A 57,193-nucleotide genomic window follows, 5' to 3' on the forward strand; every position below is an offset into this window, starting at 1 on the left:
CGGGGGAAGCGGCGTTCATGCGTTCAAGGGTGCCACTTCCGGACTGCGCGCCTCCGGCCGGTCCGGGGCCGGCCCGGCGGGTGCCGACCGTTCCGGAACGCCGGGACGTGGCGGCACGGGAGGGCGGGGACCGCGAAGTGTCAGGCCCTGGGTCCCGCCGGCGGTGCCAGGCCCAGGCGGCGGTCCTTGAGGGCCGGGAACTGGTCGCGGGTCGCGGCGGGCTTCTTCGGGTCGAGGTCGGTCGTGAGGACCTCCTCCCCGCCGCCCGCCTCGGCGAGGACCTCGCCCCAGGGGTCGACGACGATGCTGTGGCCCGCCTGCTCCACGCCCGCGTGGGTACCGGCGGTGCCGCAGGCGAGGACGTACGCCTGGTTCTCGACCGCCCGCGCCCGCGCCAGGAGGGTCCAGTGGGCACGGCGCCGCTCCGGCCAGCCGGCGGGGACGACGAGGACGTCGGCGCCGGCGTCGACCAGACCGCGGAACAGCTCCGGGAAGCGCAGGTCGTAGCAGGTGCCGAGGCCGAGGGTGGTCTCGGGGAGCCGTACCGTCACCAGGTCCTCGCCCGCGGCCATCATCACGGCCTCGCCCTTGTCGAAGCCGAAGCGGTGGATCTTCCGGTAGACGCCCACGAGGCGGCCCTCGGGTGAGAGGACGAGCGAGGTGTTGAAGAGGCGCCCGTCGGGGGCCCGTTCGACGACGGACCCGGCGTGCAGCCACACGCCCGCGTCGGCGGCCGCCTTCGCCATGACCTGGCGCGTGGGGCCGTCCAGAGTCTCGGCCTCCGCCTCGAACGCCTCGTACGCGAAGGCTCCGACGGGCCAGAGCTCGGGGAGGACGACGAGGTCGGATCCACGCTGCTCCCGGACCAGTTCGGCCGCTCGGCTGCGGCGGGAATCCACCGATTCGTCCCGGTCTACTGCGATCTGGATGAGTGAGGCGCGCACACTACCACCGTCCTGGCATTCGAGCCGTCAACACGGGCCTACGATCGTCACACGAAAGCACTGCCGGGGTGCCCAAGGGCAGCGTACTGTTCTCTCCCGGGGGTCACCCCCAGGACCCCCGGCAGCCGCCTGCACCCAGCCCGCGCACGACCGCCGAGGGGTTCCGTGACCGTCCATCCCAGTCTCCAGACCTACGCCGATGCCTGGGCCCACTCCGTCGAAGCCATATCCGAGCTGGTGCACCCGCTCGCCGAGGGCGAGTGGAACCGCGCGACGCCGTGCCCCGGCTGGTCGGTACGCGACATCGTGTCGCATGTGATCGGCATGGAGTGCGAGATGCTCGGCGATCCCCGGCCGATCCACACGCTGCCGCGCGATCTCTACCATGTGCGCAGCGAGTTCGCCCGCTACATGGAGATGCAGGTCGATGTGCGCCGCCACCACACGGCGCCGGAGATGACCGCGGAGCTCGAGTACACGATCATCCGGCGGAACCGGCAGCTGCGGAACGAGAACCGTGCGCCCGACACGATGGTGCGTGCCCCGCTGGGCGCGGAGCAGACGCTGGAACTGGCCTACCGCATGCGGGCGTTCGACATCTGGGTGCACGAACAGGACCTGCGCGCCGCGCTGAACAGGCCGGGCAACCTCGACTCCCCCGGCGCGCACGTCGCCCGTGACAACTTCCTCGCGGTGCTGCCGAGGGTCGTCGCCAAGGACGCCGGCGCCCCGCCGCACACGGCGGTGGTCTTCGACGTGCACGGTCCGGTGGAGTTCCTGCGGACGGTGCGGGTCGGCGCGGACGGACGCGGCACGATCGACGGCGCGCCCTCGCTGGGCCCGGCCGCGACGCTGGCGCTGGACTGGGAGACGTACGTCCGGCTGGCGGCCGGCCGGGTCAGGCCCGCGGCCGTCGCCGACCGGATCAAGATCGACGGGGACGCCGACCTCGCGGGGGCGATCCTGGACTCGTTCGCGGTGACGCCGTAGCGGGTGGCGTTCCCGGGCCGCCGTCGTCGGTGCCTCGCGCCGCGCAGGGGCGCCGTGGACGGCGTGCCGCGTACGTCCCGGCGCGCGCCGTGCGCCTCACACCGGGACGTGCACCGCCTCGACCCGGCTCGACACCAGCCGCTCCCGCTCCCGTCGCACCGTGCGCGCCCGCAGCCTCAGGATCTGCGCGACGCCCAGCGCCTCCAGGACGAAGACGGACGAGAACGCGATCCGGTAGTCGCCGCCGGTCGCGTCCAGCAGTACGCCCACTGCCAGCAGCGTGGTCATGGAGGCCACGAAGCCGCCCATGTTGACGATGCCGGACGCCGTCCCCTGGCGCTCCGGCGGGTTGGCGGGCCTGGCGAAGTCGAAGCCGATCATCGACGCGGGTCCGCATGCGCCGAGGACCGCGCACAGGGTGATGAGCAGCCACATCGGTGCCGGGCCCGGGTGGGCGAGGACGGCGGCCCACACCGTGGCGGTCGTCCCTACCGTGCCGACGGCGAGGGGCGACCGCGCGGCGTTGTGCCGGGCGATGATCTGGCCGTAGACCAGTCCCACCACCATGTTGGAGACCACCACGAGGGTGAGCAGCCCGCCCGCGGTCTCCCTGGGGAGCCGCTGGGCCTCGACGAGGAACGGCAGCCCCCACAGCAGCAGGAACACCATGGCGGGGAACTGGGTGGTGAAGTGCACCCACAACCCCAGACGGGTGCCGGGCTCGCGCCAGGAGAGGACGATCTGCCGGCGGACGAAGGCCGCCCCGGCGTGCTCGGCGGGCGGCGGCTCCCAGCCCTCGGGATGGTCCTTGAGGAAGAGGACGAGCAGGACGAGGACGACCGCTCCGGCCGCCGCGCTGCCCGCGAACGTCGCGGTCCAGCCGAGGCCGTCCAGCATCCGGGAGACGACGATCGTGGAGACCAGGTTGCCCGCCATCCCGAACAGCGCCGCCACCTGGGCGACGAACGGTCCCCGGCGGGCGGGGAACCAGCGGGAGCCGAGCCGCAGCACGCTGATGAAGGTCATCGCGTCGCCGCAGCCCAGGAGGGCGCGTGCGCCGAGGGCTGTGCCGTAGGAGGGGGAGAGGGCGAAGCCGAGCTGCCCCGCGGTGAAGAGGACGACGCCGATGGTCAGGACACGCTTGGTGCCGAGCCGGTCGACCATGAGGCCGACGGGTATCTGCATGCCCGCGTAGACGAGCAGTTGCAGTATGGAGAAGGTCGACAGCGCGGACGCGTTGACGTCGAAGCGGTCGGCGGCGTCGAGTCCGGCGACGCCCAGCGACGTACGGAAGATGACGGCGACGAAGTAGACGGAGACACCGATGCCCCAGACGAGGGCGGCCCGGCGTCCGCCGGGGGGATCACCGGGCAGTGCGGCGGACTCCCGGCTCATCGCTCCTCACCCCGGACCAGCACCTTGACCCACCCCAGATGCTGGTGCACGCAGGCCGCGGCCCTCTCGGTGTCGCCGGCCCTGATGGCGTCCAGCACCTCGGCGTGCTCGGCGATGTTCTTGGCGATGCGGTCGGGGTGCGAGTGCATGACGGCGACCCCCATCCGCAGCTGGCGGTCGCGCAGCTGGTCGTAGAGGCGGGAGAGGATCTCGTTTCCGGCGTGCCGGACGATCTCCGCGTGGAAGCAGCGGTCGGTGACGGCGACCTCGGCGAGATCTCCGGACTCGGCGCGCCGCTTCTGCTCCTCGAGCAGTTCCTCCAGGCGCTCGATCAGCCGGGGCGGGGCGGGCACGGCCCGGCGAACGGCGAACTCCTCGACCAGCAACCGGGTTTCGACGACATCGGCGATTTCCTGTGCGGAGACGGCGAGGACGAGCGCGCCCTTCTTCGGGTAGAGCTTGAGGAGCCCTTCCATCTCCAGTTTGAGGAGCGCCTCGCGGACGGGGGTGCGGGACACCCCGACGGCCTCGGCGAGTTCGCCCTCGGTGAGGAGGGTGCCGCCCTCGTAGCGGCGGTCGAGGACGGCCTGCTTGATGTGGGCGTAGACGCGGTCGGCGGCAGGGGGCTGTCTCACGGGGGCGGCGGGCATGCGCACAGCATAGATACAACAGGGGTGCATCAGCAGTGGGTGTCCACCATTCAGGACGGCGCGGCGGTTGGGACCGGGCGCGGCGGCGGGCGCGCCCACCGGCGCGGGCGAGGAGCCGGGGAAGCCCGGCCGAGATGTGCGCCACAGCCGTGCATCCATTCACGCCCGTCACGGGTCTTGTATCGGGATCGTTCTCTCTCCGGATCCCCAATTGACTGAGAAAGCCAGGCTTTCGACGCATACGCGACTATCGGAGCGTTTCCTTTGAAAACCAGCCACAAGGGCCTGCGCCGCGCCGCCACCGTCGCTCTCACGGGTGGTCTGCTGCTGACGGCCTCGCCCCTGGCCGCCCCCGCGCAGGCGGCCACGCCGATCCCGTCCATCACCGCCAAGGGCGGCTTCCTCCTGAACCAGGCGGACGGCAAGGCCGTCTACGGCAAGGCCAACAACACGCGCCGCCAGATGGCGAGCACGACGAAGCTGGTGACGGCCATAACGGTCCTCACCATCCCGGGCGTCGACCTGAACAAGAAGGTCACGGTCAAGGCGGAGTACCGCAACTACGTCACCCGCGAGGGCGCCAGCACGGCGGACCTGCGCACCGGCGACAAGCTGACCGTCCGCCAGCTGCTGTCCGGGCTGATGCTGCCGTCCGGCTGCGACGCCGCGTACGCCCTGGCCGACACGTACGGCACGGGTACGACGACCTCGGCCAGGACGAAGTCCTTCATCGGCAAGATGAACGCGAAGGCCAAGCAGCTGGGCCTGGTCAACACCAAGTTCGACTCGTTCGACGGCATCTCCACGACCGGGAACAACTACACGACCCCGTCGGACCTGGCGAAGCTGGCCCGTCACGCGATGAGCAGCTCCGTCTTCCGCGACGTCGTCAAACCCACGTCGTACAAGGCCCCGGCCACCACCAGCACCGGCGGCACCCGCACCTACACCTGGTACAACACCAACAAGCTGCTGGGCTCCTACAACGGCGCCATCGGTGTGAAGACCGGTACGGGCACGGCGGCGGGCCCCTGCCTCGTCTTCGCCGCGACCCGCAACGGCAAGACCTACACCGGTGTCGTCCTGGCGTCGTCCACGGGCGACAACCGCTTCAAGGACGCGGCGAAGCTGCTCGACTTCGGCTTCGCCTCCACCAGCGCCCGCTCGATGGAGCTGCGTTCGCTCCCGGCCGGCGCCCAGCGCGACTGATCGACGCGCTCACCGATTGACGGGAAGGTCCCGGGACGCGGCGGCGTCCCGGGACCTTCTTCGTGCGGTGTCGCATGGTGTACCGGCCGGTCAGGCCCAGGTGATGAGCCTCTTCGGCTGCTCCAGCACGGCCGCGACGTCCGCCAGCACCTTGGAGCCCAGTTCACCGTCGACCAGCCGGTGATCGAAGGAGAGCGCCAGCGTCGTGACCTGGCGGGGCTTGACCTTGCCCTTGTGGACCCACGGCTGGAGCCTGATCGCGCCGACCGCGAGGATCGCCGACTCACCGGGGTTGAGGATCGGTGTGCCGGTGTCGACCCCGAAGACGCCCACGTTGGTGATCGTCACCGTGCCGCCCTGCATGGCGGCCGGAGTCGTCTTGCCCTCACGGGCCGTGGACACCAACTCCCCGAGGGCCCCGGCGAGCTGCGGCAGGGTCTTGTCGTGCGCGTCCTTGATGTTCGGCACGATCAGTCCGCGCGGGGTGGCCGCGGCGATACCCAGGTTGACGTAGTGCTTGAGCACGATCTCCTGGTTCGCCTCGTCCCAGGCGGCGTTGACCTCCGGGTTGCGCTTGATCGCGACCAGCAGGGCCCTGGCGATGAGCAGCAGCGGGTTCACCCGCAGCCCGGCCATGTCCTTGTCGGACTTCAGCTCCTCGACCAGCTTCATCGTGCGGGTGACGTCGACCGTGATGAACTCGGTGACGTGCGGCGCGGTGAAGGCGGAGCCGACCATCGCCGACGCGGTGGCCTTCCGGACGCCCTTGATCGGGATCCGGGTCTCGCGGGCGCCTGCCACCGCCGCCCCCGCGGGCGCCGCCACGGTCTCCGCGGCCACGGGCTCGGGCGCCGCGACGGGCGCGGGGGCCTCGGCCGGGGCCACGGCCGCGCGGACGTCGTCGCGAGTGATGATCCCGTCGGGACCGCTGGGCACGACCGTGGCGAGGTCCACCCCGAGGTCCTTGGCGAGCTTGCGCACCGGAGGCTTGGCCAGCGGGCGCGGTGCGGCGGGCGCCGCGGACCCGTGACCGTTCAGCTCTGCCTGCACGGCCGCCTTCGCCTCGGACTGCGCGGCCGGCTGGGCCTGCCCGGGAACCGAAGTGCCCTTGCGCGGACGGCGCTTGGTGGAGGACTCGGCCACGCCGTAGCCGACCAGCACGGGCTGGCGGCCGGCGGGCTTGTCCTCGGCCGGGGCCTCCGGCTCGGCGGCCGCGACCGCGGGCTCGGTGGCCGCGGGCGGCGGCTCCTCGACCGGGCCGGAGCCCGGCGCCACGTCCACGGTGATGATCGCGGTGCCCACGTCCACGGTGGTGCCCTCGTCGAAGCGGAGCTCGTGCACCACTCCGTCGTACGGGATGGGCAGTTCCACCGCGGCCTTGGCGGTCTCGACCTCGCACACGACCTGGCCGTCGGTGACGGTGTCGCCCGGCTGGACGTACCACTTGAGGATCTCGGCCTCGGTGAGCCCCTCGCCCACGTCGGGCATCTTGAACTCGCGGAAGCGGGCGGAAGCGTCAGTCATCGTCGTCACGACCCTCTCCTCAGTACGCCAGCGAGCGGTCGACGGCGTCGAGCACCCGGTCCAGTCCCGGAAGGTACTCCTCCTCCAGCCGGGCCGGCGGGTAGGGGGCGTGGAATCCGCCGACCCGCAGGACCGGCGCCTCCAGGTGGTAGAAGCACCGCTCCGTGATGCGGGCGGCGATCTCCGCGCCCGAGCCGTAGAACACCGGGGCCTCGTGGACGACGACCAGCCGGCCCGTCCTCTCCACCGACCGCTGCACGGCGTCGAAGTCGATCGGGGACATCGAGCGCAGGTCCAGGACCTCGACCGACTTGCCCTCCTCCTCGGCTGCCGCGGCGGCCTCCAGGCAGACCTTCACCATCGGGCCGTAGGCGGCGAGGGTGATGTCCGTGCCGGCGCGGGCGACGCGGGCGGCGTGCAGCGGGTCCGGGATGGACTCGGTGTCGACCTCGCCCTTGTCCCAGTAGCGCCGCTTGGGCTCGAAGAAGATCACCGGGTCGTCGCTCTGGATGGCCTGCTGGAGCATCCAGTAGCCGTCGGCCGCGTTCGAGGGCGAGACGACCTTGAGACCGGCCACGTGCGCGAACAGCGCCTCGGGCGACTCGGAGTGGTGCTCGACCGCGCCGATGCCGCCGCCGTAGGGGATGCGGACGACGACCGGCAGCTTGACCTTGCCGAGCGCGCGGGCGTGCATCTTCGCGAGCTGCGTGACGATCTGGTCGTACGCGGGGAAGACGAAACCGTCGAACTGGATCTCGACGACGGGACGGTAGCCGCGCAGGGCGAGACCGATCGCGGTGCCGACGATGCCGGACTCGGCGAGCGGGGTGTCGATGACCCGCTCCTCGCCGAAGTCCTTCTGGAGCCCGTCGGTGATGCGGAAGACTCCGCCGAGCTTGCCGACGTCCTCGCCCATGACGAGGACCTTGGGGTCGGTGTCGAGGGCCTTGCGCAGCGACTCGTTGAGCGCCTTGGCGAGCGACATCTTCTCTACGGCCATGGTTACTTGACCTCCTGCGACGCGTCGGCGAACGACGCCTGGTACGCGGCGAACTGCGCGCGCTCCTCGTCGACGAGGGCGTGCCCGTCGGCGTAGACGTGGTCGAACATCGCCATGTCGTCAGGGTCGGGCATGGCGCGCACCGCCTCGCGGACGCGCTTGGCGAGCGCGTCGCTCTCGGCGTCGAGCTCGGTGAAGAACGCCTCGTCGGCGTGGCCCTGCGCGGCCAGGTACTTCCGGAGCCGCAGGATCGGGTCCTTGGCCTCCCAGGCCACCCGCTCGTCGTCGTGGCGGTAGCGGGTGGGGTCGTCGGACGTGGTGTGGGCGCCCATGCGGTACGTGAACGCCTCGACCAGCGTCGGGCCCTCGCCCCGGCGGGCACGCTCCAGCGCGGACCGGGTCACGGCGAGGCACGCGAGCACGTCGTTGCCGTCGACGCGGACACCGGGGAAGCCGTAACCCTGGGCGCGCTGGTAGAGCGGCACCCGGGTCTGGCGCTCCGTGGGCTCGGAGATCGCCCACTGGTTGTTCTGGCAGAAGAACACGACCGGGGCGTTGTAGACCGCGGAGAAGGTGAACGACTCCGCCACGTCGCCCTGGCTGGAGGCGCCGTCCCCGAAGTACGCGATCACCGCGGAGTCGGCGCCGTCCTTCGCGACCCCCATCGCGTAGCCGGTGGCGTGCAGCGTCTGCGAGCCGATGACGATGGTGTACAGGTGGAAGTTGTTGCTGTTCGGGTCCCAGCCGCCGTGGTTCACACCGCGGAACATCCCGAGCAGGTTCGTCGGGTCGACCCCGCGGCACCAGGCGACGCCGTGCTCGCGGTAGGTCGGGAAGACGTAGTCGTCGTCGCGCAGGGCGCGGCCGGAGCCGATCTGGGCGGCCTCCTGGCCGAGCAGCGAGGCCCAGAGGCCCAGCTCGCCCTGGCGCTGCAGCGCCGTGGCCTCGGCGTCGAAACGTCGGGTGAGGACCATGTCCCGGTAGAGCCCGCGGAGCTCCTCGGGGCCGAGATCGGCGACATGGTGGTCGTAGTCCGGGTGCTCGACCCGCTCACCCTCGGGCGTCAGCAGCTGTACGAGCTGGGGCTCGGAACCCGTTGGCTTCTTCGCGGCGCTGACGCGCTTACTGCTGCGGCGCGGTTTGCGCGCGGCAGTGTTCTCCACGGTCACGTGCGTGCTCCTCCGTCTGTCCGGCTCCCGGGGTCCGCCGGGGTCCAGTGCGGCTCGCCTGTTTCCCTACGGTGCACGGGGTGGGTGCGGCTCGGCCGGGAACAGGCGTGACAGGTGCCCCGGCGAGCGCCTGCCAAAGGCACGTTACCCAGTGGGGCGCATTCCTGCGAAACCCCATTTGACCTGCGATTTTGCTTGGATTTCCAAGTAAATCGAGAAATACGGGAACAACCACTGGTCACAGCCTTGCCGGCTGCCGGAACACGGGCACGTTATCCCGGTCACCCCGGCATGGGAAGAGTGAGTATGTGAGACTTGGGCCGTGCACGAAGAAGGAAAAATCACCGTATTCCTGGTGGACGACCATGAGGTCGTGCGTCGCGGCGTGTACGAACTGCTCTCCGCCGAGGACGACATCGAGGTCGTCGGTGAGGCCGGCACGGCGGCAGATGCCCTGGTCAGGATCCCTGCGATGCGCCCCGATGTGGCGATCCTCGATGTGCGCCTCCCCGATGGGAGCGGGGTAGAGGTCTGCCGGGAGGTCCGTTCGCGGAACGAGGACATCAAATGTCTGATGCTCACCTCGTACGCGGACGACGAGGCACTTTTCGACGCGATCATGGCGGGAGCCTCGGGCTACGTCCTCAAGGCGATCCGCGGCGCCGAGCTGCTGGCGGCGGTGCGGGACGTGGCCGCGGGCAGGTCCCTGCTCGACCCGTCCGCCACCGCGCGCGTCCTGGAGCGGCTGCGGAACGGGAACGCCCCCAAGACCGACGAGAGACTGGCGAGCCTGACCGATCAGGAGCGGAGGATCCTGGACCTGATCGGGGAGGGGCTGACCAACCGGGCCATCGGCGAACGGCTGCACCTGGCGGAGAAGACCATCAAGAACTACGTCTCCGGCCTGCTGTCGAAGCTGGGCATGGAACGGCGCTCCCAGGCGGCCGCTTACGTGGCGCGGCTCCAGGCCGAACGGCGCTGAGGCGCCCGGACACACGGAGCGCGGGATTCCACCCGGCCGGCGCGAAGCCGTCCGGGTGAGGCGTGTCCGGGGGCCGGGAAGGCGCATCCGGGCCGGTTCGTCGGCGGTCGCACAGCCGACCCTCGCCCGCGGGGCCGCCACCCGGGCCCGGCCACGCGTCCGCCCCGTGCACGCCCGCACCACGGGCGCCCACGCTCCCCCTCGTCACGGTGCCACCCCGGACCGCCCCGGGCGGCGACATCAGCGACACGCTGGGTGATCTAACATCTGACGGGTGCCGCGCTCATCTGCTATTGCCCCACCCCTCATCGGCCCACCCCCTCTCACCGCGCTGCTGCGCCGCTACGAGGACGCCGGCGAACCCCTCTCCTGCCAACCCGTCACCCAGGGCCTGCTGAACCGCGGCTACCGGCTCGCCACCACACGCGGCGCCTACTTCCTCAAACAGCACGTCGACGAGCCGACCGCCGACCGCGAGACCATCGCCCGCCAGCACCGGGCGGTCCGCCGCCTGCAGTCGCTCGGCGTTCCCGTCGCCCCGCCCGTGGCCGACAGGTCCGGCGACACGGTGGCCGTGATCGGCGGCCGCTGCTACGCCCTCCACCCCTGGGTGGACGGCCGTCATCGCCGCGGGGCCCAGCTCACCACCCTCGAGTCCCGCCGGCTGGGCGCCCTCCTCGGCCTGGTCCACACCGGCCTGGAGCGGGTCATGGACGTCGAACCGGGCGGGCGCCGGACCACGGTGCGGCCGCACGAGAGCGCGGACCCCGAGGAGACCTTCGCCCTCATCGACGACCTGCTGGAGCTGGCCCGCGCCCATCGCCCCCGGGACAGCTTCGACGCACTCGCCGAGCACCGGCTGCTGGAGCGCCGCGCCCTGCTGGAAGGCCATGCGCACCGGCGGCCGCCGCCGGCCGCCGCCGGGGGCTGGGTGCACGGCGACTTCCATCCGCTCAACCTGCTCTACCGGGGCGACCACCGGGGTGCGGAGCCGGCCGCGATCGTCGACTGGGACCGGCTGGGCGTCCAGCCGCGGGCCGAGGAGGCGGTGAGGGCCGCGGCCATCTTCTTCGTCCGGCCCTCGGGCCGGCTGGAGCTCGGGAAGGTACGGGCCTACGCGCGCGCCTACCGGCGGGCGGCCGGGGCCGACGCGACGGAACTCGCCGCCGCCGTGCACCGGGTGTGGTGGGAGCGGCTCAACGACTTCTGGATACTGCGCTGGCGCTACCAGCTGCACGACCGAAGGGCCGACGCGCAGTTCCCTGCGGTGTCGGCCCTGGCGGTGTGGTGGACCCGGGAGTACCGGGCGGTGTGCGAGGCCTTCGCCGGGTGACGGCGCCGGCCGGACGGACCGCCCCGGGTCAGTTGCCGGTGTTTCCGGTGGAGGTGCCGGTGGACGTCCCCTCGGTCGCTCCGTCCGTCGTGCCCGTGGAGGTGCCGGTGGACGTCCCCTCGGTCGTGCCCTCCGTCGTGCCCGTGGAGGTGCCGGTGGACGTCCCCTCGGTCGTGCCCTCGGTCGTGCCCTCCGTCGTGCCCTCGCTGGTGTTGCCCTCCGTCGTCCCGTCCGTGGTGCCCTCGGTGTCCGACGGGGTGTCGCTCGGGTCATGGCTCGGGCTCTGCGGCTGCGACGGCGGCGGTTGCTGCCGGGAAGGACGGTCGCTGGGCGGCCATTCGCCCTGGTTGCCGTTCGTGCCCTGGTCCGGCTCCTCTTCCTCCTCGGACTGCTCCTCCGAGGGGGTCGGCGAAAGGTCGGACTCGGTCGGGCTGTCGGACACCTTCTGGTCGTCCCTCGGCTGCGTGCCGGGGTTGCCCGCCCGGTCCAGCGCGAAGGCCACACCCGCCACGACCGCGATCACCGCGAGCGCGACGAACAGCCACACCTTGCCCTTGCCGCTCCTGCCGCCGCCCGGCCCGGCGGCGTACGCGCCGTCCTCCGGATTGCGCGGCGGGAGCAGCGGGCCCTTCGAGGTCTCCCCGTGGTGCGGATGTCCCATGACCGCCGTCGCGCCCATGCCCTGTGCCGGGGTGTGGCCGCCCTCGTGCATCTCGACCGGGCCGGTGTTCCAGGCACCGGTGTGGCTGCCCTGCTGCTGCAGCATCTGCAGCCCGTACTGCACGAGCGCCCGCATCTCCTCGGCGCTCTGGAACCGGTCGTCGGGGTCCTTGGCCAGCGCGCGCATCGCGAGCCCGTCCAGCTCCGGCGGGGCCACGTCCGAGACCTCGGAGGGGGGCACCGGCATGTCCTGGACGTGCTGGTAGACGACGGACAACGGTGTCTCGCCGGTGAAGGGCGGGCGCAGCGCGAGCAGTTCGTAGAGCAGACAGCCCGTGGCGTACAGGTCCGAGCGGTGGTCGACGGCCTTGCCGAGCGCCTGCTCCGGCGAGAGGTACTGGGGCGTGCCCATGACCATGCCGGTCTGGGTCATCGTCGTCGAAGCGCCGTGCAGCGCACGGGCGATGCCGAAGTCCATCACCTTGACCGCGCCGCTGTTGGTGATGATGACGTTCGCCGGCTTGATGTCGCGGTGGACGATGCCGTGCTGGTGCGAGTACGCGAGTGCCTCGAGGACGCCGGAGACGATGATGAGCGCCTGCTCCGGCGGCGGCGCCTCGGCGTTGATCAGCAGATCGCGGATGGTGTGGCCCTCGACCAGCTCCATCACGATGTACGGCACGGACTGGCCGTCCACGACGTCCTCGCCGGAGTCGTACACGGCCACGATGGCATGGTGGTTGAGGCCCGCGACGGACTGGGCCTCGCGCGTGAAGCGCGCCTTGGACACCGGGTCCTCGGCCAGATCGGCCCGGAGCAGCTTCACGGCGACGGTACGGCCGAGCCGGACGTCCTCCGCCGCGAACACCTCGGCCATACCGCCCCGGCCCAGCCGGTGGGTCAGCCGGTACCGGCCGTCGCCGACGAGCCCGCCGACGCCCCAGGAATCAGCAGCATCCGACACTCCGCCGCCATGTGGTCCGGATTCGGGTGCCATCAGTCCTCGCCGTCGTGTCTTGCCGCGCCGCGCGCTGCGCGGGAGTGGCATCTCTCGGTGGTTCGACACGTCACGCTACAGGCTCCCGGCGACACGCCGGTCCGAGATGGACCGGTCGCAGGGCCCGTTCCCGGTGCGCCGGAGCACACACGTCCGGTTCCTGTAACGCTTGCGAGACGCTTCTTGTGCGTACGGTCACGGAACGGGCACCCGGCTTGACGTGTCACTGCCCTCGGGCAGACTTGCCACGTAATCCGGATCACCGCGGCCACCGCTCCACGGTGTGCGCGTGCCTAGGGGGAAGCACAGTCATGAGCCAGGACGGCGCACACGGCGGCCGCCACGCGGGCGGTTCGGTAGCGGGCGGCCGGTACCAGCTTCGCGACCTGCTCGGCGAAGGCGGGATGGCGTCGGTGTACCTCGCGTACGACAGCGCGCTGGACCGGCAGGTCGCCATCAAGACGCTCCACACCGAACTCGGCCGGGAACAGTCCTTCCGCGAGCGTTTCCGGCGCGAGGCCCAGGCCGTCGCCAAGTTGTCCCACACGAACATCGTGTCCGTCTTCGACACCGGCGAGGACGAACTGAGCGGCGCGCCGATGCCGTACATCGTCATGGAGTACGTGGAAGGCAAGCCGCTCGGCTCCGTCCTCCAGGAGGACACCCGGCAGTTCGGCGCGATGCCGGCCGACAAGGCGCTCAAGGTGACCGCCGATGTGCTGGCGGCGCTGGAGACCAGCCATGAGATGGGGCTGGTCCACCGGGACATCAAGCCGGGCAACGTGATGATCACGAAGCGCGGCGTCGTCAAGGTCATGGACTTCGGCATCGCCCGCGCCATGCAGTCGGGTGTCACGTCGATGACGCAGACCGGCATGGTCGTGGGCACCCCGCAGTACCTGTCTCCCGAACAGGCCCTCGGACGCGGCGTCGACGCCCGCTCCGACCTGTACTCGGTGGGCATCATGCTCTTCCAGTTGCTGACGGGCCGGCTGCCGTTCGACGCGGACTCGCCGCTGGCGATCGCGTACGCGCACGTCCAGGAGGAGCCGGTCGCCCCGTCCTCCATCAACCGCTCGGTGACCCCGGCGATGGACGCCCTGGTCGCACGGGCGCTGAAGAAGAACCCGAACGAGCGCTTCCCGAACGCCGCCGCCATGCGCGACGAGTGCCTGCGGGTAGCGGACGCGGGCCGGACGCACGCACCCGTGATCGTGCAGGGCGCTCCGACGACGAACAGCGGCTCGGGCGTCGCGTCCGCGGTGTTCCCACCGGTGGACCGGTCGGCCCCGGCCCCGGGACCGCACAGCGTCCAGCAGCCCTACCAGCCCGGCCCGTACGGCCCGTCGACGCCTGCCCCCGGACCGGTGCACGGCCCCACCCCGGGCTACGGCTATCCGCAGCAGGCCCCGGCGTACCAGACCCAGGCCCCGGTGCCCCCGGCGTACCGGCTCTCCCCGCCGGCCGGCGCCCCCGCACCGGCCGGCGGCGGCAGGCGGGGCACGCCGCTGATCGTCGGCTCGATCGTGGTGGCGCTCCTCGCGGTCGGCGGCGTGATCACGGCGCTCGCCCTGAACGGCGGTGACGACGAGGGCGGGGGCGGCGCCGGCCCGTCGGTTTCGGAGTCGGCCGTCGCGGGCCACAAGCCCCCGGAGCGCAACCGCACGATGGACGCGGACGAGTGCACGGACGCGCAGGAGGACAGCGACGACCCGGCGAAGGTCCGGGCGCCCAGCTTCACCTACAAGGACGTGATCTCCGTCAAGTCGTGCCTGCAGGCCGCGGGCTGGAAGTTCAAGGTCACGGAGAAGGACGACCCCCAGTTCGCCGAGGACCAGGTCATCAACCAGTTCCCGACGGAGGGCACCGCCGTGGTGCCGGGCAACCAGACCTTCGAGCTGACGGTCGGCACGGGGAACCCGGGGTACTAGGGCCGCGGCACACGCCCGCACACCACGGCGGGATCCTGCCCCATGAGCGAACCCCCGGGAGCGAACCGTCCGGCACGCGTCGGGAGTGAGCGGCCCGGCACGCGTGCGTGCCGGGCCGCCCCCCGTCAGACGGTCCGGTTCCGCCCGGGATGCCGGAAGTTCCCGGCCATGTGACGCTGAGTCCGAAACCTCGGCGACCCGGCACGGGAGGGGGTCACCCCGTGACTCCGAAGCTCCGCACGCACTGCGCGACGACCCTCGCGGCGCTGGTGCTCGCCCTGCCCGTCGCCACGTACGCCTACGCCGACGGCCCCCTGACCCACTCCGCGGAGTCGCGCGGGGACGCCGAGAGCCGTGGGCCGGGCGGCGAGCGCGGCGAGCGCGGCGAGCGCGGCAGGGACGGCCGGCACGACGGGTCCGGGCGGTACGGCGGCGAGGAGCGCGGTGAACGCGGTGAACGCGGTGCGTACGGCGGTGGGGATGCCCGCTACGGCCGGAGCACGCACGGCGAGGAGCGCGGGCGTTCCCTGACTGCGGACGGAGACGCGAACGACACCGGCGCTGACCGGCGGACACCCGGCGCCGGCAGCCCGGCGCACGGCGCACCGCACCGGCAGGCCGAGGGCAGCGCCGCCAGGGAATCGGGCGGGGGCACGGACCGGGATCATGCGCCGACGGACCCCGGACGCTCCAGGGCGGCGCACGCACCGCACGGGAAGGCCGCCGAGCGGCCCGATCCGTCACCCACCGCGTCGCTGGCCGGGCGTCAGGCCGGCGAGGGCCGGTCGCGCCCCGGCCGGACCTCCGCGCCCTCGCCCAGCGCGTCGACACCCCCCGGTCGGCCACACGACGCCCACGACGGCCATGCCGACGGGTTCGAGAACGGCCACGACCCGGAAGAGGCCGCGACCGAGGAGGACACGACGCCGCACGACGAGGCCGAGGCCGACTCCCACGCCGTGCCGGACTCCCCCTCGCCCACGGAACCCGCACCCACGGACGACGCGTCTCCGGCCGCCGCCGGCAGGTCCCACCCGCATTCGGTGTCCCAGCCGCTCGAACGGCAGATGCCCGCGCTGACGCTGGGCGCCGGCTGCGCCCTCATGGGGCTGGGGCTCGGCTACATGGGGCTGCGGCTGCGTCGCGGCTGAGCCGGGCAGCGACGCTCCCGCGCCCTCTCCGGTCCGCCCCGTCCGGGCGGTGCCCGTCGTGCCGTTTCGTCCGGGTGCGTACCCCGGTGTCGTCCTCCCCAGGTCCGTGTGTCCCCCGTACGGCCTACGCCGGACGTCCGCCTCAGGGCGGTTGGGCCTTGTCGGCATACCCGGTATACATACTCGGTATGTCGATCCGGCACGGGCTCCTCGCCCTCCTCGAACACGGTCCCCGCTACGGTTCCCAGCTCCGCACGGAGTTCGAATCCCGTACCGGGGCGACCTGGCCGCTCAACGTGGGCCAGGTCTACACGACCCTGAACCGGCTGGAGCGCGACGGCATGGTCGCGCAGGACGGCGAGGACGAGGCCGGCCACACGCTCTACTCCATCACCGGCGCCGGGCGGACGGAGCTGCGGGCCTGGTTCGAACGGCCCGTCGACCGGACCAGCCCCGCGCGTGACGAGCTGGCCATCAAGCTCGCCATGGCGGTCGGCGCGCCGGCCGTCGACATCCGCGACGTCATCCAGTCCCAGCGCCGCCACACCGTGAAGGCGATGCAGGACTACACACGTCTCAAGGCCCAGGCGCTGGATCCGGCGCCCGCCGACCGGGACGAGATCGCCTGGCTGCTCGTGCTGGAGCAGCTCATCTTCCAGACCGAGGCGGAAGCCCGCTGGCTCGACCACTGCGAGGCCCGGCTCATCCGGCTCTCCGCGGCGGCGGAGCAGCATCCGGAGCCCGCACCCCCACCCGCCCCCGCTCCGGCACCCGTCCACGGGCACCGGAGGAGGCCCGGCTGAGCCCCGTCCCTGCTCGTCAGGGACTGCGTCCAGGTCCGGCGCCGACCCACCGGCGCCATGCGGGGTGAGGGAAGCGCCGTACGCCAGGCGGCACTCGAACCCTTTTCCCGGCCTACGCCGGAGGCCCGTTCGGGCCGTCCCGCCCCGGTGCCTGCCAGGCACTCGCCTTCCACATCCGCTCACGTACGCCTCACGCGTACGCCCAAGGGGGAACTCTCATGTCCGACCATTCCCACCAGCCTCAGCAGCCCGTCCTGCAACTACGGAATCTGACCCGGGTGCACGGCAGCGGCGCCACCGAAGTGCACGCACTGCGCGGTGTCGACCTCGATGTGTTCCCCGGTGAACTCGTCGCCGTCATGGGCCCGTCCGGCTCCGGGAAGTCCACGCTGCTGACGATCGCGGGCGGCCTCGACACACCGACGTCGGGCCAGGTGATCGTCGAGAACACCGACATCACCACCGCCGACCGCAGGACACTCGCCGCGCTGCGCCGACGCAGCATCGGGTACGTCTTCCAGGACTACAACCTCATACCGGCGCTGACCGCCGCGGAGAACATCGCACTGCCCCGCGAACTCGACGGCCACTCCGCCCGCAAGGCCAGGAACGAGGCCGTCGCGGCCCTCGACGAGATGGGGCTCGGCCATCTCGCCGACCGGTTCCCCGACGAGATGTCCGGCGGCCAGCAGCAGCGGGTGGCCATCGCCCGCGCGCTCGTCGGCGACCGCCGCCTGGTGCTCGCCGACGAACCGACCGGCGCTCTGGACTCCGAGACCGGTGAGTCCGTCCTCGCACTGCTGCGCACCCGCTGCGACGCGGGAGCGGCGGGCATCCTCGTAACCCATGAGCCCCGCTTCGCCGCCTGGGCGGACCGGGTCGTCTTCCTCCGTGACGGCGCGGTGGTCGACCAGACCGTCCGCAGCGACGCGGACTCCCTGCTGAGCGGTCAGGCGGCCGAGCGGTGAGGAACTGGTACCACTCCTGGCGTGCAGCGGTGCGTATCGCCCGCCGCGACGCCGTCCGCTCCAAGGGACGCAGTTTCCTCGTCCTCGCGATGATCGCCCTGCCGATCCTCGGGGTGAGCGCCGCCGATCTGACCCTGCGCAGCGCCGAGCTCTCCACCGAACAGTCCCTGGAGCGCAAGCTCGGCCGCGCCGACGCCCAGGTGAGAGATGCGCAGACCCGTGGTGTGCCGATCCACCAGACCCCGGACGGCGACGGCTACGACCCGGTGGGGGACTTCGCGGACGAGCCCTGGCCCGAGGGCAGCACGGATGTCCGCAAGGCTCTCCCGGCCGGCGCGAAGTTCCTCGAGGACGCGTCCGGTTCCGGGAAGCTGCGCACCGCGCACGGGCTGCTGAGCGCCGAGATCCGGGAGCTCAGGGCCACCGATCCGTTGGCCGAGGGCATCATGACGCGGATCAGCGGCAGATTCCCGAAGTCGCCGGACGAGGTGGCGGCGACGACCCACTTCCTGGAGTCCAGTGGGCTGAGCGTGGGCTCGAAGCTGATGGCGCGTGGGCTGGACCGCGAGTACACCATCACCGGCTCCTACGAACTGCCGGACTCGCTGAAGAGCGACCAGGTCAACGCGCTGCCCGGCGCACTGCTGGACCCGCTCGACAAGGCGCTCGCCGCAGACGGGCTGCCGGGCACCGGGAAGTCCACGAGCTACCTGGTGGGTCTGGCGGGCGGTTTCACGTGGAACATGGTCCAGGAGATCAACACCAAGGGCGTCCTGGTGCTGTCGCGCGCCGTGCAGCTCTCGCCGCCGGCCGATGCGGACGTACCGCTGTACGAGCACCAGGGCTGGGACAGCAGGAACTACGAGCAGAGCACCGCCGCCCAGGCGGCCGCGCTCGCGGCGGTCGGCACGGTCGTCGGTCTGGCCATGCTGGAGATCTGTCTGCTGGCAGGGCCCGCCTTCGCGGTGGGTGCCCGGCGCTCGCGCCGCCAGCTCGGACTGGTCGGCGCCAACGGCGGCGATCGCAGCCATGTCCGCGCCATCGTCCTGGCCGGCGGGCTGGTGATCGGCGTCGCCTCCGCGTTCGTGGGAACGGTCCTCGGCCTGGTGCTGACCTTCGCGCTCCGCCCCCTGCTGGAGGACTACATCGGTGCCCGCTTCGGCAGCTTCGACATCCGTCCTCTCGAACTGCTCGGCATCGGGCTGCTCGCCGTGGTCACCGGTCTGCTGGCAGCGATCGTCCCCGCGGTGACCGCTTCCCGGCAGACCGTACTGGCCTCGCTCACCGGCCGCCGCGGTATCCGCCGGAGCAACCGGGTACTGCCCGTGCTCGGACTGGTCGCCGTGGTGCTCGGTGCGGCGATCGCCCTCTACGGCTCGCTGCTCACCGAGCAGTTCGTCATCGTCGCGGGCGGCAGCGCCCTCGCGGAGCTCGGCGTGGTCGCCATGACGCCCGCGCTGGTCGGCCTCTTCGGCCGTTCCGGCCGCTGGTTGCCGCTGTCGCCGCGGCTCGCGCTGCGGGACGCGGTGCGCAACCGGGGCCGCACGGCACCGGCGGTGGCCGCCGTGCTCGCCGCGGTCGCCGGGACCGTCGCCGTGGCCACGTACGCCACCAGTAGTGACGCCCAGTCGGAGGCCGCGTACGAGGCGCGGCTCCCGCACGGCGCGGTCTCGATGATCATCGCCGACGGCGGTGGACGGGACGTGCCGGCGGCCCGCGCCGCGGTGCAGAAGTACCTCCCGGTGGACGTACGCGCCGATGTGGACCGGATCGTCGTCGGGGGCGTCAACTGCCCGCCGTTCGGCGGCGGCAAGGAATGCGGCAGCTACGAGATCGTGGTCCCCGAGCCGAACCGGTGTCCGCTGTGGAGCACCTCCGACGGAGAGGATCCCTCCGAGAAGTTCACCAAGGCCCAGCGGCGCGCACTCGCCATGGACTGGCGGTGCAAGCAGAGCTCCGGCATGACCTACACGGAGAGCGGGGTGCTCGTCGCCGACGAGACGCTGCTGAAGGTGCTCGCCGTCGACGATCCCGCCGCCGCGAAGGCCCTTGCGGACGGCAGGGCCGTCTCCTTCGACAGGCGCAACCTCGACAGGAACGGCGCGGTCGGCATCCGGCTGATCACGGACATGGAGGCTGCGAACCGGGCGATGGAGAACGGCAAGGAGGTCCCCGGCGCGGTCAAGTCCTTCCCCGTCCACCAGGCGGCCGACGACGTCGATGCCTATGGCGTGGCCATGATCCTTCCGCCGGCGGCGGCCAGGGCGGCCGGCATGACCACCGTCCCGCTCGGTGCCTACTACTCCACGGACCGGATGCCCAGCAGCGAGCAGCGCCAGAAGCTCGACGGTGAGCTCGACAAGTCGGCCGCGAACATCAACCTGCACATCGAGGAGGGCTACACCAGCGACAACAGCATCGTCCTGCTGGCCCTGACCGTCTTCGCCGGGCTGATCACAATCGGGGCGGCCGGTATCGCCACCGGTCTCGCGCAGGCCGACGCGGAGGCCGACCTCAAGACGCTGGCGGCCGTGGGGGCCCCGCCCCGGGTCCGTCGCACGCTGAGCGGTTTCCAGTGCGGCGTCATCGCCGCGATGGGCGTGGTCCTCGGCTCGGCCGCCGGGGTCCTGCCCGCGGTGGGCCTGCGGCTCACCGAGCACCGCCAGGAGCACAAGTGGTACGAGGAGGCACTGGATGCCGGCTGGGGCGGGAACCTGACGCCGCCGGTGTCCACGATCGTCATCCCGTGGGAGACGCTGGCCGCCCTGTTGGTCGCGGTGCCGCTCGGTGCGGCCCTGCTGGCGGCACTGGTCACCCGCTCCCGGGGGGCGCTGGCCCGCCGCGAGGCGACCTGAGCCGGCAAGGGACGCGCCCGGCGAAATCGTGCCCCCGCACCAGGGTGGATCACCCCGGTGCGGGGGCACACCGTGGGGGGAACCACACGTGCGAGAGAATGGACGGCATGGAGATGCCGAGGAATGAACGGTCGCAGGAGAGCCCCCCGGTCCTCATCGTGGGACAGAACGGGATGGCGCTCGGCGGCGGTGAAGGTGACGGCGAGCCTCGCGAGGTCCCGGTGACAGAGATGGTGGAACAGCCCGCGAAGGTCATGCGGATCGGCAGCATGATCAAGCAGTTGCTGGAGGAGGTGCGCGCGGCGCCTCTGGACGAGGCGAGCCGGGTCCGGCTCAAGGAGATCCATGCGAGCTCGGTGAAGGAGCTCGAGGAGGGGCTGGCCCCGGAACTGGTCGAGGAACTGGAGCGGCTGTCGCTGCCGTTCACCGACGAGGTTGTGCCCTCGGAGGCCGAACTGCGTATCGCACAGGCCCAGTTGGTCGGCTGGCTCGAGGGGCTCTTCCACGGAATCCAGACGGCGCTGTTCGCCCAGCAGATGGCGGCCCGGGCCCAGCTGGAGCAGATGCGCCGTGCGCTCCCCCCGGGCGCCCCGACCGACGACGAGTCCCTCCACGGCCCCGCGCGCTCGGGCCCCTACCTCTGAACCCCTGACGCAGAGCGGCCCCGCCCCCTGGAAGTGGCAGCGAAGGGGGCGGGGCCGTCGTCATCGGTATGCGGTCCGTACGGGCCTGGAGCGGGACGGTGAGGGTTCGGTCCTCCCGTCCGGGCGGGCTCCCGGTTCAGCGCTGCCCGGCCGGGGCCACCAGCAGCACCTTGCCCACATGGGCGCCGGATTCCAGGATCCGGTGCGCCTCGGCCGCCTCCGGCATCGGGAGGGCACGGTCCACCACGGGCTTCACCGCCCCCGCCTCGATCAGCGGCCAGACGTGCTCCCGCACGGCGGCGACGATCGCGGTCTTCTCGTGCAGCGGCCGCCCGCGCAGCGATGTCGCGGTCACCGCGCCCCGCTTGCCCAGCAGCATTCCGAGGTTCAGCTCGCCCTTCACCCCGCCCTGCAGCCCGATCACGGCCAGACGCCCGTTGACCGCCAGCGCACGCACGTTCCTGTCCAGGTACTTGGCGCCGATGATGTCGAGAACGACATCGGCGCCTGCCCCGTCGGTCGCCTTCCGCAGTTCCTCGACGAAGTCCTGCTCGCGGTAGTCGATCAGGATGTCGGCGCCCAGCTCGGCGCAGCGCGCCAGCTTCTCCGGCCCCCCGGCGGTGACGGCCACACGTGCACCCACCGCCTTCCCCAACTGGATGGCCATCGTGCCGATACCGCTGGCGCCGCCGTGTACCAGCAGCGTCTCCCCGGGCCGCAGATGGGCGACCATGAACACATTGGACCAGACGGTGCACGAGACCTCGGGCAGTGTCGCCGCCGTGATCAGGTCGACGCCTTTGGGCACCGGGAGCAGCTGGCCGGCGGGCACGGCCACCCTCTGCGCGTATCCGCCGCCCGAGAGCAGCGCGCACACCTCGTCGCCCACACCCCAGCCTGAGACTCCGGGGCCGACGGACACGATCCGGCCCGAGCACTCCAGCCCGGGATACTGGGACGCGCCGGGCGGCGGGTCGTAGAACCCCTGCCGCTGGAGGACGTCCGCGCGGTTGACCGCGCTCGCGGCAACCTCGACGAGGACCTCCCCCTGGCCGGGTTCGGGGTCCGGTGCCTCCGCCCAGACCAGCGCCTCGGGACCACCTGGTTCGGGAATCGTGATCGCATACATGGGCGCGAGGCTACTCCGGCTTGGTGTTGCCGCTGCCCCGCACCGCACCGGGCAGCGCCTTCGTTGCCCGCACGATGGTGATGACCCGGTCCGTCAGCTGGAGCGGGCTGGCCTCGGGGTCGTCGTAACCGAGCAGCCGGTGCCCGCGCAACACGCTGACCACCAGGTCTTCCACTTCCCGGACGTTCTTGCCGACCTCGCTCTTTATGACCGGCCGCTCGACGATATCCAGCCCGCTGCCCTGCTGGATCAGGTCCTCCATCACCGTGCCCGCGTGCGGGCTGAGCACGGACAGCCCGAGGAGCCGGCCCGCCGCGCTGGCGCTGGTGATCACCGCGTCGGCGCCGGACTGGCGCAGCAGAGGCGCGTTCTCCTCCTCCCGGACCGCGGCAACGATCTTCGCTCCCCGGTTGAGCTGCCGAGCGGTGAGCGCCACCAGGACCGCCGTGTCGTCGCGCTGGGTGGCGATGATGATCTGCCGTGCCCTCTGCACCTCGGCCCGGAGCAGCACATCGCTCCGGGTCGCATCCCCGATGACCCCGGTGAATCCGTCCGCGTTCGCCGCCTCGATCACCTTGGAGCTGGGGTCGACGATGACGACCTGTGCCTTCTGCAGACCCGTTGCACACAGGGTCAGGAGTGCGGAACGCCCCTTCGTGCCGAAGCCGATGACGACGGTGTGGTCACGCAAGGTGGACCTCCAACGGTTCAGCCGCCACTCCTCCCGGGTCCGTTCCGTGAGGACCTCGAGAGTGGTACCGACCAGGATGATCAGGAACAGCACGCGCAGCGGCGTCACCAGCAGCACGTTCACCAGGCGCGCACTGTCGCTGTGCGGGACGATGTCGCCGTAACCCGTGGTGGAGAGCGTCACGGTGGAGTAGTAGACCGCGTCGAGGAAGTCGACCTTCTTGTCGGCGTTGTCGTAGTAGCCGCCGCGGTCCAGCCAGACGATGAGGACCGTCAGCACGAGGACGAACAAGGCCAGCAACAGCCGCTTGGTGACCTGTCGCAGCGGTCTTTCGACGGTCTGCTTGGGCAGGTGCACCCGTGAGACCGCGAGTTGTTCGTCCGCTTGCCGGGCCATCGCGTCATGGCCGGGAAGTTTCACGTGAAACACCCTTCGGAGCTCGGTGGCCAGGGGAGATCGAGGATCTCCAGCTCGTCCCCGGGCCGCCCTCCCCCGGGAGGCACGACGGCGAGACCGTGCGCGGCGGCGATTCCCCGCAGCATGGCCGGACCGCGGTAGTGCAGCGGTACGACCGTGTCGCCGCGGTGCACCACCGGCACCAGCCGGGTGTCCTGCGGATGCCCGTGGACCTCGTCCCTCAGGGACGCGCGATACGGCGCCGGGGTTGCCTGCCCGGACCGCCGGCGCAGCAGGGGCTCCGCGAGCGTGAGCAGTCCGGAGACGGCGGCGAGCGGATTTCCGGGCAGTCCCACCAGATGCCTGCCCGGAGCGAGCCTGGCCAGGAGCATCGGATGCCCGGGCCGTACGGCGACGCCGTCGACCAGCAGCTCGGCACCCGCCTTGCGCAGCACCGGATGAACGTGGTCGACCGGTCCCGCGGCCGTCCCCCCCGTGGTGATGACCAGATCGGCGGCGGATTCGGAGACGGCCCGCTGCAAGGCGTCCGCGTCGTCGCCGACCCTGCGGGTACCGGTCACGTCGGCCCCGAGGGCACGCAGCCAGGGGCCGATCATCGGCCCGAGCGCATCACGGATCAGCCCGTCGTACGGCAGCCCTTCGGTGAGCAGCTCATCGCCCAGGACGAGCACCTCCACCGTCGGACGGAGCACCGTGAGCAGTTCGTCGTAGCCTGCGGCGGCTGCGAGACCGAGTACGGCAGGGGTGACCAGCGTCCCGTCGGGCAGCAACTGGTCGCCGGAGCGGCACTCCTGACCCCGGGGCCTGATGTCCTGACCGTGCAGCACCCGGCGCTGGGCGTGCAGACGGCCGCTGTCGTCTGTCCGGGCGTGCTCGCTGCGGATCACTGCGGTGGCGCCGGGCGGGACGCGGGCGCCGGTCGCGATCCGTACGGCCGTACCGTCCGCGAGAGCCCCGGCCTCCCCGTGCCCGGCGAGTATGCCGTTGTCGCCGGACACCACCGTCCACGGTCCCGGGCCCGCGACCGCCCAGCCGTCCATGGCGGAGGTGTCGAACGACGGCAGATCGACGAACGCGGTGAGAGGAGTGGCGAGCACCCTGCCGAGGGAGGCGGCGAGGGGATCGCGGTGGGTGCGCAGCACCCCGGCACTTCCGGCGCGGGACGCGACGGCGCGTGCCTCGTCCCAGGGTGTACCGCGACGCTGTGCGAGGGGGGCCTCCCGTCCCGGCGCGGACGGCTCCCGATGCCGTGGCGAGGTCGCCGACCGTCTTCCCACCAGCGCGAGAGCGTCCTCCACGCCGTCGTCGCCCTCCGTCGTCGGGGCGGAGGCATGGCCACCGGACCGGCCGTGGGGCACCTGACCCGGCCCCGGCTCACCGGTGCCGTCCGGCCCGGTGGCGCCGGAAGCACCGAGATCGTGGTCCTGTGCGGTCATCGGCTGCCGGCCTCGTCGCCGCGGTCCGTACCGTTCCGGCCGTCCTCACGTCCGTCCGCCCCTGCCCTGCCGGCCGCTGCTCCGTCCGCCTCGGCCGCCCACCGTCCGGCGAGCGCCGCGGCCTTGCGGGCCGCCTCGGCGACCGCCTGGGCATCGTCACCGCCGGCCCTCGCCGCCGCATAGCCGACGAGGAAGGTGGTCAGCGGGGCCGCGGGCCGGGCCACGCCATGGGCGGCGTCCCGGGCGAGGTCGAGCAGCAGCCCCGTGTCCACCTCGAGGTCGATGCCGAGTTCGTCCTTGACTGCGGTGATCCATTCATCCAGCACATTCCCATGCTCCCTGATCCTGGCCCGGGCCGTGACGATGTCCTCCCAGGTGTCGCAGTCGTACGCGGCCATCGGTCCGGCGGCCACCCGGTCCAGGTCGAGCTCGGCCGTCAGCAGCCGCAGCGGCAGCCCTGGGAGACCACCGTGCTCGGCGGCGATCAGGGCCAGTTCGCGATGGAGCGGTTCCACGCGGTACGCCGCGACGAGCGGCTGGTCCCGCCCGTCGGCATCGACGAGGAGCACGCCCTCCCGCCCTCCGGAGGCGAGGGCACCGACCAGCCGCCGTACGGTCCCGTCGTCGAGGAAGGGAAGATCCGCGGAGAGCACCACCACGGTGGGGGCGCCGGTCCGGCGAAGTCCGGCGTGGAGCGCGGCGAGCGGCCCGCCGCCCGGCGGGGTCTCACGCGTCCAGGTCACCGGGCGCGCGGTCGGCCGCCGCCCGCCGACGACGACCGTGCGCCCGGCCCCACGGCTCGCCGTCAGCACCCGGTCGAGCAGCGTCCGGCCTCCGACGCTCACCCCCGGCTTGTCCGCGCCACCGAGCCGCTCGGCGGCGCCTCCGGCGAGCACGATGGCGTCGTAGTCCGCTTCCGCATCGGCAGTCACCCCAGAAGTATGGGCCGTGACCGCCGATACGGAACCTTCGGCCCCTCGGACGCGGATTTCCCGCCCTGCCTCCCGATCAGAGGGTGCGCAGCAGCACCGCGGGCTGCTCCACGCAGTCCGCCACGTACCGGAGGAAGCCGCCGGCCGTGCCTCCGTCGCACACCCGGTGGTCGAACGTGAGCGAGAGCTGCACGACCTGGCGGACGGCGAGCTGTCCCTCGTGCACCCAGGGCTTGGGCACGATACGGCCGACACCGAGCATGGCCGCCTCCGGGTGGTTGATGATCGGCGTGGAGCCGTCGACCCCGAACACCCCGTAGTTGTTCAGCGTGAACGTGCCGCCCGTGAGATCGGCCGGAGCGAGGCTGCCCTGGCGGGCCCTGTCGGTGAGCCGCGCGAACTCCTCGGTGAGCGACTCCGCCGTGCGGTCCTGCGCGTCCCGGACGACCGGGACCACCAGGCCCCGCTCGGTCTGGGCGGCGAAGCCGAGATGGACCCCGGGCAGCCGCACGATCTCCCTCGTGTCGAGATCCACCGTGGAGTTGAGCTCCGGGTGGCGGGCGAGCGCCGCCGTGCAGATACGGGCCAGCAGGGCGAGCAGCGAGATCTTCGGCCCGCCCGCCGCGTTCATGGCCGTGCGGGCGGCCATGAGTTCGGTGGCGTCCGCGTCGACCCAGCAGGTCGCGTCCGGGATCTCCCGGCGGCTGCGGGACAGCTTGTCCGCGACGGCGCCGCGCACCCCGCGCAGCGGAATCCGCTCACCGGTGGCCGGACCGCGCGCGGCGGCCGGCGCTGTAGCGGGCTCGGTGCCGGGGGTGGCGGCGACCGGCGGCTGTGGTGCTACGTGCTGGTCGGCCGCGCCGGCACGGGCCCGTACGGCGTGCTCCACGTCCACGCGCAGGATCAGACCGTCCGGCCCGGATCCCCGCAGCGCCCGCAGATCGACCCCGTTGTCCCGGGCCAACCGCCGCACCAGCGGCGAGATGACCGCGACCGGGCCCTCGTGGGCGGACGGGACGGCCTCGAGGACGGCGTCGCCCAGGGCGGGGGTGCCGCGCGGCGCGTCGGGCGCCGGGCTCTCCACTGCGCTGTCCCAGACCGGTTCGCGCCCCGCGGAGGACGCCCCGGGCGTCCCCCCGGGCACGGGCCCGGGACCCGACGCGACGGGTTCCGGACCGCTCACGGTACGTGTGTCGCCCGTGGCGGCGGGCCTGCCACCGGTGAGTGCCGACGGGCGGACCCTCCGGCGGCGTGCCGCCGGTGCGCCCGTGCCGTAGCCCACCAGGACATTGCCCGAGGACTCCGCCTCCTGGCCCGCGGCGGTGCCGGCGCCCTCGGCGGAGCCGCCGGGGGCGGGCTCCGTGGCGCCCACCGCGACGGTGAGAAGGGGAGCCCCGACGGGAAGCTCCGCCCCTTCGTCACCGAAGCGCTGCGTGACCACACCCGCGTACGGGCAGGGCACCTCGACCATCGCCTTGGCCGTCTCGACCTCGACGACCGGCTGGTCGACGGCGACGACATCGCCCACGTCCACCAGCCAGCGGACGATCTCCGCCTCGGTCAGGCCCTCACCGAGGTCCGGCAGCCTGAATTCGAGCACCTGGGCCATCAGCTCTCCGCCTCCCACTGCAGCCGTGCCACGGCGTCCAGTACCCGGTCCACACCCGGCAGGTGGTGACGCTCCAGCATCGGCGGCGGATAGGGAATGTCGAAACCGGCCACCCTCAGCACGGGGGCCTCCAGATGGTGGAAGCAGCGCTCGGTCACCCTGGCCGCGATCTCGCCGCCAGGACCGCCGAAGCCCGTCGACTCGTGGACGACGACGGCCCGGCCCGTGCGGCGCACGGAGGCGCACACGGTCTCGTCGTCGAACGGCACGAGCGAACGCAGATCCACGACCTCCAGGTCCCAGCCCTCGGCCTCGGCGGCCTCCGCCGCCTCCATACAGACCGGCACGGAGGGACCGTAGGTGATGAGCGTGGCGCTGCGCCCCTGGCGGCGCACCACCGCGCGGCCGATGGGTTCCACGGCCGCCGGGGCGTCCGGCGACCAGTCGGCCTTGGACCAGTAAAGCCGCTTCGGTTCCAGAAAGACCACGGGGTCGTCGGAGGCGATGGCCTCCCGCAGCAGTCCGTACGCGTCCTCGACCGTCGCCGGCGTGACGACATGGAGCCCCGGAGTCGCCATGTAGTACGCCTCGGAGGAGTCGCTGTGGTGCTCGACGCCGCCGATCCCGCCGCCGTAGGGCACCCGCACGGTGATCGGCAGCGGCATCGCCCCGCGCGTCCGGTTCCGCATCCGGGAGACATGGCTGATCAGTTGCTCGAACGCCGGGTAGGCGAAGGCGTCGAACTGCATCTCGACGACGGGACGCAGCCCGTACATCGCCATGCCGACGGCCGTGCCGAGGATGCCCGCCTCCGCCAGCGGGGTGTCGGTGCACCGGTCCTCGCCGAACTCCTTGGCGAGCCCGTCCGTGACCCGGAAGACCCCGCCGAGGGTGCCGACGTCCTCGCCCATGACGTGGACGGTCGGGTCCTCGGCCATGGCGTCGCGCATGGCGCGCTGGAGGGCCTGCGCCATCGTGGCCGGCTTGGCCTGCCGTGCGGTTGCCGTGCTCATCGTGCGTCACCCTCCGCGCCGTGGGCGCCCTCTCCGCTCTCGGCGTCCAGCTCGGCCCGCAGCTGCGCGGCCTGCTCCCGCAGCTGACTGGTCTGCTCGGCGTAGACGTGCTCGAACAGGTCCATCGGGTTCAGCACCGGATCCGCGTTCATCCGCTCCCTCAGCCGGGCGGCCATCGCCTCGGCGGCCTCGGCGGCCTCGGCCACTCCGTCCCCGTCGAGCAGCCCCCGGCCCGTCAGCTCCGTCTCCAGCAGCCGGATCGGGTCGTGCTCGCGCCAGGCGTCGACCTCGCTCTCGCCCCGGTACCGGGTGGCGTCATCGGCATTCGTGTGCGCGTCGATGCGGTAGGTGATCGCCTCGACCAGGGTCGGGCCGCCGCCCCGCCGGGCCCGTGCGACGGCTTCGGCGAGCACCTCGTGCACAGCCGCCGCGTCGTTGCCGTCGACGAGCCGGCCGGGCATTCCGTACCCCACGGCCTTGTGCGCGAGGGACGGGGCCGCGGTCTGCTTGGACAGCGGCACGGAGATCGCGAAGCCGTTGTTCTGCACGAGGAAGACGACCGGCGCTCGCCAGACGGCGGCGAAGTTGAGCGCCTCGTGGAAGTCGCCCTCGCTGGTGCCGCCGTCGCCGACCATGGCGAGCGCCACGACGTCGTCGCCCTTGAGCCGCGCGGCGTGGGCCAGACCCACGGCGTGCGGGAGCTGGGTGGCGAGCGGGGTGGACAGCGGGGCGATGCGGTGCTCGTACGGGTCGTAACCGGTGTGCCAGTCGCCGCGCAGCAGCGTCAGTGCCTGCACCGGGTCGAGCCCGCGGGCCACGGCGGCGAGGGTGTCCCGGTAGCTGGGGAACAGCCAGTCGCGCTCCTCCAGCGCGAGGGCGGCGGCGACCTCGCAGGCCTCCTGACCGGTGCTCGACGGATACACGGCGAGCCTGCCCTGCTTGGTGAGGGCGGTCGCCTGCGCGTTGTACCTGCGGCCGCGGACCAGCTCCGCGTACAGCCGCAGAAGCAGCTCGGGGTCGGCACCGGCCGCGGCGTCGGTGCCGAGGACCCGGTACGGCTCCGGGTCGGGAAGCAGCGGCGCAGGGTCGGTGCGCGGCTTCCAGGCGGGCGGCGGGGTGGGCCGGTAGGCCGCACCCGGCCGCTCCTGGACCGTCATGCTGCTCTTCTTCAACGCGAGCACCTCCTCGTGGGAGCGGGCATAAGGACCCATGAAGGGCGCGGAGTGTGAGGCGCCTCACCTACCGATTGTTCGGTCGTGGGCGCATTTTGGCTACAGGCACCTTCAGCCTGTGGACAAACGGTTCTCCACAGCCTGGGATAGGAGCAGGTCGTCCACGGCGGAAAGGTGGGGGGACGTGACAGCTGAACAAATGGCCGACGACGGGGACCGCACGGTCTACGAAGCGGTGCCCGGCGCGGACCAGGCGCCGCCGGCGCGCACCCTGGACGCGATCGACCGCGACATCCTCCGCATCCTCCAGACGGACGGCCGCGCCTCGATACGGTCCGTGGCCGAACGCGTCCACGTGTCGCGGGCCAACGCCTACGCACGCATCAACCGGCTGATCGACGACGGAGTGATCCGGGGCTTCAGCGCACGGGTGAACCACGAGCGCGCCGGCCACGGCGCCTCGGCCTACATCACCCTCAAGATCGTCCAGAACTCCTGGCGGACGGTGCGCGAGCAGCTCCAGGAACTCCCAGGGGCCGCCCACATAGCGCTGGTCAGCGGCGACTTCGACGTGCTGCTCCTGGTCCACACGCCGGACAACCGCACCCTGCGCGAACTCGTGCTGACCAGGCTCCAGGCGATCCCCGAGGTGCTCTCCACCCGCACACTGCTGGTCTTCGAGGAGACGGACCTGGATCCTGACCCGGCGCGCTGAGGACCGGACCGGCCCCAGCCGCCGCACCCCGCCCGCTGCGGTGCCCCGACATGCCGGACCGGGGCGAGGCCGTGCGGCCCCGGAGCACCACCGGACCCGGGCACGATCCGGGCCCGCGACGCCGCACTCCCCGTGGCGCACGACGCCGCACGCCCGCGGTGCGGGTGCGCGGGCCCCTGGCTCAGGGGGCCGTGCGCAGCCCGTCGAAGGCCAGCCGGACCACCGCGTCCGCGACCTGCTGTCGGTCGTAACCGGTACCTGCCTGCGGCCTGTACCACTCCACCAGGGAATTGACCATGCCGAACAGCAGCCGCGTCGCCAGTCTCGCGTCCACGTCCGCGCGCAGGTCGCCGTCCGCCGCGGCCGCCTTGAGCAGATCGGCGACCCGGTGGTCGAACTCGCGGCGCCGCTCCATGGCCCACCGCTCGGTCCTGGTGTTGCCCCGGACCCGCAGCAGCAGCGTGACGTAGGGCAGCTCCGCCATCAGCACCTCGACGGTCCGGCGGGTCACGTACTCCACCCGTTCCAGCGCCCGTCCACGGGTCGAGCCCGGCTCCTCGAGGATCCCGAAGAGCCCGTCGAGGGCGCGGCTGACGGCCCGCCTCAGCAGTTCCTCCTTGCCGGCCACGTGGTGGTATATCGAAGACTTGGAGATGCCCGCGGCCTTGGAGAGATGCTCCATGGAGGTGCCGTCGTAGCCGCGTTCGTTGAAGACCCCGACGGCGACGGACAGCAGCGTCTCCGGGGTGTACGTGTCGCGCTTCGCGGTCGTCATGAGGCCTGCTCGCCCTTCATCCGGACGTACGACTGGCGATAGAGGCCCAGTGACGGCGCATAGCGGCCCGTCGGCACGCGCGCATGGAGCTCGTCGAGGAGCTCGTGGGCCCAGGCGCGGCCCAGCCGGTGGCCCCATTCCACCGGGCCGACCGGGTAGTTGACCCCGAGCCGCATGGCGGTGTCGATGTCCTCCGGGGACGCGACCCCCTTGGCGACGGCGTCGGCCGCGGCGTCCACGAGCATCGCGACCGTCCGCGCGACGATCATGCCGGGCACGTCGCCGATGACGCTGACCTTCTTGCCGAGCGCCTGGAAGAGGCCGATCGACTGCCGCAGCGTCTCCCAGCCGGTGACCTCCGACGCTGACAGGGCGATCCTGGTCGCCGACCGGTAGTCGAGGGCCAGGTCGAAGTAGACGATGTCACGGAACTCCGCCGACGTCTGCCCGTCCGCGAGCGCGAGCTGCCCGCCGCTCGGAAGCAGGATGCGGGTCCCGCGGTCCTCGTCCTCCTCGTGCACCGTGATGCCGGCCTCCCGGCACAGCGTGATCAGGGCCCCGGCCGGCCCCAGGTCGCCCTCCACCGTGATGTGCGGCGGGGGCTCGGTCGCCGGGGCGGTGTGCGGTTCGGGGCGCTCACCGCCGTCCTCGTAGGCGTACCACCCGCGGCCCGACTTGCGTCCCAGGCGGCCCGACTCCACGAGGCGGCGCTGGGCGAGCGACGGGGCGAACTTGGGACTCCGGAAGAACGACTCCCACACGGAGCGGGTGACCGCCTCGTTGACGTCCTGGCCGATCAGGTCGGTGAGCTCGAACGGGCCCATCCTGAATCCGCCGCACTCGCGCAGGACCGCGTCGATGGTGGCGGGGTCGGCGCCGCGCTCCTCGTGGACGGCGAAGGCCTCGGCGTAGAACGGCCGGGCGATGCGGTTGACGATGAACCCGGGGGTGTCCGCGCAGCGGACCGGGGTCTTGCCCCAAGCCTTCGCCGTCTCGTGGGCGCGGGCGGCCGTGTCCTCGTCGGTGGCGAAGCCGCTGACCACCTCGACCAGCGGCAGAAGCGGCGCCGGGTTGAAGAAGTGCAGTCCCACGAAGCGTCCCGGCAGTCGCAGCGCGCCCGCGACGGCCGTGACGGACAGGGAGGAGGTGTTGGTGGCGAGGAGGCAGTCGTCGGCGACGACCTCCTCGATCGCGCGGAAGAGCTCCTGCTTGACGGCCAGGTCCTCGACGACGGCCTCGATGACGAGCGCGCTGTCCGCGAGCTCGGCGATCTCCGTCGTGCGCGTCAGCCGGAGGGCCGCCCCGCCGCGGGCCTCCTCGGCCAGCCGGCCCTTCTCGACCAGCCGCTCCAGGCGGGTCAGGATCGCGCCCGCGCCGGACTCCGCCTGACCGGGGGCGACGTCGTAGAGGCGCACACGATGGCCGGCGAGCAGCGCGACCTGCGCGATGCCCTGGCCCATGGTGCCGGCGCCCACAACGGCGACGGTGCGGCCGGGGGCGATGGCGTCGGTGCCGCTCGGGCCGCCGGAGGCGTCGGTGACGGTCATGGCAGTGATCCTCCCCTACGAGTCATCCACAGGATCCGCGGACCCCCCTTGTCCCGACCGATCGTTCGGTTACTCTAACTCTGTCCGCGTTCCCCTGCCCAGCTCACCGAGGAGTTGGTCTTCCATGCAGCTGACCGAGACCCACCGGCCGACGCTCGACCGGGCTCTCGAGACGATCCGCACCCGGGCGTACTGGTCGCCCCACCCCGAGCATCCGAAGGCGTACGGCGAGACCGGCGCGGCCGACGGCCTCGCGGCGTACCAGGCCATGCTCGGCTCGCGTTTCGAGCTCGACCAGCCCGGCACCGACGGCTGGACCGGCGGGGAGGTGTCGCCGTACGGACCGGAGCTGGGAATCGAGTATCCGCACCCGGACCTCGACGTCCTGCTGCCCGCGATGCGCGCGGGCATGGCGGCCTGGCGCGACGCGGGCCCGGAGACGCGCGCCCTGGTCTGCCTGGAGATCCTTTCGCGGATCAGCGCCCGCACCCACGAGTTCGCCCATGCGGTCATGCACACCAGCGGCCAGGCGTTCATGATGGCGCTCCAGGCCGGCGGCCCGCACGCCCAGGACCGCGGTCTGGAGGCGGTGGCGTACGCCTACGAGGAGCAGACGCGCACGCCGCAGACCGCCGACTGGTCCAAGCCCCAGGGCAAGCGGGACCCGCTGGAGCTGCGGAAGGTCTTCACGGCCGCCCCCCGCGGCATCGCGCTGCTGATCGGCTGCAACACCTTCCCGACGTGGAACGGCTATCCGGGCCTGTTCGCCTCGCTGGCCACCGGCAACCCCGTGCTGGTGAAGCCCCACCCGCGCGCGGTCCTCCCCCTCGCCATGACGGTCCGGATCGCCCGTGAGGTACTGGGCGAGGCGGGCTTCGACCCGAACCTGGTGGCCCTGGCCGCCGAGCGCCCCGGCGAGGGAATCGCCAGGACGCTCGCGCTCCGCCCGGAGATCAGGATCATCGACTACACCGGGTCGACCGAGTTCGGCGACTGGCTGGAGGAGAACGCCCGCCAGGCCCAGGTCTACACGGAGAAGGCCGGCGTCAACACGGTGGTGATCGACTCCACCGACGACTACAAGGGGATGCTGTCGAACCTGGCGTTCTCGCTGTCCCTGTACAGCGGCCAGATGTGCACCACACCGCAGAACCTGCTCATTCCGCGCGACGGCATCACCACGGACGCCGGCCCCAAGTCGTACGACGAGGTCGTCGCCGATCTCGCGGCCTCCGTGAGCGGTCTGCTCGGCGACGACGGCCGGGCGAACGCCCTGCTGGGCGCCCTGGTGAACCCGGATGTGAAGGCCCGGCTCGAGGCCGCGGCCGGGCTGGGCGAGGTGGCGCTGGCCTCCCGCGAGGTGCCCAATCCGGAGTTTCCCGGCGCCGTCGTGCGCACACCCGTGATCGTGAAGCTGGACGGTGCCAAGCCGGACGACGAGGCGTCGTTCATGTCCGAGTGCTTCGGCCCGGTCTCCTTCGCCGTCGCGGTCGACTCGACGAACGACGCACTGGAGCTGTTGCGCCGCACGGTGCGCGACAAGGGCGCGATGACGGTCGCCGCGTACACGACCTCGGCGGAGACCGAGCGGGCGGTCGAGGAGGTCTGCCTGGAGGAGTCGGCGCAGCTCTCCCTGAACCTCACGGGCGGCGTCTATGTGAACCAGACGGCGGCGTTCTCGGACTTCCACGGCTCCGGCGGCAACCCCGCGGCCAACGCGTCCCTGTGCGACGGCGCCTTCGTGTCGAACCGCTTCCGCATGGTGGAGATCCGGCGCCAGTCCTGACCGCCGGCTCTTGCCTCCCGGCCCGGCTCGCTCGCGCGGGCCGGGCTTTCCCCCTCATGGGCGGTTCAGGACGCCGGCGGGATCTCCGCGTAGCGCTGGATCCAGGAGTGCATGGCGATCGCGGCGGCCGCGCCGGCATTGATCGAGCGAGTGGAACCGAACTGGGCGATCGAGCACACCGTGGCGGTGTGCTTCCGCGCCTCCTCTGTGAGCCCGGGCCCTTCCTGGCCGAAGAGGAGCACACAGCGCCTCGGGAGCACCGTCCGTTCCAGGGGGACCGCGCCCGGCAGATTGTCGATCCCGATGATCGGGAGCCCCTCGGCGGCAGCCCAGGCGGTCAGCGACTCGGTGTCCGGATGGTGGCGCACGTGCTGGTAGCGGTCGGTGACCATCGCCCCGCGCCGGTTCCAGCGCCGCCGCCCCACGATGTGGATCTCCTTGGCCAGGAAGGCGTTGGCGGTCCTGACCACGGAGCCGATGTTGAAGTCGTGGCCCCAGTTCTCCACGGCCACGTGGAAGTCGTGCCGTCGGGTGTCCAGGTCGGCGACGATCGCCTCCCGCGTCCAGTACCGGTACCGGTCGACCACATTGCGCCGGTCCCCTGCCGCGAGCAGTTCGGGATCGTACGGTGCCCCGTCCGGCCACGGGGCAGGATGGGGCCCGACGCCCACCTCCGGGCCGTAGCCGTCGTCGTACTGAACGGGTTCCTGGGTCTCGGTGCTCACCCGACGAGGGTACGGGCGGCCTGCTCCTCGGGCGTAGCGCGCTGCCCGGGGATCCGTGCCGTCCGCCGCAGGACCCGGTCCCGGGCACCGGCCACCCAGCCGCCGAGCCGGCGCAGGAAGGAGGTGGGCAGGAAGACGGCGTCGGCGGCGATCATCGCGAGGGAGAAGAACGGAAGTCCGAGCAGGAGCGCGATGCCTGCGTGCTCCAGCATCATCGCCACCAGGAGGACGTTCTTGACCTTGCGGTTGAACAGTGTGAAGGGGAACGCGACCTGCACGATCACCGTGCCGTAGGTCAGCACCATCACCATCAGCCCGCTGTTGGCGAGGAGGTCGGAGAGCGCGGGCCAGGGCGTGAAGTAGTCGAGCTTGAGCGGGTAGTACAACGCACTGCCGTCCTGCCACCGGGAGCCCTGGATCTTGTACCAGCCGGCCGTGGCGTAGATCAGGCAGACCTCCGCCATGATCACCACGAGAGCGGCGTTGTGGGCGAGGTTGGCGAGGACGTCGAGAAGGGTGCGGGGCTCACTGTGCGGCGCGCGTCGGTTCACCGCCCACCACACGCCCTGGCAGCCCCACAGCCCCCAGAGCAGGAGGGTCAGCCACCACTCCCCTCCGGTCCGGTGCGTGAGCGAGCCGAGGAGGAGCAGCAGACCGAGCGTCACCCAGAGCAACGGCCCCCAGCGGTCCGGCGCCCGGTCCGCCGCGTCCGTCGTGCGCCGCTCCCGCCGGGCGTCCAGGGACCAGACCTGGCCGCAGCGGGTGAACACCAGATAGATCGCCATCAGGTGGATCACGTTGTCGCCGCCGTCGCCCATGAAGATGGACCGGTTCTGCAGCGACAGCACGCCGACCATGAAGACCACCGACATGGCGCGGGTGCGCCAGCCGAGCAGCAGCAGCACGGCGGACAGCACCGCGACGGCGTACACGGTCTCGAACCAGACGGCACTGTCCGACCACATGAGCACGGTGAACGCGTGGTTCTCGGCGATCAGCTGCTGGGCCATGTCCCAGCCCCAGGGGCCGTCCGGTCCGTACAGCTCGCGGCGGTGCGGGAACTCGCGCAGCAGGAACAGCAGCCAGGTCAGGGAGAAGCCGATCCGGACGATCGCGCTCTGGTACGGGCCGAGGGCCGTCGAGGTCACCCGCTGGACGGCGGCGGCGAGCCGGCGGTCGAGTGGCTGGGTCACCGGTCCGCCTCCTTGTCGCCCGCGCCGTTGCGCACGTCGAGGGGCAGGTCGGCGGTGGTCACGGTCCACCAGGGGAGCACCCGGTGGTACGGGCGGGTGTCGATCTTCTCGCGGCTCCACAGAGGCGCCTTGACGGAGCGGGTGGCGGAGCGGAGCTGGATGCGCTCGACGCGTCCGCCCAGGTCGTGGCCGTCCAGGCGGGTCATCACGATGCGGCGGACGTAGCGCTCGGAGAGCTGGCCGCGCAGGCCGTTGGGCTTGTTGTCGTCCGTGTGCGAGTTGCCGTAGAAGTCCCAGCCCCTGCGGAGTTCGTTCTGGTGGACATGGCTGGGGAGGAGGTTGCCCCGGATCGCCTCGCCGTCCTCGGCCGAGAGGTCGATCCAGTCGCTCGTCCGGCGGCTGCCGTCCGGTCCGGCGACCTCGGCGCGCACCTGGACCGCGATGTTCTGCTGGAGCGGGTTGGGCGCGAAGAGTTTCCAGTTCTGCTCGAACTCGGGGTAGACCCACTCGTCGACACCCTTGCCGTGCCGCTTGGTCAGTGTGTTCGACGGCGCGACGTGCAGGAACACCATGGCCAGGTGGACGCATGCGAAGACGGCGACGAGCCCGAGGGCGGCCGCGGCCACCACCTGGTAGGGGAGCGACAGGGCCGCGATACCGCCGGACGGGCGCCGCCGGAGCGGCGCCTCGCCCGGGTCGCCGGCGCCGGTCGCGTCGTCCGGGGGGCCGGCAGACGCGCTCGCTCCCGGGTCACCGGTCGCGCCGCCACCGGTCACGGCCCGCGGGTCCGCCCCGCCTGAGCTGCCCGAATCAGGTATCGCGCCCGGCACGACGGGCGGAACCGCTCCGGCGCCCGCGGCGCCGTCGCCGTCGTACGAGTCCATCCGCCCCGATCCCCTTGGTCCACCGCGGTTATCCACAGGGTTGACACCTTACGGGCCGTCGACTCACCATTGAAGTCATTCAACCGAACGATCGGTCGGTAGGGGGTCCGATGACGGCAGTGACAGCAGGGACGGCTGCGGCTTCGACGCACCAGGCGCGGTTCGACGCTGCCGTGGCCGCCGACGAGCGCATCGAGCCCCGCGACTGGATGCCCGACGACTACCGTGCCTCGCTGGTCCGCCAGATGGCGCAGCACGCGCACTCGGAGATCATCGGCATGCAGCCCGAGGCGAACTGGATCACACGCGCGCCCTCGTTGCGCCGCAAGGCCATTCTCATGGCCAAGGTCCAGGACGAGGCCGGCCACGGCCTGTACCTGTACAGCGCCACGGAGACGCTCGGTGCGAGCCGGGACGAGCTGCTCGACAAGCTCCACTCGGGCCGCCAGAAGTACTCCTCGATCTTCAACTACCCGACTCTGACCTGGGCCGACGTCGGCGCGATCGGCTGGCTGGTCGACGGCGCCGCCATCACCAACCAGGTTCCGCTCTGTCGCTGCTCCTACGGCCCGTACGCCCGCGCGATGGTCCGGATCTGCAAGGAGGAGTCCTTCCACCAGCGCCAGGGCTACGAGCTGCTGCTGGCGCTCTCCCGGGGCACGCCCGCCCAGCACGAGATGGCCCAGGACGCGGTGGACCGCTGGTGGTGGCCGTCGCTGATGATGTTCGGCCCCCCGGACGATGCGTCGGCCCACTCCGCACAGTCCATGGCCTGGAAGATCAAGCGGCATTCCAACGACGAGCTGCGCCAGCGGTTCGTGGACATCTGCGTCCCGCAGGCGGAGGCTCTGGGCCTGACCCTGCCGGACCCGGACCTGCGCTGGAACGAGGAGCGCGGTCACCACGACTTCGGCGCGATCGACTGGGACGAGTTCTGGCAGGTCCTCAAGGGCAACGGACCGTGCAACGAGCAGCGGATCTCCCAGCGCCGCAGGGCCCACGAGGAGGGCGCCTGGGTGCGCGAGGCAGCCGCGGCCCATGCCGCCAAGCGCGCCTCCGGCCGCTCCGGGGCGCCGCACGAGTCAACAGCGTCGGACGGGTCGGGCACGGAGTCCGACGAGGCACAGGTGGAGGCGACGGCATGAGCAGCTCGACGGACTGGCCGCTGTGGGAGGTATTCGTGCGCTCGCGCCGCGGTCTCTCCCACACCCACGCGGGCAGCCTGCACGCGCCCGACGCCGAGATGGCCCTGCGCAACGCCCGTGACCTCTACACCCGTCGCAACGAGGGCGTGTCGATCTGGGTGGTTCCCTCCACGGCGGTCACCGCCTCCTCGCCCGACGAGAAGGACCCCTTCTTCGAGCCCTCCGCCGACAAGCCCTACCGCCACCCGACTTTCTACGAGATCCCGGAAGGAGTGAAGCACCTGTGACCGCCGCACTCGCCCTGGGCGACGACGCGCTGGTGCTCTCGCACCGGCTGGGGGAGTGGGCCGGTCACGCCCCGGTCCTGGAGGAAGAGGTCGCCCTGGCGAATATCGCGCTGGATCTGCTGGGGCAGGCCCGGACGCTGCTCTCGCTCGTCGGCGACGAGGACGAGCTGGCCTATCTGCGCGAGGAACGAGCCTTCCGGAACCTCCAGCTGGTGGAGCAGCCGAACGGCGACTTCGCACACACCATCGCCCGCCAGCTCTACTTCTCCACCTACCAGCGGCTGCTGTACGGGCAGCTGGCGGCGGGGGACAGCGAGCTCTCCGGGCTCGCCGCCAAGGCCGTCAAGGAGGTCGCCTACCACCAGGACCACGCGGAGCAGTGGACACTGCGCCTGGGCGACGGCACCGCCGAGAGCCACGGGCGGATGCAGCGCGCCTGCGATGCCCTGTGGCGGTTCACCGGCGAGATGTTCCAGCCGGTCGAGGGTCTGGAAGTGGACCGGGAGGCACTGCGGTCGGCCTGGCTGGAGTCGGTCACGACCGTGCTCAAGCGGGCCACCCTGACCGTGCCCGACACCGCGGACACCGGTGCCTGGTCGGCGGGCGCAGGGCGCCAGGGGCTGCACACGGAACCCTTCGGACGGATGCTGGCCGAGATGCAGCATCTGCACCGGAGCCACCCGGGGGCGTCATGGTGACCCGGACCGACACCGCTCTTGAGGCGGAGCTGCGCCGGCTGGCCGGCTCCGTGCCCGACCCCGAGCTGCCGGTGCTGACCCTGGAGGAGCTCGGTGTCCTGCGCGGAGTGCAGATCCTCGGCCCGGGCAGGGTCGAGGTCGAACTAACCCCCACCTACACCGGCTGCCCCGCCATCGAGGCGATGGCCTCCGACATCGAGCGGGTGCTGCACGAGCACGGCGTGGCCGAGGTGTCCGTCGTCAAGGTGCTGTCCCCCGCCTGGTCGACGGACGACATCAGCGCGGACGGCAGGCGCAAGCTGGCGGAGTTCGGAATAGCCCCACCGCGGCCCACCGCCGTGGACGGCACCGTTCCGCTCACGCTCACGGTGCGCTGTCCGCACTGCGGTTCCACGGACACGGAGCTGCTGAGCCGCTTCTCCTCCACCGCGTGCAAGGCGCTGCGCCGCTGTGTCAGCTGCCGCGAACCGTTCGACCACTTCAAGGAGTTGTAGATGTTCCATCCGCTCCGGGTCAGCGAGGTCGAGCGGCTCACGGACGACTCCGTGGCCGTCACCCTCACGGTGCCCGCCGAGCTCCGTGAGGCATTCCGCCACACACCGGGCCAGCACATCGCCGTGCGCCGCACAGGGGCGAACGGCGAGGAGATCCGCCGTACGTACTCGATCTGCTCCCCGGCCGCCCCTGCCGGGGAGGAGGCCGTACTGCGGGTGGGCATCAGGCTGGTCGACGGCGGCGAGTTCTCGTCCTACGCCCTCAAGGAGCTCTCGGCCGGCGACACGCTCGAGGTCATGCAGCCGACGGGCCGGTTCGTCCTGGAGCCGCGCGCCGGCCACTTCGCGGCGATCGTCGGCGGCAGCGGAATCACCCCGGTCCTCTCGATCGCGGCAACGCTGCTGGAGAGAGAGCCGAAGGCCAGGTTCTGTCTGGTCCGCAGCGACCGTACGGCCGCCTCCACGATGTTCCTGGACGAGGTGGCCGACCTCAAGGACCGCTATCCGGACCGCTTTCAGCTGGTGACGGCGCTTTCCCGGGAGGAGCAGCAGGCAGGGCTGCCCTCGGGCCGGCTCGACCGGGAGCGGCTGACGGCTCTGCTGCCCGCTCTGCTCGATGTGCCGGAGGTGGACGGCTGGTTCCTGTGCGGGCCGTACGGACTGGTCCAGGGCGCCGAGCGCGCGCTGCGCGAGCTGGGCGTCCAGCGGAACCGCATCCACGAAGAGGTCTTCCATGTGGACGACGTGCCCGCCACCGCCCCGGTAGCGGCGCCCGTGCACAGCAGGCTGACGGCCACGTTGGACGGGCGCTCCGGTTCCTGGCCCGTGGAGGAGGGCGAATCGCTGCTGGAGACGGTGCTGCGCGCCCGCTCCGACGCCCCGTACGCCTGCAAGGGCGGAGTATGCGGGACATGCCGGGCGTTCGTGGTGTCGGGCGAGGTCAGGATGGACCGGAACTTCGCCCTCGAGCCGGAGGAGACGGAAGCCGGCTATGTGCTGGCCTGCCAGTCGCATCCGGTGACCTCGGACGTGGAACTGGACTTCGACCGCTGACGGCGCCATTCCCTTCCCCGGGAACCTGCCCTATCTTGACGGACCGTCAGATAGCCGGTGCACGGGAGGGACTGGGCTGTGGACTTCACCTTCACCGAGGAGCAGCAAGCGGCAGCCGAAGCGGCCAGGGGGGTCTTCTCGGGCGTCGCGCCCGACGCGGTACCGAGTCCCGCCCTCACCGCGGGTGCCGTGGCGGAGGACATCGATCGCGCGCTGTGGGCCAGGCTGGCCGCAGCGGACCTGCTGAGCCTGGTCCTCCGTCCCGAGCACGGCGGTGCCGGCCTGGACCCCCTCGCGCTCTGCCTGGTCCTGCGTGAATCGGCGAAAGTGCTGGCGCGGGTGCCGTTGCTGGAGACCGGCGCGGTCGCGGCCGCCGTCGAGCGGTTCGGGGGCCCCGAGTGCGCCTCGCGGCTGCTTCCACGAGTCGGCCGCGGCGAGCTCGTGCTGACGGCCGGCGCCAGTGGGCGCACCGGTCACGGCCCCGCCGAGCTCGCCGTCACCGCGCGCCGCGCTCCCGGCGAGGACTCCTGGCTCATCGACGGGGTACAGACCACCGTGCCATGGGCCCAGTGCGCGGACGTCATCGCCGTGCCCGCGCACGCCGAGGACTGCCGAGCCGTGATCGCCCTGGTCCCGCGGATCCGGGACGGGGTGTCACTCGCCGGACAGGTCTCCACCAGCGGAGAGCTGTTCGCCGAGGTGCGGCTCGACGGCGTGCGGATCGACGGCGGCGACGTGATCGCTGCCGAGGGCGCCTGGGAGTGGCTGCGCGACCTGCTCACCACCGGCACCTGCGCGCTGGCTCTCGGCCTCGGGGAACGTGTGCTGTCCATGACCAGCGACTACACGGGGAAGCGCGAGCAGTTCGGTTTCCCGATCGCCACCTTCCAGGCCGTGGCCGTGCAGGCTGCGGACCGGTACATCGACCTGCGGGCGATGGAGGCGACGCTCATGCAGGCCGCCTGGCGGCTCGGCGCACCCACCGGCCGCAGCGCCCCGCGGGGTGGCCCCCTGCCCGTGGCCGGTGATGTGGCTGTGGCGAAGATCTGGGCGTCGGAGGGGGTCCGCCGAGTCGTCCAGACCGCACAGCATCTGCACGGCGGATTCGGCGCCGACACAGACTACGCACTGCACCGGTACCACGCCTGGGCCAAGCAGCTGGAGCTGTCCCTCGGGCCGGCCGCGGCTCACGAGGAGGCCCTGGGAGACCTGCTCGCGGCGCATCCGCTCGGCTGACGGGTCGATGTCCCGCCGAGGGAGACGGGGAGGGACCGGGCCGGGTCGCCGGGCGGCGGACTCGTGGCGGAGGCGGGCCCGGCAATCCGTCGCCGGGGCAGCCGTCTAGAGCACGAAGGCAGGTCCGCCGCTGTCCGTGACCATCGGACGGCCGGCGGCGTCCCAGGCCTGCATCCCGCCGTCGATGTTCACCGCGTCGATGCCCTGCTGCACCAGGTACTGGGTGACCTGGGCGGAGCGGCCGCCCACCCGGCACATCACATAGGCCCGCCGGCCACCGGCCACGGCCTCGGTGACCTCACCGAAGCGGGCCACGAAGTCGCTGATCGGGATGTGCACCGCACCCTCCACATGGCCGGCCGCCCATTCGTCGTCCTCCCGGACGTCGAGCACCAGACCGCCGGCAGGCACGGAAGCTGCGTCCACCGAGGGCAGTTGGGCGAAGTTCATGGTCGGGCCTTCTCTCCTGGACTCGTACTGCCTCCTGCCCGCCGTACGTCCCGGCGGGGGCGGGCGGGCAACCTCTCGGAAAACCTACTGCACCAGCCCGGCCAGTTCGGCCTCTCGCTCCGCGACCTGGGCCAGCAACTGCTCCGCGATCTCCTCCAGCAGCCGGTCGGGATCGTCCGGCGCCATCCGCAGCATCGCGCCGATCGCGCTCTCCTCCAGGCCCTGGGCGACCACGGTCAGCAGTTCCTTGCGTCGCGCGAGCCACTCGAGGCGGGCGTAGAGCTCCTCGGCCTCGCCGAGCGGCGCCTCCTCGGGCGCGGGTCCCGCCTCCCACTCCCGTGTCAGCTCCCGCAGCAGCGCCTCGTCACCGCGCCCGTACGCGGCGTTGACCCGGGTGATGAACTCGTCCCGGCGGGCCCGCTCCTTGTCCTCCTGGGCGAGGTCGGGGTGGGCCTTGCGGGCGAGCTCGCGGTAGAGCCTGCGGGCCTCGTCCGTGGGCCGCACCCGCTTGGGAGGCTGCACGGGCCGGTCGGTGAGCATGGCCGCGGCCTCGGGGGACAGCCCCTCGGAATCGATCCAGCTGTGGAAGAGCTCTTCGACACCCGGCATCGGCATCACGATCGCCCGCGCCTCCCGGGCCTTGCGCAGATCCTCCGGGTCTCCGCTCCGGGCCGCCCGCGCCTCGGCGATCAGCGCGTCGAGTTCGTCCAGACGCGAGTACATCGGACCGAGCCTCTGGTGGTGCAGCCGGGAGAAGTTCTCCACCTCGACCCGGAAGGTCTCGACCGCGATCTCGAACTCGATCAGGGCCTGCTCCGCGGCGCGTACGGCCTTCTCCAGCCGCGCCTCGGCGCGCTCGGGCTCCTCCGTGGCGTCCTCGCGCACGCCGTCGACGCCGGGCGGGTCCTGCTCCGCCCGAGCGCTCTTCACCTTCTGATCGTCCACGCGGTGGTCGTCCTGCTCGTCCTCGTTCCGGGTGGCCGGGCCCCCGGGAGCGTCCTGGGTCACCCGCCCAGCGTATGGCAGAGCACCGGCCGCTCCGGCGGGCGGACGGATTGTGCGCCCGTCACACACCCAGCTCGGCGGCTATCCGCCCGCCGCGGACCGCGGCGACCAGATCGGCGTGATCGGCCTCGGTCCGGTCCGCGTAGGCCACCGCGAAGCCGGCCACGGCCTCGTCCAGCTCCTCGCTCTTGCCGCAGTAGCCGGCGACCAGCCGCGGATCGACGCTGTGCGCGTGGGCCCTGGCCAGCAGCGCACCCGTCATACGGGCGTAGTCGTCCACATGGTCCGCCGCGAGGGCGGCGGGATCCACGCTGCCCTTGCGGTTGCGGAACTGCCGCACCTGGAAGGGGCGGCCGTCCACCGTCGTCCAGCCGAGCAGGTTGTCGCTGACCACCTGCATCCGCTTCTGGCCCATCACCACACGGCGCCCCTCGTGCGGGACCGCGGGGACCTCGAAGCCGGCGGCAGCCAGATGCGGCGCCAGCACGGAGGGCCGTGCCTCCTTCACCTGCAGCACGAGCGGCTCGCCCCGGTGGTCCAGCAGCAGCACCACGTAGGACCGCGTCCCCACGCTGCCGGTACCGACGACCCGGAAGGCCACGTCGTGGATCGCATAGCGCGCGAGCAGCGGCAGCCGGTCCTCAGAGACGGTCTCCAGATACCCGGCGAGTGACATGGCGACGGCCGCGGCCTCCGCGTCGGAGACCCGGCGCAGCACCGGCCCGGCGTCCACGAAGCGCCGGCCGCCGTCCTCCGACGCCTCGGTCGACTTGGCGGCGAAGCGCGCGCTCGTGTTGTTCTTGGCCTTCTCCGAGACCCGCTCCAGCGTGCCCACCAGGTCGCGTGCGTCGGCGTGCGAGACGAGCTCCTCGTCCGCGATGGCGTTCCACGCGTCCAGCACCGGGAGCTTCGCCAGCAGCCGCATCGTGCGGCGGTACGACCCGGCCACGTCGTACGCGGCCTTGCGGCAGACGTCCTCGTCGGCGCCGGCCTCGCGGCCGGCGAGCACGAGCGAGGTGGCGAGCCGCTTGAGGTCCCACTCCCAGGGGCCGACGGCGGTCTCGTCGAAGTCGTTGAGGTCGATCACGAGACTGCCGCGCGCATCGCCGTACAGACCGAAGTTGCCCGCGTGCGCGTCGCCGCAGATCTGCGCCGCGACGCCCGTGACCGGCGTGCCTGCCAGATCGTGGGCCATCAGCCCGGCGGAGCCGCGCAGGAAGGCGAAGGGCGCGGCCGCCATCCTCCCCACGCGGATCGGTGTCAGCCCGGGGACCCTGCCCCGGCTGGACTCCTCCACGGCCCGCACCGCGTCGGGCCGCTCCACGGGGATCACCATCGTGGCGTGGGAATGACGTGGCACCTCCCGGCGCAGCGCCTTGCCGTCCCGCTTGGGGGAGTCCGGCACCCCGCCCGGCACCCGCCGGGCGAAGCCGGTGACCTTCGGTATGCGTGCCTCGGTCGGCGCCGTCCGCCGGTACGCCGTCGTCTCGGTCCCACTCATGGCGTGACCGCCTCCCCCGCTGTCGTGCAACATCAAGTGCCCACGACCGTACCGTCCGACCAGGCAGCCGTCTCCCCCTGTGGAAAACCGCGGTCGTCGGCCGGTTCACCGACTCCGGGTCGCCGCCGGCCCGAGATCGGGGCGCCCTGACCCCACCGGTGGCAAAAGCCCGGCGAAGACCGCGGAACGACCTCGGGGCTCGCGGGACGTCATGGACGACGCCCTCAGCAGGTTCCGCCCTCAGTGCCGGCGGGCAGGTGCGACTCCGCCCAGCGGCCCAGTTCCTTGAGCGCGGGCTCCAGCGCCGCGCCGGCGTCGGTGAGCCGGTAGGCGACACGCAGCGGCGGGCCCTCGTCGACCTCGCGGACGACCAGCCCGGCCGCCGAGAGTTCGGTGAGCCGGTCGGACAGCATGCGCTCGCTGATCCCCGGGATGGCCCGTCGAAGCTCGGCGAAGTAGACCGGCCGCTGCATCAGCACCGAAACGATCGGACCGGTCCAGCGCTTTCCGAGCAGTCCGAAGACACGCGTGATCCCCCCGTCGACCTGCTGGCACGTGTGCTCTCCGTGTTCCGCCATACCTCCAGCGTACTGCCTCGCCGTGCGGAGGTGAAAAAAAGTAAGCACCTGTGTTATTCGTAGTTACGAACAGAACGGCAGCCGATGCTGTCCGCCCTGTCGTCGACCCTCCATCCCCTACGGAGAACCCCATGGCCACACTGCTGCACATCGATTCCGCCCTCTTCCCGCAGGGTTCCGCCTCGCGCGATGTCACCGCCACGTTCGTGAAGACCTGGCTGGAGGAGCACCCGGAGGGCAAGGTCGTCTACCGCGACCTTGCCGCGAACCCGCTGCCCCATCTGGACTTCGCCGCGGTGTCCGCCGGCGCGGACGACGCACTCCGCGCGGAACTCGCCACCGAACTCGCCGATGCCGACGCCGTGTTGATCGGCGCCCCGATGTACAACTTCACGATTCCGTCCACGCTCAAGGCCTGGCTCGACCAGGTGATCATCGTGGGTCACAACGCGGGCACTCCGGACGGGCCGCTGTCCGGCACCCCCTTCACCGTGGTCGCCAGCCGGGGCGGTTCCTACGCCCCCGGTACGCCGCGCCAGGACTTCGAGTTCGTCCAGAACTACCTGGAGAAGGTGTTCGCCGGGATGTTCGGGGCCAAGGTGGACTTCATCGTTCCCGAACTCACCCTGGCGCCCAGCAAGCCCGAGATGGCCGAGCTCGTTCCGCTCGCCGAGGCGTCGCGTTCCAAGGCGTTCGTGGATGCCGCCCGGAAGGCCAAGGACCTGGCGGCACGGCTCGCCGCGTAAGAGGAGCCGCGGGGGCACGAGCAGCTCCCGACGATGTTCCACGTGAAACCTCCGCCACGGCCCCCGGTAGGGCCGTGGCGGAGGGAGACGCCTGCAGAGACGGGTTCAGCAGCCGATACCCGGCTACAGCCCGGCGTCCCTCGCCAACAGCGCGGCCTGCACCCGGTTCTCGCAATCGAGCTTGGCCAGGATCCGGCTCACATAGGTCTTCACCGTCGCCTCGCTCATGTGCAGCCGGCGCCCGGCGTCCGCATTGGACAGGCCTTCCCCGAGCAGCGCCAGCACCTCGCGCTCACGGGCGCTCAGCGCCGCGACTCTGGCCCTGGCCTCCTCGTCACGTGGCGCCGCCCGCCCCGAGGCCAGCTGCTCCACGACGTGGCGAGTGGCGGCCGGCGAGAGGTAGGCGTCACCGGCGGCCGTCGCCCGCACCGCGCGGATCAGCTCCGCCGGAGCGGTGTCCTTGAGCAGGAATCCCGCACCGCCGTGTTCCAGTGCCCGTAGTACGTTGTCGCGCTCACCGAAGGTCGTGAGCACGATGACGCGTGCCGTGGGAACGGCACGGCGAAGTTCGGGCAACGCGGTGAGCCCGTCCATCACCGGCATCTGGATGTCCAGCAGCACCACGTCCGCCCGATGCGACCGCGCCAGCTCGACGGCCTCACGGCCGTCGGCCCCCTCTGCGACGACCTCGATCTCCTGATCGGAGGTGAGGATCATCCGGATCCCGGCCCGGATCAGCGGCTCGTCGTCGGCGATCACGACCCGGATCGTCGAACCGGTCACGGACCCCCCTCTGCTCCCCCAGCACCTGGGCGCCTACGCCTAGCGCTTGACCTCGTACGACTTCTTCTCGACCAGCTTGCCGTCCTTGAAGCAGAACCGGAACACCGGCTCCGCGTCCAGACTCTCCCCGATCTCGGAGGAAAGCAGAACCAGGCACCGCGAACCCTCCGGCTCCGTCGGCCCCTTGTCGTCCAGTCCCTCGGTGGCGATCGTGTCGCCGCTCGGCAACTGGTCCCGTACCGTCCTCTCGGCCGTTCCGACCTTGATCGCCCGGTACTCGGAAGGCTCGATCATGCCCTTCTCGAGGGAGCCGACCAGGAAGAACACCCCCACGAGAACGGCGACCCCCAGCAGCATCACGACACCCAGCGCGATTCCACACCCCATGGCCACCCCGCTGGACCTGCTGTGCACGTCCCTGGCGCCCATCGCCCACTCCCTCTCCGAAACGGTCCGGCCCACGACCGGAACACCGTCCCCGTAAGGGGTCTTCGCCGGCTGCTGCCGGAAGTCGTCCGCCGAGTCGACGAACGGCGACGCCTCCCCGATGCCGTACGGAAGGACTCCCGCCACCCGGAAACCGCCGTCGGGAACCGGGCCGGCGTGCACCATTCCGCCGACCAGCCGTGCTCGCTCGTGCAGTCCCGTCAGCCCCTGTCCGCCGCTGACGACGTGGCCGACCGTGTCCGAGGCCGTTCCGTTGACGATCTCGACGACGAGCGAGTCCGGTTCGTAGCGCAGGTCCACCGTGATCGGCGCACCGGGCGCGTGCTTGTAGGCGTTGGTGAGGGCCTCCTGGACTATGCGGTACGCCGCGTGATCGGCGGCCGCGGCCAGCGGCCTGGCCTCCCCCGAGTGCTTCAGCTCCACCACGTTCCCCGCGGTCCTGGCCGCGTCGACGAGCGCCGCGATTCCTGCCGTGCCGCGGGCGGCCCGGCCCGACTCGTCCACGGACGCGGGCGCGGGCGCCTCCACCCCGTCCCTCAGGATCCCGACGACCTCGCGCAACTCGTGCATGGCGGTCATCGACGCCTCCCGCAGCACCCCGACCACCTCGCGCTGCCGCGGTGTGAGTTCGCGGTCGACCTCGAGGGCCCCCGTGTGCACGGAGATGAGCGCAAGCCGGTGCCCGAGGCTGTCGTGCATGTCCTGAGCGATGCGCTGCCGCTCCCTCAACCGCGCCTGCCCGGCGACCATGGCACGCTCGCGCAGCAGCTGACTGTTGCGTTCCTGCAGGGTGTGCAGAAGGGTCCGCCGCTGTGTCCAGTACCGGCTGGCCAGGCCGGGGACGACCGCGACCGCGAGGTAGTAGAGCGTGGTGAGCAGTACCAGCGTCAGCGCGGTCGAGGGTGACCAGGTGTCGACCAGCGAGACGGTGACACAGAGCGCATACGCGCCGGCGAACGCCGCCACGGCCCGGCCCGGCCCGGTGATCCGGCGCCCGGCCGACCAGCCCGCGGCCATCATCAGCGGAAGGAACCCGGTGCCCACCGGCGTCAGCGCGGCGGTCACCGCCAGCACGGTCGCCGGCAGCCTCCGCCGCATCAGCGACAGGCCGGCGATCGCGACGGCCTCGGCCAGCACCGCCGGAACGGACGCCCCCAGCACCTGTCCCAGACCCACCGCCAGAAGGGCGAGCAGCAGCGCGACGGTCGCCTCGCCCGCGAGTCTGCGCCGGGACCACATGTCCGGCGGCGCCAGCCACCTGCCGGCCGCCCGCACCCCGGCCCAAGTCTTCGATGACGCGTCCACGACCGCACCCTAGGCAACCGTCCCTCCCCGACACTGCCCACTTTCGTCGCACGCCGTCCGACGAAGGTTGCGGAGCCCGATCGCAACAGGGGAGACAAAGCGCACACAAAGAGGACGCGCCGGGCGGATCGAGGTCCGATGAGGGCCGGCGATGACGGCCGGCCTTGGGCGAGTCAACGAGAAACGGGCCCCCACCAGGACTTTCGTCTCCGGCGAGAACCCGTTTCTTCGGTTTCTCATGGTGCGCGAGGGGGGAGTTGAACCCCCACGCCCTTGCGGGCACTGGAACCTGAATCCAGCGCGTCTGCCTATTCCGCCACCCGCGCATTTGGGTGTTGCCCCCTGCCCCCTCACCTGTTCGGTGCGAGCGCCTGGCGACATGCAGAAGATTAGCACGCTGCGGAGGGTGGATTCACATCCGTTGTTTCGGGCGGCTCCCGGCGGCGGAGGAAGACAGCAGGGGCCTGCCGGGGCGCGTCCCGTACCGCTTCCGGTGCCGGGTCCCGGGCACCGGAACGGCCGCGGGACGGCACCCTCACGGGCCCCAGCGACGTTGATGGAGCGAAGCGCAGACGGGCGCCGTCCACGGAGGCGGAAGCCGCGGAGGAGACGCGGAGGAGAAGAGGCAGGGCTGGAGGACGAAGACAGGGACAACCGGAGAGGGACAGGCGAAGGAACGCAGCGCGGCCTCCCGCACTCCTCCCGGGTGCACCTCCCCCCGCTCCCCCGGGGTGCACCCCGGGTGCGGGACACTGTCAGGAGGCCGCCTCTACGATCCGTGTGAGAGGTGACACTCATCGACGGGGCAGACAAGGGGAACCAGCCGATTTCCCGACGCGTGGATACGATCAGTAAGCAGTACCAGGACGACATCGACGGAGGAGGTGCCCCATGGGAGTTCTGAAGCGTTTCGAGCAGCGGCTCGAAGGCCTGGTCAACGGCACCTTCGCCAAGGTCTTCAAGTCCGAGGTCCAGCCGGTCGAGATCGCGGGCGCCCTCCAGCGCGAGTGCGACAACAACGCGACCATCTGGAACCGGGACCGCACGGTCGTCCCCAACGACTTCATCGTGGAGCTGAGCGCGCCCGACTACGAGCGGCTCAGCCCCTACTCCGGCCAGCTCGGCGACGAGCTCTCCGGCCTGGTCCGGGACTACGCCAAGCAGCAGCGCTACACCTTCATGGGCCCGATCAAGGTCCATCTGGAGAAGGCCGACGACCTCGACACCGGTCTGTACCGGGTGCGCAGCCGCACTCTCGCGTCGAGTACGTCACAGTCATCCGACCGCGCCCCCGCCGGCCCGGAAGCGGGTCACGCGGGTGCCCCGCAGGGGGCCCAGCGCGGCGGTTACGGCTACCCTCCTGTCGGTGCACCTCCCATGCCGTCCGCCCCGCCGCCCGGCGGAGGCAGGCCCGGCCCCGGAGCAGCCCATGGCGGGCGTCCGACGGCACCCGGTCCCATGCCGGGCGCCCAGGTGCGCCGCTGGATCGAGATCAACGGCACCCGCCACCAGATCTCCCGCCCGACGATGGTGCTGGGCCGCAGCACCGACGCCGACGTGCGGATCGACGACCCCGGCGTCTCCCGCCGGCACTGCGAGATCCGGACCGGAACGCCCTCGACGATCCAGGATCTCGGGTCCACCAACGGCATCGTGGTGGACGGGCAGCACACCACCCGCGCTACGCTCCGCGACGGCTCGCGGATCGTCGTGGGCAGCACCACCATCGTTTACCGGCAAGCCGAAGGGTGAAGCGGGGGCAATGTCAGAGCTGACCCTGACGGTCATGCGGCTGGGTTTCCTGGCCGTTCTGTGGCTGTTCGTCATCGTGGCCGTCCAGGTCATCCGTAGCGACCTGTTCGGCACCCGCGTCACGCAGCGCGGCTCGCGGCGCAACGCCGACACGCGGCCGCAGCAGGCCGCGCGCCAGGCGGCCGCGCCTCCCCAGCAGCGCCAGCAGGCGACGCGCCAGCGCCGGGGGGCGCCCACGAAGCTGGTCGTCACCGAGGGCTCCCTCACCGGCACCACGGTCGCGCTGCAGGGTCAGACGATCACGCTGGGCCGCGCGCACGACTCCACGATCGTGCTGGACGACGACTACGCCTCCAGTCGGCATGCCAGGATCTACCCGGACCGTGACGGCCAGTGGATCGTCGAGGACCTCGGGTCCACCAACGGCACGTATCTCGACCGGACCCGGCTCACCACCCCGACACCGATTCCGCCGGGCGCGCCGATCCGCATCGGCAAGACCGTCATCGAGCTGCGGAAGTAGTACGACAATGAGCGAGCGGAGCGAGCGAGCCGCGGCGGTCCGCACGGCGGACCCCGCAGCGGTCCCGGCGACGGACCGGGACAGGCTCCCGACCGGAGGGTGGGCAGTGTGGCTCGAGACCGGCTGTACCCCGAGGCAGCGTCGACAGGGCAGGTGCACATGAGTCTGTCACTGCGCTTCGCCGCCGGATCGCACAAGGGCATGATCCGGGAGGGCAACGAGGACTCCGGCTACGCCGGTCCGCGACTTCTCGCGATCGCCGACGGCATGGGCGGCCAGGCGGCCGGCGAGGTCGCATCGTCGGAGGTCATCTCCACGCTCGTCCAGCTCGACGACGACATCCCCGGCTCGGACATCCTCACCTCACTCGGCACAGCCGTGCAGCGGGCCAACGAACAACTGCGCCTGATGGTCGAGGAGGACTCCCAGCTCGAGGGCATGGGAACGACGCTGACCGCGCTGCTGTGGACGGGACAGCGGCTCGGCCTCGTGCACGTCGGCGACTCCCGCGCTTACCTGCTCCGCGACGGGGTGCTGACCCAGATCACGCAGGACCACACCTGGGTGCAGCGGCTCGTCGACGAGGGCCGGATCACCGAGGAGGAGGCCACCACCCACCCGCAGCGCGCCCTGCTGATGCGCGCACTGGGCAGTGGCGACCACGTCGAGCCCGATCTCTCCATCCGCGAGGTGAGGCCCGGCGACCGTTATCTGATCTGCTCCGACGGACTGTCCGGCGTCGTGTCCCACCAGACGCTGGAGGACGCGCTCGCCGGCTACCAGGGACCGCAGGAGACCGTGCAGGAGCTGATCCAGCTCGCCCTGCGCGGCGGCGGCCCCGACAACATCACCTGCATCGTCGCGGACGTGCTCGACACGGACTCCGGGGACACCCTCGCGGGCGCGCTCAGCGACACCCCGGTCGTCGTAGGTGCCGTCGCCGAGAACCAGGCGCAGCTGGGCGACGGCGGGGCGATGCAGACCCCCGCCGGCCGCGCGTCCGGCCTCGGCCGGCCCGCCGCGCCGCCGCAGGGCGGCAACTTCGGTCCGCCCGGGAGCGGCGACGACGTCGGCTACGGCGGCATGCCGCCGGAGGGCAGCTACGGCGCGTACACGGACGAGGACTTCGTCAAGCCGCGGCGCGGCCGCAAGTGGCTGAAGAGATCCTTCTTCATCGCGCTCGCGCTGGGAGTCGTGGGCGGCGGTCTCTACGGCGGTTACCGCTGGACGCAGACCCAGTACTACGTCGGCGCGAACGAGGACCACGTCGCGCTGTACCGGGGCATCAGCCAGGACCTGGCCTGGCTCTCGCTCTCCAGGGTCGAGAAGGACCACCCCGAGATCGAACTCAAGTACCTGCCGCCTTACCAGCAGAAGCAGGTCAAGGCGACCATCACCGAGGGCAGCCTCGGCGATGCCCGCGACAAGATCCAGGAGCTCGGCGCGCAGGCCGCCGTCTGCAAGAAGGACGAGCAGCGCCGGGCCGCCGCGGACCGGGCCGCGGGCACGCCGCCGGGCGAGGGCCAGGCCGGCGGTGCGACCGGCACCAAGCCCTCGACCCAGTCAGCCCAGACCAAGCCGACCGCAGCGTCTCCCTCTCCGGGCCCCACCCTCTCGGAGGAGGAGCAGAAGCTGGCCTCGAACTGCGGCAAGCAGTAAGCACCCGTAGGGGGGCCTTTCTCCATCATGAGCGTTGTCACCAACACGACCACCATCGGCGCGATCGACGCACCCAGCCGCCGCAACACCGAGCTCGTGCTGCTCGCGTTCGCCGTCGCGATCCCGGTGTTCGCGTATCTCAACGTGGGCCTCGCGCTCAACGGCGAGGTGCCGTCCGGCATGCTCGGCTACGGGCTCGGCCTCGGGCTGATGGCGGCCGTCGCCCACATCGTCGTGCGGAAGTTCGCCAGGTACGCGGATCCGCTGCTGCTGCCCCTGGCGACGCTGCTCAACGGGCTCGGGCTGGTGCTGATCTGGCGCCTGGACCAGTCGCCGCGGCTGAACGCACGCCCCGACTTCGCCCCGCAGGCGACGAACCAGCTGATGTACTCGGCGCTCGGCATCGCGCTGTTCGTCGGCGTGCTGATGATCCTGAAGGACCACCGGGTCCTCCAGCGCTTCACGTATATCTCGATGGCGGCGGCGCTGGTCCTGCTGATCCTGCCGATCGTGCCGGGTCTCGGCGCCGATGTCTTCGGCGCGAAGATCTGGATCCGGGTGGGCGGGTTCTCCATCCAGCCCGGCGAGTTCGCCAAGATCGTCATCGCGGTCTTCTTCTCGGGTTACCTGATGGTGAAACGGGACGCGCTCGCCCTGGCCAGCCGCCGGTTCATGGGTCTGTACCTGCCGCGCGGCCGCGACCTCGGCCCGATCCTCACGATCTGGGCGATGAGCCTGCTCATCCTGGTCTTCGAGAACGACCTCGGCACCTCGCTGCTGTTCTTCGGCATGTTCGTGGTCATGCTGTACGTGGCCACCGAGCGGACGAGCTGGATCGTCATGGGTCTGCTGATGTCGGCGGGCGGCGCCGTGGTCGTCGCGCAGTTCGCGAGCCACGTCCAGTCCCGCGTCGCGGCCTGGCTCGACCCCTTCGGCTGTCTGGAGACCGCGCCCGAGGGCTCCAACATGATCAACGCCTGTGACCAGATGACCCAGGTCCTGATGTCGTTCGGGGCCGGCGGCACTCTCGGCACCGGCCTCGGCCAGGGCAACTCCGACCTCATCAGCTTCGCCGCGAACTCGGACTTCATCTTCGCCACCGTCGGCGAGGAGCTCGGCCTGACCGGCGTCATGGCGTTCCTGCTGCTGTACGGCCTGATCATCGAGCGCGGCATCCGTACCGCCCTGGCCGCCCGGGACCCGTTCGGCAAGCTGTTCGCCGTCGGTCTCTCCGGCGCCTTCGCCCTCCAGGTCTTCGTCGTGGCCGGCGGTGTGATGGGGCTCATCCCGCTGACCGGTATGACGATGCCGTTCCTCGCGGCCGGTGGCTCCTCCGTCATCGCCAACTGGGCCCTGATCGGCATCCTCATCCGAATCAGCGACACCGCGCGCCGTCCGGCCCCGGCTCCCGCCCCGTCCCCCGATGCCGAGATGACCCAGGTGGTCCGACCGTGAACAAGCCCCTGCGCCGCATCGCGATCTTCTGCGGCCTCCTGGTCCTCGCCCTGCTGATCCGGGACAACTGGCTCCAGTACGTCCGCGCGGACGAGCTCAACACGCACAAGCTCAACCGCCGGGTGCAGATCGAGCGTTACGCCCACGAGCGCGGCAACATCATCGTCGACGGCAAGCCGATCACCGGCTCGGTCGAGACGAAGGGCAGCGACTTCACGTACAAGCGCACGTACACCGACGGCCCCATGTGGGCGCCCGTGACCGGCTTCGCCTCGCAGGCCTTCGACGCCAACCAGATCGAGAAGCTCGAGGACGGGATACTGACCGGCAACGACGACCGGCTGTTCTTCGACCGCACGCTGGCGATGTTCACGGGCGAGAAGAAGAAGGGCGGCGACGTCGTCACCACCCTGAACGGCAGGGCCCAGAAGGCCGCGTTCAAGGGACTCGGCGACAACAAGGGCGCGGTCGCGGCGATCGACCCGCAGACCGGGAAGATCCTGGCGCTGGCCTCGACCCCGTCGTACGACCCCTCGGTCTTCGCGGGCAACTCGATCAAGGACTCCGAGAACCGCCAGGAACTGCTCAACGACAAAGACAAGCCGATGGTGAACCGCGCGCTGCGCGAGACCTACCCGCCCGGCTCCACGTTCAAGGTCGTCACCGCGGCCGCCGCGCTGGAGAACGGCGTGGTCGAGGACATCGACGCGCCGACGGACACCCCCGAGCCCTACCTGATCCCGCTCTCGCGGACGCCGATGAAGAACTCGCACGGCGGCTGCGAGAAGGCGAGCCTGAACGCGGCCATGGAGGTGTCCTGCAACTCCGTCTTCGCCAACCTCGGCGACAAGGTGTCCCGGGACAAGATGGTGGAGATGGCCCAGAGGTTCGGCTTCAACAACGCCGAGATCGACACCCCGGTCCGGGCCTCCGCGTCCGTCTACAACAAGACCATGGACCGCGGCGGCAACGCGCTCTCCTCGATCGGCCAGTTCGACACCGCCGCGACGCCGCTGCAGATGGCCATGGTCACCGCGGCGATCGCCAACGACGGCAAGCTGATGAAGCCGTACATGATCGACCAGTTGCGGGCGCCCAACCTGGACGTCATCCAGACCTTCGAGCCGGAGGAGATGAGTCGGCCGGTCTCGCAGGAGAACGCGCAGCTCCTCCAGCGGATGATGGAGAACGTCGTCGAGAAGGGCACCGGCACCAAGGCCCAGATCAACGGCGTCACCGTCGGCGGCAAGACCGGCACCGCCCAGCACGGTGTCGGCAACAGCAAGCGCCCCTACGCCTGGTTCATCTCGTACGCCAAGACCGACAACGGTTCGCCGGTCGCGGTCGCGGTGGTCGTGGAGGACGCCAACGGCACCGCTCGCGACGACATCAGCGGCGGCGGACTGGCCGCCCCGATCGCGCGTAACGTGATGAAGGCGGTGCTGGACAGCAAGGAGTGACCGATGTCACTGTCCTGGCCTCTTCCCGCCTCATACCCGCACAATGCGATACCGGTCGCGTATCAGGTCCCGGCCATGGGCGGATCAGGAGCCCCTTGGCCGGTAGCGTATGCGCGAACAGCACACCGCCGGAGCACACACACGGGTGCGGTCGGGACTGACGGAGAGGGCTGGAACAGTTATGGAAGAGCCGCGTCGCCTCGGCGGCCGGTACGAGCTGGGCTCGGTGCTCGGCCGTGGTGGCATGGCCGAGGTCTACCTCGCCCACGACACCAGGCTCGGTCGCACCGTTGCCGTGAAGACGCTGCGGGCGGACCTCGCCCGTGACCCGTCCTTCCAGGCCCGGTTCCGCCGTGAGGCCCAGTCGGCCGCCTCGCTGAATCATCCCGCGATCGTCGCCGTGTACGACACCGGCGAGGACTACGTGGACGGCGTCTCCATCCCGTACATCGTGATGGAGTACGTGGACGGCTCCACGCTCAGAGAGCTGCTGCACTCCGGGCGCAAGCTGCTGCCCGAGCGCACGCTCGAGATGACCATCGGCATCCTCCAGGCCCTCGAGTACTCGCACCGCAACGGCATCGTGCACCGCGACATCAAGCCGGCGAACGTCATGCTGACGCGCACCGGCCAGGTCAAGGTGATGGACTTCGGCATCGCGCGCGCCATGGGCGACTCGGGCATGACCATGACCCAGACCGCGGCCGTGATCGGCACCGCCCAGTACCTCTCCCCGGAGCAGGCCAAAGGCGAGCAGGTCGACGCCCGGTCCGACCTGTACTCCACCGGCTGCCTGCTCTACGAGCTGCTGACGGTCCGGCCGCCGTTCGTCGGGGACTCCCCGGTGGCGGTCGCCTACCAGCACGTTCGGGAGGAGCCGCAGGCACCGAGCGTCTTCGACCCCGAGATCACGGCCGAGATGGACGCGATCGTCCTGAAGGCGCTGGTCAAGGACCCGGACTACCGCTACCAGTCCGCCGACGAGATGCGGGCCGACATCGAGGCGTGCCTCGACGGCCAGCCGGTCGCGGCGACCGCGGCGATGGGCGCCGTCGGCTACGGCGGCGCGTACGGCGCCCAGCAGGGGCGCGGCGGCGACCAGCAGACGACGGCGCTGCGCCAGGCGGACCCGGGCGGCCAGACGTCGATGCTGCCGCCCATGAACCCGGACGACGGCGGATTCGGCGGGTACGACGACCGCCCCGACCGCCGCCGCCAGAAGAAGTCGAACACCTCCACCATCCTGCTCGTCGTCGCCGGCATCCTCGTACTCGTCGGCGCGATCCTGATCGGCAAGGCGGTTTTCAGTCAGAACGAGGGCGGCGGCAAGGTCGCCGTGCCGCAGCTGGTCGGCAAGCCGTTCAAGGAAGCCCAGCAACTCGGCGAG

The 57,193-nt window shown here is 71.5% G+C and carries 51 protein-coding genes and 1 tRNA gene (2 of these 52 running past the window's edge); 25 read left to right on the forward strand and 27 right to left on the reverse strand.

Translation table 11 applies throughout. The features are described from left to right. Positions 1-19, reverse strand: the beginning of a protein-coding gene (locus AB0J10_RS14020) for an NHL domain-containing thioredoxin family protein (RefSeq protein WP_363061207.1). The gene continues 1,799 nt to the left of window position 1, outside the view; the window shows 19 of its 1,818 coding nt (coding positions 1-19); the start codon lies at positions 17-19; its stop codon lies off the left edge, out of view. A 121-nt stretch (positions 20-140) separates the two neighbouring features. Then, the gene (locus AB0J10_RS14025) at positions 141-944 is read right to left on the reverse strand and encodes a carbon-nitrogen family hydrolase (protein WP_363061209.1); all 804 of its coding nucleotides are present in this window, start codon (positions 942-944) and stop codon (positions 141-143) included. Positions 945-1,109: 165 nt separating this feature from the next. On the opposite strand from AB0J10_RS14025, the gene AB0J10_RS14030 reads away from it, so the two are divergent. After that, on the forward strand, positions 1,110-1,934 hold the full coding sequence (locus AB0J10_RS14030; protein ID WP_363061211.1) for a maleylpyruvate isomerase family mycothiol-dependent enzyme: 825 nt from the start codon (positions 1,110-1,112) through the stop codon (positions 1,932-1,934). Between the two features lie 96 nt (positions 1,935-2,030). On the opposite strand, the gene AB0J10_RS14035 is transcribed toward AB0J10_RS14030, so the two are convergent. Together AB0J10_RS14035 and AB0J10_RS14040 are read right to left on the reverse strand one after the other, a co-directional pair. After that, positions 2,031-3,329, reverse strand: coding sequence for an MFS transporter (locus tag AB0J10_RS14035; RefSeq protein ID WP_363061213.1), 1,299 nt, complete (start codon positions 3,327-3,329; stop codon positions 2,031-2,033). Beyond that, entirely contained in the window at positions 3,326-3,979 is a 654-nt protein-coding gene (locus AB0J10_RS14040) for a GntR family transcriptional regulator (protein WP_363061215.1), read from the reverse strand. Before AB0J10_RS14040 ends, AB0J10_RS14035 begins: the two co-directional genes overlap by 4 nt. 285 nt (positions 3,980-4,264) lie before the next feature. Between AB0J10_RS14040 and AB0J10_RS14045 the strand changes: the two genes are divergently transcribed. Next, positions 4,265-5,188 (forward strand): D-alanyl-D-alanine carboxypeptidase, encoded by a 924-nt coding sequence (locus AB0J10_RS14045; protein WP_363061384.1) that lies wholly within the window; start codon positions 4,265-4,267, stop codon positions 5,186-5,188. A 90-nt stretch (positions 5,189-5,278) separates the two neighbouring features. On the opposite strand, the gene AB0J10_RS14050 is transcribed toward AB0J10_RS14045, so the two are convergent. From AB0J10_RS14050 to pdhA (AB0J10_RS14060), 3 genes are read right to left on the reverse strand one after another with little or no spacing between them, the layout of a single operon-like run. Then, complete coding sequence (locus AB0J10_RS14050; protein ID WP_363061217.1) at positions 5,279-6,721, reverse strand: dihydrolipoamide acetyltransferase family protein; 1,443 nt, start codon at positions 6,719-6,721, stop codon at positions 5,279-5,281. Between the two features lie 10 nt (positions 6,722-6,731). Then, a complete protein-coding gene (locus tag AB0J10_RS14055) occupies positions 6,732-7,712 on the reverse strand; it encodes an alpha-ketoacid dehydrogenase subunit beta (RefSeq protein WP_269729378.1) in 981 nt (326 codons plus the stop codon). 2 nt (positions 7,713-7,714) lie between these two features. Beyond that, entirely contained in the window at positions 7,715-8,881 is a 1,167-nt protein-coding gene (gene pdhA, locus AB0J10_RS14060; RefSeq protein WP_363061219.1) for a pyruvate dehydrogenase (acetyl-transferring) E1 component subunit alpha, read from the reverse strand. Positions 8,882-9,203: 322 nt separating this feature from the next. Here pdhA (AB0J10_RS14060) and AB0J10_RS14065 point away from each other — a divergent pair, with 322 nt between their 5' ends. After that, positions 9,204-9,863, forward strand: a complete 660-nt coding sequence (locus AB0J10_RS14065) for a response regulator transcription factor (protein WP_363061221.1) — start codon at positions 9,204-9,206, stop codon at positions 9,861-9,863. A 274-nt stretch (positions 9,864-10,137) separates the two neighbouring features. Further along, the gene (locus tag AB0J10_RS14070) at positions 10,138-11,196 is read left to right on the forward strand and encodes a phosphotransferase (protein ID WP_363061223.1); all 1,059 of its coding nucleotides are present in this window, start codon (positions 10,138-10,140) and stop codon (positions 11,194-11,196) included. A 28-nt stretch (positions 11,197-11,224) separates the two neighbouring features. On the opposite strand, the gene AB0J10_RS14075 is transcribed toward AB0J10_RS14070, so the two are convergent. Then, positions 11,225-12,853, reverse strand: coding sequence for a protein kinase (locus AB0J10_RS14075; protein ID WP_363061225.1), 1,629 nt, complete (start codon positions 12,851-12,853; stop codon positions 11,225-11,227). 311 nt (positions 12,854-13,164) lie between these two features. On the opposite strand from AB0J10_RS14075, the gene AB0J10_RS14080 reads away from it, so the two are divergent. From AB0J10_RS14080 to AB0J10_RS14105, 6 genes are all read left to right on the forward strand, one after another. Beyond that, positions 13,165-14,784, forward strand: coding sequence for a protein kinase (locus AB0J10_RS14080; protein WP_363061227.1), 1,620 nt, complete (start codon positions 13,165-13,167; stop codon positions 14,782-14,784). A gap of 221 nt (positions 14,785-15,005) precedes the next feature. Further along, positions 15,006-15,935 carry a hypothetical protein gene (locus AB0J10_RS14085; protein ID WP_363061229.1) on the forward strand — a complete coding sequence of 310 codons (930 nt, stop codon included), beginning with the start codon at positions 15,006-15,008 and terminating at the stop codon, positions 15,933-15,935. 188 nt (positions 15,936-16,123) lie between these two features. After that, positions 16,124-16,738 (forward strand): PadR family transcriptional regulator, encoded by a 615-nt coding sequence (locus AB0J10_RS14090; protein WP_363061231.1) that lies wholly within the window; start codon positions 16,124-16,126, stop codon positions 16,736-16,738. A gap of 218 nt (positions 16,739-16,956) precedes the next feature. Further along, positions 16,957-17,706, forward strand: a complete 750-nt coding sequence (locus tag AB0J10_RS14095) for an ABC transporter ATP-binding protein (RefSeq protein WP_363061233.1) — start codon at positions 16,957-16,959, stop codon at positions 17,704-17,706. After that, entirely contained in the window at positions 17,703-20,561 is a 2,859-nt protein-coding gene (locus AB0J10_RS14100) for an ABC transporter permease (protein WP_363061235.1), read from the forward strand. Before AB0J10_RS14095 ends, AB0J10_RS14100 begins: the two co-directional genes overlap by 4 nt. A 107-nt stretch (positions 20,562-20,668) precedes the next feature. Further along, positions 20,669-21,205 (forward strand): bacterial proteasome activator family protein, encoded by a 537-nt coding sequence (locus tag AB0J10_RS14105; RefSeq protein ID WP_363061237.1) that lies wholly within the window; start codon positions 20,669-20,671, stop codon positions 21,203-21,205. A 136-nt stretch (positions 21,206-21,341) separates the two neighbouring features. Here AB0J10_RS14105 and AB0J10_RS14110 read toward each other — a convergent pair whose 3' ends face one another. The 7 genes from AB0J10_RS14110 to pdhA (AB0J10_RS14140) all read right to left on the reverse strand — a co-directional run bounded on the left by AB0J10_RS14110 (position 21,342) and on the right by pdhA (AB0J10_RS14140) (position 29,589). Continuing rightward, positions 21,342-22,334, reverse strand: coding sequence for an NAD(P)H-quinone oxidoreductase (locus tag AB0J10_RS14110; protein ID WP_363061239.1), 993 nt, complete (start codon positions 22,332-22,334; stop codon positions 21,342-21,344). Between the two features lie 10 nt (positions 22,335-22,344). After that, positions 22,345-23,421: a potassium channel family protein gene (locus AB0J10_RS14115; RefSeq protein WP_363061386.1), complete on the reverse strand. Its 1,077-nt coding sequence runs from the start codon at positions 23,419-23,421 to the stop codon at positions 22,345-22,347. 20 nt (positions 23,422-23,441) lie between these two features. Beyond that, entirely contained in the window at positions 23,442-24,878 is a 1,437-nt protein-coding gene (locus tag AB0J10_RS14120) for a molybdopterin-binding protein (RefSeq protein ID WP_363061241.1), read from the reverse strand. Further along, entirely contained in the window at positions 24,875-25,810 is a 936-nt protein-coding gene (locus AB0J10_RS14125; RefSeq protein ID WP_363061243.1) for an NTP transferase domain-containing protein, read from the reverse strand. Before AB0J10_RS14125 ends, AB0J10_RS14120 begins: the two co-directional genes overlap by 4 nt. Positions 25,811-25,886: 76 nt before the next feature. Further along, positions 25,887-27,419 (reverse strand): dihydrolipoamide acetyltransferase family protein, encoded by a 1,533-nt coding sequence (locus tag AB0J10_RS14130; protein ID WP_363061245.1) that lies wholly within the window; start codon positions 27,417-27,419, stop codon positions 25,887-25,889. Continuing rightward, positions 27,419-28,432 carry an alpha-ketoacid dehydrogenase subunit beta gene (locus tag AB0J10_RS14135; protein WP_269729393.1) on the reverse strand — a complete coding sequence of 338 codons (1,014 nt, stop codon included), beginning with the start codon at positions 28,430-28,432 and terminating at the stop codon, positions 27,419-27,421. The genes AB0J10_RS14130 and AB0J10_RS14135 overlap by 1 nt, the downstream gene beginning before the upstream one ends. Continuing rightward, a complete protein-coding gene (gene pdhA, locus AB0J10_RS14140) occupies positions 28,429-29,589 on the reverse strand; it encodes a pyruvate dehydrogenase (acetyl-transferring) E1 component subunit alpha (protein ID WP_363061388.1) in 1,161 nt (386 codons plus the stop codon). Before pdhA (AB0J10_RS14140) ends, AB0J10_RS14135 begins: the two co-directional genes overlap by 4 nt. Positions 29,590-29,803: 214 nt before the next feature. Here pdhA (AB0J10_RS14140) and AB0J10_RS14145 point away from each other — a divergent pair, with 214 nt between their 5' ends. After that, positions 29,804-30,319, forward strand: a complete 516-nt coding sequence (locus tag AB0J10_RS14145) for an Lrp/AsnC family transcriptional regulator (protein WP_363061390.1) — start codon at positions 29,804-29,806, stop codon at positions 30,317-30,319. 181 nt (positions 30,320-30,500) lie between these two features. Here the strand turns inward: AB0J10_RS14145 and AB0J10_RS14150 are convergent, their stop codons facing one another. After that, entirely contained in the window at positions 30,501-31,094 is a 594-nt protein-coding gene (locus AB0J10_RS14150; RefSeq protein ID WP_363061248.1) for a TetR/AcrR family transcriptional regulator, read from the reverse strand. Continuing rightward, positions 31,091-32,641 (reverse strand): 3-hydroxyacyl-CoA dehydrogenase, encoded by a 1,551-nt coding sequence (locus AB0J10_RS14155; protein WP_363061250.1) that lies wholly within the window; start codon positions 32,639-32,641, stop codon positions 31,091-31,093. The genes AB0J10_RS14150 and AB0J10_RS14155 overlap by 4 nt, the downstream gene beginning before the upstream one ends. A gap of 124 nt (positions 32,642-32,765) precedes the next feature. Here AB0J10_RS14155 and paaN point away from each other — a divergent pair, with 124 nt between their 5' ends. After that, positions 32,766-34,427 (forward strand): phenylacetic acid degradation protein PaaN, encoded by a 1,662-nt coding sequence (gene paaN, locus AB0J10_RS14160; RefSeq protein ID WP_363061252.1) that lies wholly within the window; start codon positions 32,766-32,768, stop codon positions 34,425-34,427. A gap of 65 nt (positions 34,428-34,492) precedes the next feature. On the opposite strand, the gene AB0J10_RS14165 is transcribed toward paaN, so the two are convergent. The 3 genes from AB0J10_RS14165 to AB0J10_RS14175 are packed head-to-tail and all read right to left on the reverse strand — an operon-like array spanning position 34,493 to position 37,229. Continuing rightward, a complete protein-coding gene (locus tag AB0J10_RS14165) occupies positions 34,493-35,152 on the reverse strand; it encodes a TrmH family RNA methyltransferase (RefSeq protein WP_363061254.1) in 660 nt (219 codons plus the stop codon). Continuing rightward, on the reverse strand, positions 35,149-36,345 hold the full coding sequence (locus AB0J10_RS14170) for an HTTM domain-containing protein (RefSeq protein ID WP_363061256.1): 1,197 nt from the start codon (positions 36,343-36,345) through the stop codon (positions 35,149-35,151). Before AB0J10_RS14170 ends, AB0J10_RS14165 begins: the two co-directional genes overlap by 4 nt. Continuing rightward, the gene (locus tag AB0J10_RS14175; protein WP_363061258.1) at positions 36,342-37,229 is read right to left on the reverse strand and encodes a DUF5819 family protein; all 888 of its coding nucleotides are present in this window, start codon (positions 37,227-37,229) and stop codon (positions 36,342-36,344) included. Before AB0J10_RS14175 ends, AB0J10_RS14170 begins: the two co-directional genes overlap by 4 nt. 110 nt (positions 37,230-37,339) lie before the next feature. Here AB0J10_RS14175 and paaA point away from each other — a divergent pair, with 110 nt between their 5' ends. The 6 genes from paaA to AB0J10_RS14205 all read left to right on the forward strand — a co-directional run bounded on the left by paaA (position 37,340) and on the right by AB0J10_RS14205 (position 42,142). Further along, positions 37,340-38,374 (forward strand): 1,2-phenylacetyl-CoA epoxidase subunit PaaA, encoded by a 1,035-nt coding sequence (gene paaA, locus AB0J10_RS14180; protein ID WP_363061260.1) that lies wholly within the window; start codon positions 37,340-37,342, stop codon positions 38,372-38,374. Continuing rightward, positions 38,371-38,661 carry a 1,2-phenylacetyl-CoA epoxidase subunit PaaB gene (paaB, locus tag AB0J10_RS14185; protein ID WP_363061262.1) on the forward strand — a complete coding sequence of 97 codons (291 nt, stop codon included), beginning with the start codon at positions 38,371-38,373 and terminating at the stop codon, positions 38,659-38,661. Before paaA ends, paaB begins: the two co-directional genes overlap by 4 nt. Beyond that, entirely contained in the window at positions 38,658-39,359 is a 702-nt protein-coding gene (gene paaC, locus AB0J10_RS14190; RefSeq protein ID WP_363061264.1) for a 1,2-phenylacetyl-CoA epoxidase subunit PaaC, read from the forward strand. Before paaB ends, paaC begins: the two co-directional genes overlap by 4 nt. After that, positions 39,353-39,853, forward strand: coding sequence for a 1,2-phenylacetyl-CoA epoxidase subunit PaaD (gene paaD, locus AB0J10_RS14195; protein WP_363061266.1), 501 nt, complete (start codon positions 39,353-39,355; stop codon positions 39,851-39,853). Before paaC ends, paaD begins: the two co-directional genes overlap by 7 nt. After that, positions 39,854-40,906: a 2Fe-2S iron-sulfur cluster-binding protein gene (locus AB0J10_RS14200; protein ID WP_363061268.1), complete on the forward strand. Its 1,053-nt coding sequence runs from the start codon at positions 39,854-39,856 to the stop codon at positions 40,904-40,906. Positions 40,907-40,984: 78 nt separating this feature from the next. Next, positions 40,985-42,142 (forward strand): acyl-CoA dehydrogenase family protein, encoded by a 1,158-nt coding sequence (locus tag AB0J10_RS14205; RefSeq protein WP_363061270.1) that lies wholly within the window; start codon positions 40,985-40,987, stop codon positions 42,140-42,142. A 105-nt stretch (positions 42,143-42,247) separates the two neighbouring features. Here the strand turns inward: AB0J10_RS14205 and AB0J10_RS14210 are convergent, their stop codons facing one another. The 4 genes from AB0J10_RS14210 to AB0J10_RS14225 all read right to left on the reverse strand — a co-directional run bounded on the left by AB0J10_RS14210 (position 42,248) and on the right by AB0J10_RS14225 (position 45,676). Beyond that, positions 42,248-42,592, reverse strand: coding sequence for a rhodanese-like domain-containing protein (locus AB0J10_RS14210; RefSeq protein ID WP_363061272.1), 345 nt, complete (start codon positions 42,590-42,592; stop codon positions 42,248-42,250). Between the two features lie 84 nt (positions 42,593-42,676). After that, positions 42,677-43,600, reverse strand: coding sequence for a hypothetical protein (locus tag AB0J10_RS14215; protein WP_363061274.1), 924 nt, complete (start codon positions 43,598-43,600; stop codon positions 42,677-42,679). Between the two features lie 58 nt (positions 43,601-43,658). Beyond that, complete coding sequence (locus AB0J10_RS14220; RefSeq protein ID WP_363061276.1) at positions 43,659-45,098, reverse strand: DUF2252 domain-containing protein; 1,440 nt, start codon at positions 45,096-45,098, stop codon at positions 43,659-43,661. A gap of 224 nt (positions 45,099-45,322) precedes the next feature. Next, a complete protein-coding gene (locus AB0J10_RS14225) occupies positions 45,323-45,676 on the reverse strand; it encodes a helix-turn-helix domain-containing protein (protein ID WP_363061278.1) in 354 nt (117 codons plus the stop codon). A 131-nt stretch (positions 45,677-45,807) separates the two neighbouring features. On the opposite strand from AB0J10_RS14225, the gene AB0J10_RS14230 reads away from it, so the two are divergent. After that, a complete protein-coding gene (locus tag AB0J10_RS14230) occupies positions 45,808-46,422 on the forward strand; it encodes an NAD(P)H-dependent oxidoreductase (protein WP_363061280.1) in 615 nt (204 codons plus the stop codon). Between the two features lie 123 nt (positions 46,423-46,545). Here AB0J10_RS14230 and AB0J10_RS14235 read toward each other — a convergent pair whose 3' ends face one another. The 3 genes from AB0J10_RS14235 to AB0J10_RS14245 all read right to left on the reverse strand — a co-directional run bounded on the left by AB0J10_RS14235 (position 46,546) and on the right by AB0J10_RS14245 (position 49,283). Next, the gene (locus AB0J10_RS14235) at positions 46,546-47,205 is read right to left on the reverse strand and encodes a response regulator transcription factor (protein WP_363061282.1); all 660 of its coding nucleotides are present in this window, start codon (positions 47,203-47,205) and stop codon (positions 46,546-46,548) included. 39 nt (positions 47,206-47,244) lie between these two features. Beyond that, positions 47,245-48,891: a histidine kinase gene (locus AB0J10_RS14240; protein ID WP_363061392.1), complete on the reverse strand. Its 1,647-nt coding sequence runs from the start codon at positions 48,889-48,891 to the stop codon at positions 47,245-47,247. A 305-nt stretch (positions 48,892-49,196) separates the two neighbouring features. Next, positions 49,197-49,283 (reverse strand) — tRNA-Leu (locus AB0J10_RS14245). A 565-nt stretch (positions 49,284-49,848) separates the two neighbouring features. On the opposite strand from AB0J10_RS14245, the gene AB0J10_RS14250 reads away from it, so the two are divergent. The 6 genes from AB0J10_RS14250 to pknB all read left to right on the forward strand — a co-directional run. After that, on the forward strand, positions 49,849-50,709 hold the full coding sequence (locus AB0J10_RS14250) for a DUF3662 and FHA domain-containing protein (RefSeq protein ID WP_363061284.1): 861 nt from the start codon (positions 49,849-49,851) through the stop codon (positions 50,707-50,709). A 10-nt stretch (positions 50,710-50,719) separates the two neighbouring features. Beyond that, entirely contained in the window at positions 50,720-51,232 is a 513-nt protein-coding gene (locus AB0J10_RS14255; protein ID WP_363061286.1) for an FHA domain-containing protein, read from the forward strand. 159 nt (positions 51,233-51,391) lie between these two features. Then, a complete protein-coding gene (locus AB0J10_RS14260; RefSeq protein WP_363061288.1) occupies positions 51,392-52,891 on the forward strand; it encodes a PP2C family serine/threonine-protein phosphatase in 1,500 nt (499 codons plus the stop codon). Between the two features lie 27 nt (positions 52,892-52,918). Next, positions 52,919-54,346: an FtsW/RodA/SpoVE family cell cycle protein gene (locus AB0J10_RS14265; RefSeq protein ID WP_363061289.1), complete on the forward strand. Its 1,428-nt coding sequence runs from the start codon at positions 52,919-52,921 to the stop codon at positions 54,344-54,346. Then, the gene (locus tag AB0J10_RS14270; RefSeq protein ID WP_363061291.1) at positions 54,343-55,806 is read left to right on the forward strand and encodes a penicillin-binding transpeptidase domain-containing protein; all 1,464 of its coding nucleotides are present in this window, start codon (positions 54,343-54,345) and stop codon (positions 55,804-55,806) included. The genes AB0J10_RS14265 and AB0J10_RS14270 overlap by 4 nt, the downstream gene beginning before the upstream one ends. A gap of 181 nt (positions 55,807-55,987) precedes the next feature. Continuing rightward, positions 55,988-57,193 carry the 5' portion of a Stk1 family PASTA domain-containing Ser/Thr kinase gene (pknB, locus tag AB0J10_RS14275; RefSeq protein WP_363061293.1) on the forward strand. The gene runs 792 nt beyond the window's last position, so 1,206 of the gene's 1,998 nt are visible here — the first part of the coding sequence; it begins with the start codon at positions 55,988-55,990; the stop codon falls past the right edge of the window.

The sequence above is a fragment of the Streptomyces sp. NPDC049887 genome (assembly GCF_040656535.1).
Lineage (GTDB): Bacteria > Actinomycetota > Actinomycetes > Streptomycetales > Streptomycetaceae > Streptomyces.

Excerpts from the sequence above, each read along its gene's own strand:
- AB0J10_RS14225 (WP_363061278.1), bottom strand. The coding sequence starts at position 45,676 with ATGGCGGAACACGGAGAGCACACGTGCCAGCAGGTCGACGGGGGGATC.
- AB0J10_RS14120 (WP_363061241.1), bottom strand. The coding sequence starts at position 24,878 with ATGACCGCACAGGACCACGATCTCGGTGCTTCCGGCGCCACCGGGCCG.
- AB0J10_RS14130 (WP_363061245.1), bottom strand. The coding sequence starts at position 27,419 with ATGGCCCAGGTGCTCGAATTCAGGCTGCCGGACCTCGGTGAGGGCCTG.
- AB0J10_RS14115 (WP_363061386.1), bottom strand. The coding sequence starts at position 23,421 with ATGGCCCGGCAAGCGGACGAACAACTCGCGGTCTCACGGGTGCACCTG.
- paaA (WP_363061260.1), top strand. The coding sequence starts at position 37,340 with ATGACGGCAGTGACAGCAGGGACGGCTGCGGCTTCGACGCACCAGGCG.
- AB0J10_RS14035 (WP_363061213.1), bottom strand. The coding sequence starts at position 3,329 with ATGAGCCGGGAGTCCGCCGCACTGCCCGGTGATCCCCCCGGCGGACGC.
- AB0J10_RS14265 (WP_363061289.1), top strand. The coding sequence starts at position 52,919 with ATGAGCGTTGTCACCAACACGACCACCATCGGCGCGATCGACGCACCC.
- AB0J10_RS14080 (WP_363061227.1), top strand. The coding sequence starts at position 13,165 with ATGAGCCAGGACGGCGCACACGGCGGCCGCCACGCGGGCGGTTCGGTA.
- AB0J10_RS14135 (WP_269729393.1), bottom strand. The coding sequence starts at position 28,432 with ATGAGCACGGCAACCGCACGGCAGGCCAAGCCGGCCACGATGGCGCAG.
- AB0J10_RS14095 (WP_363061233.1), top strand. The coding sequence starts at position 16,957 with ATGTCCGACCATTCCCACCAGCCTCAGCAGCCCGTCCTGCAACTACGG.
- AB0J10_RS14230 (WP_363061280.1), top strand. The coding sequence starts at position 45,808 with ATGGCCACACTGCTGCACATCGATTCCGCCCTCTTCCCGCAGGGTTCC.
- paaB (WP_363061262.1), top strand. The coding sequence starts at position 38,371 with ATGAGCAGCTCGACGGACTGGCCGCTGTGGGAGGTATTCGTGCGCTCG.
- AB0J10_RS14145 (WP_363061390.1), top strand. The coding sequence starts at position 29,804 with ATGGCCGACGACGGGGACCGCACGGTCTACGAAGCGGTGCCCGGCGCG.
- AB0J10_RS14105 (WP_363061237.1), top strand. The coding sequence starts at position 20,669 with ATGGAGATGCCGAGGAATGAACGGTCGCAGGAGAGCCCCCCGGTCCTC.
- paaN (WP_363061252.1), top strand. The coding sequence starts at position 32,766 with ATGCAGCTGACCGAGACCCACCGGCCGACGCTCGACCGGGCTCTCGAG.
- AB0J10_RS14260 (WP_363061288.1), top strand. The coding sequence starts at position 51,392 with ATGAGTCTGTCACTGCGCTTCGCCGCCGGATCGCACAAGGGCATGATC.
- AB0J10_RS14110 (WP_363061239.1), bottom strand. The coding sequence starts at position 22,334 with ATGTATGCGATCACGATTCCCGAACCAGGTGGTCCCGAGGCGCTGGTC.
- pdhA (WP_363061388.1), bottom strand. The coding sequence starts at position 29,589 with ATGACGGTCCAGGAGCGGCCGGGTGCGGCCTACCGGCCCACCCCGCCG.
- AB0J10_RS14040 (WP_363061215.1), bottom strand. The coding sequence starts at position 3,979 with ATGCCCGCCGCCCCCGTGAGACAGCCCCCTGCCGCCGACCGCGTCTAC.
- AB0J10_RS14150 (WP_363061248.1), bottom strand. The coding sequence starts at position 31,094 with ATGACGACCGCGAAGCGCGACACGTACACCCCGGAGACGCTGCTGTCC.
- AB0J10_RS14240 (WP_363061392.1), bottom strand. The coding sequence starts at position 48,891 with ATGTGGTCCCGGCGCAGACTCGCGGGCGAGGCGACCGTCGCGCTGCTG.
- AB0J10_RS14055 (WP_269729378.1), bottom strand. The coding sequence starts at position 7,712 with ATGGCCGTAGAGAAGATGTCGCTCGCCAAGGCGCTCAACGAGTCGCTG.
- AB0J10_RS14075 (WP_363061225.1), bottom strand. The coding sequence starts at position 12,853 with ATGGCACCCGAATCCGGACCACATGGCGGCGGAGTGTCGGATGCTGCT.
- AB0J10_RS14200 (WP_363061268.1), top strand. The coding sequence starts at position 39,854 with ATGTTCCATCCGCTCCGGGTCAGCGAGGTCGAGCGGCTCACGGACGAC.
- AB0J10_RS14210 (WP_363061272.1), bottom strand. The coding sequence starts at position 42,592 with ATGAACTTCGCCCAACTGCCCTCGGTGGACGCAGCTTCCGTGCCTGCC.
- AB0J10_RS14255 (WP_363061286.1), top strand. The coding sequence starts at position 50,720 with ATGTCAGAGCTGACCCTGACGGTCATGCGGCTGGGTTTCCTGGCCGTT.
- AB0J10_RS14175 (WP_363061258.1), bottom strand. The coding sequence starts at position 37,229 with ATGGACTCGTACGACGGCGACGGCGCCGCGGGCGCCGGAGCGGTTCCG.
- AB0J10_RS14250 (WP_363061284.1), top strand. The coding sequence starts at position 49,849 with ATGGGAGTTCTGAAGCGTTTCGAGCAGCGGCTCGAAGGCCTGGTCAAC.
- AB0J10_RS14220 (WP_363061276.1), bottom strand. The coding sequence starts at position 45,098 with ATGAGTGGGACCGAGACGACGGCGTACCGGCGGACGGCGCCGACCGAG.
- AB0J10_RS14090 (WP_363061231.1), top strand. The coding sequence starts at position 16,124 with ATGTCGATCCGGCACGGGCTCCTCGCCCTCCTCGAACACGGTCCCCGC.
- AB0J10_RS14155 (WP_363061250.1), bottom strand. The coding sequence starts at position 32,641 with ATGACCGTCACCGACGCCTCCGGCGGCCCGAGCGGCACCGACGCCATC.
- paaD (WP_363061266.1), top strand. The coding sequence starts at position 39,353 with ATGGTGACCCGGACCGACACCGCTCTTGAGGCGGAGCTGCGCCGGCTG.